Annotated in this window: 56 protein-coding genes (1 of these 56 cut by a window edge); 32 read left to right on the top strand and 24 right to left on the bottom strand. The window is 48.9% G+C overall.

All coding sequences use genetic code 11. The annotated features are described in order from the left end of the window. A protein-coding gene (locus JTN23_RS18390; protein ID WP_247236490.1) for an SDR family NAD(P)-dependent oxidoreductase crosses the window boundary here: on the bottom strand, positions 1 to 164 show its 5' end (the start). Its footprint begins 886 nt before the window's first position; the window shows 164 of its 1,050 coding nt (coding positions 1-164); its start codon is at positions 162 to 164; its stop codon lies beyond the left edge, outside the window. Positions 165 to 629: 465 nt separating this feature from the next. Between JTN23_RS18390 and JTN23_RS18385 the strand changes: the two genes are divergently transcribed. Continuing rightward, complete coding sequence (locus JTN23_RS18385; RefSeq protein ID WP_247236489.1) at positions 630 to 1,055, top strand: response regulator; 426 nt, start codon at positions 630 to 632, stop codon at positions 1,053 to 1,055. Between the two features lie 798 nt (positions 1,056 to 1,853). Further along, on the top strand, positions 1,854 to 2,273 hold the full coding sequence (locus JTN23_RS18380) for a response regulator (protein WP_247236488.1): 420 nt from the start codon (positions 1,854 to 1,856) through the stop codon (positions 2,271 to 2,273). Positions 2,274 to 2,362: 89 nt separating this feature from the next. Here JTN23_RS18380 and JTN23_RS18375 read toward each other — a convergent pair whose 3' ends face one another. Continuing rightward, a complete protein-coding gene (locus tag JTN23_RS18375) occupies positions 2,363 to 2,692 on the bottom strand; it encodes a hypothetical protein (RefSeq protein ID WP_247236487.1) in 330 nt (109 codons plus the stop codon). 1,062 nt (positions 2,693 to 3,754) lie between these two features. Here JTN23_RS18375 and JTN23_RS18370 point away from each other — a divergent pair. The 8 genes from JTN23_RS18370 to JTN23_RS18335 all read left to right on the top strand — a co-directional run bounded on the left by JTN23_RS18370 (position 3,755) and on the right by JTN23_RS18335 (position 15,436). Continuing rightward, on the top strand, positions 3,755 to 4,855 hold the full coding sequence (locus tag JTN23_RS18370) for an Ldh family oxidoreductase (RefSeq protein ID WP_247236486.1): 1,101 nt from the start codon (positions 3,755 to 3,757) through the stop codon (positions 4,853 to 4,855). 226 nt (positions 4,856 to 5,081) lie between these two features. Further along, positions 5,082 to 7,241, top strand: a complete 2,160-nt coding sequence (locus tag JTN23_RS18365) for a cation:proton antiporter (RefSeq protein ID WP_247236485.1) — start codon at positions 5,082 to 5,084, stop codon at positions 7,239 to 7,241. A 421-nt stretch (positions 7,242 to 7,662) separates the two neighbouring features. Beyond that, complete coding sequence (locus JTN23_RS18360; protein ID WP_247236484.1) at positions 7,663 to 8,016, top strand: hypothetical protein; 354 nt, start codon at positions 7,663 to 7,665, stop codon at positions 8,014 to 8,016. Between the two features lie 205 nt (positions 8,017 to 8,221). After that, entirely contained in the window at positions 8,222 to 9,382 is a 1,161-nt protein-coding gene (locus tag JTN23_RS18355; RefSeq protein ID WP_247236483.1) for a DUF4856 domain-containing protein, read from the top strand. 130 nt (positions 9,383 to 9,512) lie between these two features. After that, on the top strand, positions 9,513 to 10,613 hold the full coding sequence (locus JTN23_RS18350) for an imelysin family protein (protein WP_247236482.1): 1,101 nt from the start codon (positions 9,513 to 9,515) through the stop codon (positions 10,611 to 10,613). A gap of 24 nt (positions 10,614 to 10,637) precedes the next feature. Further along, complete coding sequence (locus JTN23_RS18345; protein ID WP_247236481.1) at positions 10,638 to 11,987, top strand: HTTM domain-containing protein; 1,350 nt, start codon at positions 10,638 to 10,640, stop codon at positions 11,985 to 11,987. Next, complete coding sequence (locus JTN23_RS18340) at positions 11,968 to 14,421, top strand: TonB-dependent receptor domain-containing protein (protein WP_247236480.1); 2,454 nt, start codon at positions 11,968 to 11,970, stop codon at positions 14,419 to 14,421. Before JTN23_RS18345 ends, JTN23_RS18340 begins: the two co-directional genes overlap by 20 nt. A 583-nt stretch (positions 14,422 to 15,004) precedes the next feature. Then, a complete protein-coding gene (locus tag JTN23_RS18335) occupies positions 15,005 to 15,436 on the top strand; it encodes a response regulator (protein ID WP_247236479.1) in 432 nt (143 codons plus the stop codon). Positions 15,437 to 15,663: 227 nt separating this feature from the next. On the opposite strand, the gene JTN23_RS18330 is transcribed toward JTN23_RS18335, so the two are convergent. Further along, a complete protein-coding gene (locus JTN23_RS18330) occupies positions 15,664 to 16,086 on the bottom strand; it encodes a response regulator (RefSeq protein ID WP_247236478.1) in 423 nt (140 codons plus the stop codon). A gap of 783 nt (positions 16,087 to 16,869) precedes the next feature. Between JTN23_RS18330 and JTN23_RS18325 the strand changes: the two genes are divergently transcribed. The 6 genes from JTN23_RS18325 (at position 16,870) to JTN23_RS18300 (ending at position 20,895) form a co-directional block, all read left to right on the top strand. Further along, on the top strand, positions 16,870 to 17,271 hold the full coding sequence (locus JTN23_RS18325; protein WP_247236477.1) for a nuclear transport factor 2 family protein: 402 nt from the start codon (positions 16,870 to 16,872) through the stop codon (positions 17,269 to 17,271). Then, complete coding sequence (locus tag JTN23_RS18320; protein WP_247236476.1) at positions 17,271 to 17,876, top strand: GNAT family N-acetyltransferase; 606 nt, start codon at positions 17,271 to 17,273, stop codon at positions 17,874 to 17,876. Before JTN23_RS18325 ends, JTN23_RS18320 begins: the two co-directional genes overlap by 1 nt. A gap of 38 nt (positions 17,877 to 17,914) precedes the next feature. Further along, a complete protein-coding gene (locus JTN23_RS18315; protein ID WP_247236475.1) occupies positions 17,915 to 18,814 on the top strand; it encodes a carbon-nitrogen hydrolase family protein in 900 nt (299 codons plus the stop codon). A 213-nt stretch (positions 18,815 to 19,027) separates the two neighbouring features. Beyond that, positions 19,028 to 19,270 (top strand): hypothetical protein, encoded by a 243-nt coding sequence (locus JTN23_RS18310; protein ID WP_247236474.1) that lies wholly within the window; start codon positions 19,028 to 19,030, stop codon positions 19,268 to 19,270. Positions 19,271 to 19,636: 366 nt separating this feature from the next. After that, on the top strand, positions 19,637 to 20,326 hold the full coding sequence (locus JTN23_RS18305) for a haloacid dehalogenase type II (RefSeq protein WP_247236473.1): 690 nt from the start codon (positions 19,637 to 19,639) through the stop codon (positions 20,324 to 20,326). Positions 20,327 to 20,409: 83 nt separating this feature from the next. Then, a complete protein-coding gene (locus JTN23_RS18300) occupies positions 20,410 to 20,895 on the top strand; it encodes a vitamin K epoxide reductase family protein (protein ID WP_247236472.1) in 486 nt (161 codons plus the stop codon). A gap of 4 nt (positions 20,896 to 20,899) precedes the next feature. On the opposite strand, the gene JTN23_RS18295 is transcribed toward JTN23_RS18300, so the two are convergent. Beyond that, positions 20,900 to 21,619, bottom strand: a complete 720-nt coding sequence (locus tag JTN23_RS18295) for a glycosyltransferase (RefSeq protein WP_247236471.1) — start codon at positions 21,617 to 21,619, stop codon at positions 20,900 to 20,902. Between the two features lie 112 nt (positions 21,620 to 21,731). Here JTN23_RS18295 and JTN23_RS18290 point away from each other — a divergent pair, with 112 nt between their 5' ends. Both JTN23_RS18290 and JTN23_RS18285 read left to right on the top strand, forming a co-directional pair. Beyond that, positions 21,732 to 23,294, top strand: a complete 1,563-nt coding sequence (locus tag JTN23_RS18290; protein WP_247236470.1) for a hydroxymethylglutaryl-CoA reductase — start codon at positions 21,732 to 21,734, stop codon at positions 23,292 to 23,294. 30 nt (positions 23,295 to 23,324) lie between these two features. Further along, entirely contained in the window at positions 23,325 to 23,684 is a 360-nt protein-coding gene (locus JTN23_RS18285) for a SpoIIAA family protein (RefSeq protein ID WP_247236469.1), read from the top strand. A 153-nt stretch (positions 23,685 to 23,837) separates the two neighbouring features. Here the strand turns inward: JTN23_RS18285 and JTN23_RS18280 are convergent, their stop codons facing one another. The 3 genes from JTN23_RS18280 to JTN23_RS18270 form a co-directional block, all read right to left on the bottom strand. Continuing rightward, positions 23,838 to 24,395 (bottom strand): hypothetical protein, encoded by a 558-nt coding sequence (locus JTN23_RS18280; RefSeq protein ID WP_247236468.1) that lies wholly within the window; start codon positions 24,393 to 24,395, stop codon positions 23,838 to 23,840. Positions 24,396 to 24,964: 569 nt separating this feature from the next. Then, on the bottom strand, positions 24,965 to 27,148 hold the full coding sequence (locus JTN23_RS18275; RefSeq protein ID WP_247236467.1) for a M3 family metallopeptidase: 2,184 nt from the start codon (positions 27,146 to 27,148) through the stop codon (positions 24,965 to 24,967). Between the two features lie 132 nt (positions 27,149 to 27,280). Next, positions 27,281 to 27,778 (bottom strand): cupin, encoded by a 498-nt coding sequence (locus JTN23_RS18270; protein ID WP_247236466.1) that lies wholly within the window; start codon positions 27,776 to 27,778, stop codon positions 27,281 to 27,283. 286 nt (positions 27,779 to 28,064) lie between these two features. Between JTN23_RS18270 and ppnP the strand changes: the two genes are divergently transcribed. The 3 genes from ppnP to JTN23_RS18255 all read left to right on the top strand — a co-directional run bounded on the left by ppnP (position 28,065) and on the right by JTN23_RS18255 (position 29,720). Beyond that, the gene (ppnP, locus tag JTN23_RS18265) at positions 28,065 to 28,346 is read left to right on the top strand and encodes a pyrimidine/purine nucleoside phosphorylase (RefSeq protein WP_247236465.1); all 282 of its coding nucleotides are present in this window, start codon (positions 28,065 to 28,067) and stop codon (positions 28,344 to 28,346) included. Positions 28,347 to 28,470: 124 nt separating this feature from the next. After that, complete coding sequence (locus JTN23_RS18260) at positions 28,471 to 28,866, top strand: nuclease A inhibitor family protein (protein WP_247236464.1); 396 nt, start codon at positions 28,471 to 28,473, stop codon at positions 28,864 to 28,866. Further along, entirely contained in the window at positions 28,863 to 29,720 is an 858-nt protein-coding gene (locus JTN23_RS18255) for a DNA/RNA non-specific endonuclease (RefSeq protein WP_247236463.1), read from the top strand. The genes JTN23_RS18260 and JTN23_RS18255 overlap by 4 nt, the downstream gene beginning before the upstream one ends. A gap of 72 nt (positions 29,721 to 29,792) precedes the next feature. Here the strand turns inward: JTN23_RS18255 and JTN23_RS18250 are convergent, their stop codons facing one another. From JTN23_RS18250 to JTN23_RS18205, 10 genes are all read right to left on the bottom strand, one after another. Next, positions 29,793 to 31,709 (bottom strand): AAA domain-containing protein, encoded by a 1,917-nt coding sequence (locus tag JTN23_RS18250; RefSeq protein WP_247236462.1) that lies wholly within the window; start codon positions 31,707 to 31,709, stop codon positions 29,793 to 29,795. A gap of 95 nt (positions 31,710 to 31,804) precedes the next feature. Beyond that, positions 31,805 to 32,089: a YidH family protein gene (locus JTN23_RS18245; protein WP_247236461.1), complete on the bottom strand. Its 285-nt coding sequence runs from the start codon at positions 32,087 to 32,089 to the stop codon at positions 31,805 to 31,807. A gap of 87 nt (positions 32,090 to 32,176) precedes the next feature. Further along, positions 32,177 to 33,460: a citrate synthase gene (locus tag JTN23_RS18240; RefSeq protein WP_247236460.1), complete on the bottom strand. Its 1,284-nt coding sequence runs from the start codon at positions 33,458 to 33,460 to the stop codon at positions 32,177 to 32,179. A 255-nt stretch (positions 33,461 to 33,715) separates the two neighbouring features. Then, positions 33,716 to 33,955 (bottom strand): amidohydrolase family protein, encoded by a 240-nt coding sequence (locus tag JTN23_RS18235; protein WP_247236459.1) that lies wholly within the window; start codon positions 33,953 to 33,955, stop codon positions 33,716 to 33,718. Beyond that, positions 33,946 to 34,230, bottom strand: coding sequence for a hypothetical protein (locus JTN23_RS18230; protein WP_247236458.1), 285 nt, complete (start codon positions 34,228 to 34,230; stop codon positions 33,946 to 33,948). Before JTN23_RS18230 ends, JTN23_RS18235 begins: the two co-directional genes overlap by 10 nt. After that, on the bottom strand, positions 34,227 to 34,649 hold the full coding sequence (locus JTN23_RS18225) for a hypothetical protein (RefSeq protein ID WP_247236457.1): 423 nt from the start codon (positions 34,647 to 34,649) through the stop codon (positions 34,227 to 34,229). Before JTN23_RS18225 ends, JTN23_RS18230 begins: the two co-directional genes overlap by 4 nt. Before the next feature lie 90 nt (positions 34,650 to 34,739). After that, on the bottom strand, positions 34,740 to 35,681 hold the full coding sequence (miaA, locus tag JTN23_RS18220) for a tRNA (adenosine(37)-N6)-dimethylallyltransferase MiaA (RefSeq protein WP_247236456.1): 942 nt from the start codon (positions 35,679 to 35,681) through the stop codon (positions 34,740 to 34,742). Between the two features lie 43 nt (positions 35,682 to 35,724). After that, the gene (locus JTN23_RS18215) at positions 35,725 to 36,624 is read right to left on the bottom strand and encodes a hypothetical protein (protein WP_247236455.1); all 900 of its coding nucleotides are present in this window, start codon (positions 36,622 to 36,624) and stop codon (positions 35,725 to 35,727) included. Positions 36,625 to 36,763: 139 nt separating this feature from the next. After that, on the bottom strand, positions 36,764 to 37,375 hold the full coding sequence (locus tag JTN23_RS18210) for a hypothetical protein (protein WP_247236454.1): 612 nt from the start codon (positions 37,373 to 37,375) through the stop codon (positions 36,764 to 36,766). A gap of 325 nt (positions 37,376 to 37,700) precedes the next feature. Then, positions 37,701 to 38,300: an outer membrane beta-barrel protein gene (locus tag JTN23_RS18205; protein ID WP_247236453.1), complete on the bottom strand. Its 600-nt coding sequence runs from the start codon at positions 38,298 to 38,300 to the stop codon at positions 37,701 to 37,703. 354 nt (positions 38,301 to 38,654) lie between these two features. Between JTN23_RS18205 and JTN23_RS18200 the strand changes: the two genes are divergently transcribed. Next, positions 38,655 to 39,482 carry an alpha/beta hydrolase gene (locus JTN23_RS18200; RefSeq protein WP_247236452.1) on the top strand — a complete coding sequence of 276 codons (828 nt, stop codon included), beginning with the start codon at positions 38,655 to 38,657 and terminating at the stop codon, positions 39,480 to 39,482. Positions 39,483 to 39,710: 228 nt separating this feature from the next. On the opposite strand, the gene JTN23_RS18195 is transcribed toward JTN23_RS18200, so the two are convergent. Beyond that, complete coding sequence (locus JTN23_RS18195) at positions 39,711 to 40,742, bottom strand: spore photoproduct lyase family protein (protein WP_247236451.1); 1,032 nt, start codon at positions 40,740 to 40,742, stop codon at positions 39,711 to 39,713. A gap of 95 nt (positions 40,743 to 40,837) precedes the next feature. Then, positions 40,838 to 41,581: a Mut7-C ubiquitin/RNAse domain-containing protein gene (locus tag JTN23_RS18190; protein ID WP_247236450.1), complete on the bottom strand. Its 744-nt coding sequence runs from the start codon at positions 41,579 to 41,581 to the stop codon at positions 40,838 to 40,840. 294 nt (positions 41,582 to 41,875) lie between these two features. Here JTN23_RS18190 and JTN23_RS18185 point away from each other — a divergent pair, with 294 nt between their 5' ends. After that, the gene (locus JTN23_RS18185) at positions 41,876 to 43,807 is read left to right on the top strand and encodes a M13 family metallopeptidase (protein ID WP_247236542.1); all 1,932 of its coding nucleotides are present in this window, start codon (positions 41,876 to 41,878) and stop codon (positions 43,805 to 43,807) included. 77 nt (positions 43,808 to 43,884) lie between these two features. Here JTN23_RS18185 and yjjX read toward each other — a convergent pair whose 3' ends face one another. Continuing rightward, the gene (gene yjjX / locus JTN23_RS18180; RefSeq protein ID WP_247236449.1) at positions 43,885 to 44,442 is read right to left on the bottom strand and encodes an inosine/xanthosine triphosphatase; all 558 of its coding nucleotides are present in this window, start codon (positions 44,440 to 44,442) and stop codon (positions 43,885 to 43,887) included. Positions 44,443 to 44,597: 155 nt separating this feature from the next. Here yjjX and JTN23_RS18175 point away from each other — a divergent pair, with 155 nt between their 5' ends. Then, positions 44,598 to 45,380: a sialate O-acetylesterase gene (locus JTN23_RS18175; protein ID WP_247236448.1), complete on the top strand. Its 783-nt coding sequence runs from the start codon at positions 44,598 to 44,600 to the stop codon at positions 45,378 to 45,380. 682 nt (positions 45,381 to 46,062) lie between these two features. Further along, positions 46,063 to 46,239 carry a hypothetical protein gene (locus JTN23_RS18170; RefSeq protein ID WP_247236447.1) on the top strand — a complete coding sequence of 59 codons (177 nt, stop codon included), beginning with the start codon at positions 46,063 to 46,065 and terminating at the stop codon, positions 46,237 to 46,239. Between the two features lie 122 nt (positions 46,240 to 46,361). On the opposite strand, the gene JTN23_RS18165 is transcribed toward JTN23_RS18170, so the two are convergent. Continuing rightward, positions 46,362 to 47,099 carry a hypothetical protein gene (locus tag JTN23_RS18165; protein WP_247236446.1) on the bottom strand — a complete coding sequence of 246 codons (738 nt, stop codon included), beginning with the start codon at positions 47,097 to 47,099 and terminating at the stop codon, positions 46,362 to 46,364. Between the two features lie 275 nt (positions 47,100 to 47,374). Here JTN23_RS18165 and JTN23_RS18160 point away from each other — a divergent pair, with 275 nt between their 5' ends. The 7 genes from JTN23_RS18160 to JTN23_RS18135 all read left to right on the top strand — a co-directional run bounded on the left by JTN23_RS18160 (position 47,375) and on the right by JTN23_RS18135 (position 52,422). Further along, entirely contained in the window at positions 47,375 to 48,334 is a 960-nt protein-coding gene (locus JTN23_RS18160) for a bestrophin family protein (RefSeq protein ID WP_247236445.1), read from the top strand. Positions 48,335 to 48,430: 96 nt separating this feature from the next. Continuing rightward, positions 48,431 to 49,453, top strand: coding sequence for an alcohol dehydrogenase catalytic domain-containing protein (locus JTN23_RS18155; RefSeq protein ID WP_247236444.1), 1,023 nt, complete (start codon positions 48,431 to 48,433; stop codon positions 49,451 to 49,453). Positions 49,454 to 49,726: 273 nt separating this feature from the next. Then, complete coding sequence (locus JTN23_RS18150) at positions 49,727 to 50,107, top strand: hypothetical protein (RefSeq protein ID WP_247236443.1); 381 nt, start codon at positions 49,727 to 49,729, stop codon at positions 50,105 to 50,107. Positions 50,108 to 50,598: 491 nt separating this feature from the next. After that, on the top strand, positions 50,599 to 50,829 hold the full coding sequence (locus JTN23_RS18145) for a hypothetical protein (protein WP_247236442.1): 231 nt from the start codon (positions 50,599 to 50,601) through the stop codon (positions 50,827 to 50,829). Between the two features lie 305 nt (positions 50,830 to 51,134). Continuing rightward, complete coding sequence (locus JTN23_RS25855) at positions 51,135 to 51,695, top strand: DNA/RNA non-specific endonuclease (RefSeq protein ID WP_262918566.1); 561 nt, start codon at positions 51,135 to 51,137, stop codon at positions 51,693 to 51,695. Continuing rightward, positions 51,644 to 52,024: a DNA/RNA non-specific endonuclease gene (locus JTN23_RS26055; RefSeq protein ID WP_409049459.1), complete on the top strand. Its 381-nt coding sequence runs from the start codon at positions 51,644 to 51,646 to the stop codon at positions 52,022 to 52,024. The genes JTN23_RS25855 and JTN23_RS26055 overlap by 52 nt, the downstream gene beginning before the upstream one ends. Positions 52,025 to 52,164: 140 nt before the next feature. Next, positions 52,165 to 52,422, top strand: coding sequence for a hypothetical protein (locus JTN23_RS18135; RefSeq protein ID WP_247236441.1), 258 nt, complete (start codon positions 52,165 to 52,167; stop codon positions 52,420 to 52,422). Between the two features lie 98 nt (positions 52,423 to 52,520). On the opposite strand, the gene JTN23_RS18130 is transcribed toward JTN23_RS18135, so the two are convergent. From JTN23_RS18130 to JTN23_RS25940, 3 genes are all read right to left on the bottom strand, one after another. Continuing rightward, positions 52,521 to 53,801: a tetratricopeptide repeat protein gene (locus JTN23_RS18130; RefSeq protein WP_247236440.1), complete on the bottom strand. Its 1,281-nt coding sequence runs from the start codon at positions 53,799 to 53,801 to the stop codon at positions 52,521 to 52,523. Positions 53,802 to 53,873: 72 nt separating this feature from the next. After that, complete coding sequence (locus tag JTN23_RS18125) at positions 53,874 to 55,196, bottom strand: McrC family protein (RefSeq protein WP_247236439.1); 1,323 nt, start codon at positions 55,194 to 55,196, stop codon at positions 53,874 to 53,876. 1 nt (position 55,197) lies between these two features. Further along, positions 55,198 to 57,492: an McrB family protein gene (locus tag JTN23_RS25940; RefSeq protein WP_310586727.1), complete on the bottom strand. Its 2,295-nt coding sequence runs from the start codon at positions 57,490 to 57,492 to the stop codon at positions 55,198 to 55,200. Positions 57,493 to 57,671 lie beyond the last annotated feature (179 nt).

Raw genomic sequence — 57,671 nt, 5'->3', positions numbered from 1 at the left:
GAATGTTTTTGCTTTAACTCATCGGCGAGCTGCTGAAGCGTGTCTTCACCACGTGATACCAACACCAGGTTGTACCCATCTTTGGCAAATAGTTTTGCCAGTTCCCGACCGATGCCGCTGGAGGCTCCGGTAATCAATGCTGTTTTCACTGTCTCTGTGTTCATAGTTATCGTGTGTTTACTTAATCTATGTTTCGTATTGATTAACAGCTTGCTAGTAAGATTGTTTGTGGCTGGATACATCCTGTTGTTGCTGAATCGAAACGTATAGGTGTAACCGTAATCCCGGATTCAGAACAACCCGCTACGGTCGAATAAGTAAGTGATTAGGAATGATATGCGACTTGAAAATAGTAGTCTAAGCAGACATTCAACTGGCTAAAATGAATGATGTATACTAATACCTATACATAATAGGAAGACTACTATTGCGTACTAGAGTACGTGTATCAAACTTATTAACCTACCGGAGGCTGGGGCAGAATGGCTGTAAGACAGCAGGTAGATGAGTAGTTTTGTAGGTATCCATACCTTACTTAGAGTAAGTCCAATAGATACTTTGTCAAAAAGATTTTAAACAAATCGTATATTTGTGGGCATTTGTGCTAACTAACCTAACTAACAACGCAATTGAACGCAACCTGCTTACTTATAGATGATGACGTGGAAGAGCATGATCTCTTCACTACTGCCCTGCATCAGGTAAACCCCAATCTGAATTGTGTGGTGTTGGATAGTGGTATTAAGGCCGTAGAGAAGTTGAAAAGTGAGCAAAGCCTGGTACCGGGCTTTATCTTCCTGGATCTGAATATGCCCGGTATGGACGGTAAGCAGTGTCTGGTAGAGCTGAAAACCATAGATCGCCTGAAGGAGGTACCCATTATTATCTATTCTACCTCTATCAACCCTCTGCATGTGTCTGAGACCAAAGAGCTGGGCTCGGCCGGCTATGTAGTCAAACCTGACGCTTTTTCGGATCTGGTAGATACTTTGAACAAAGTCATTACTACTACTTCGTGGGATAATAGCTACTTCTACTTTTCCAAGAGAGCTTAGAACTAGTTGCTCACCTATACACCACTATTCACTACATCACTACTGATACTCCACAGAGGGGCGTGTAGTACCAATCTTGTTACTTTCTTAGAGTAATTCTGTTCAGGCTTTACTACCTCTGGCGGATGCTCAACCCTCTGCGAGTAAGTGCAGAGAAATACCTGTACCTCCATACGGGTCAAAGGGTGGTCCGGTAGAATCACTTCCAGTCTCCCTGCCTGCGCCTTGTCATCCAGGTGTTTAATGAATGGAATAACCACTTTGGTACTTGTAATCCCACTGACGTTACCCTCATTTTACTGTCTTATTGCTGAAAATTAAGGGTCTACAAAGTTGATTTAGTATCAATCAGTAGGTGTCTGATTAAAGGAGCGCTTTACTATTATAGTAGTTATTATAGGAAAATTATATAAATACGTATAACTATTCTATTAATTTAGTTGCTGTGTAAATTTTATGGCACAGTATTTGCTGTGTAAAGGTGTATATTTTCGTATGAGATATTCATACTTAAAGTGTGTATAGATGATCAAGAGTCAGAGGTTATTGGCCTTTGACTCTTTTGTTTTAGAGCAATGATTATGAGTGGAGTAGACGTTTTGAGGAGCCTCAGTATGTCCCTACGAATCAAACGCTTCTACCTGTTGCTATCACCTTCTGACAGAAGTAGGCACGATGTTTTATAATTTACAGCTAATACATGCAACATAACCAGACACTTTGCTGTTCTAAACCAGGAAGCTAATGGTTACAGGTGGTGACTTATGTCTGGCTGCCGGTATTAATTAACTCTGAATTATGGGCGACACTTGGTTACTTATTGATGATGATACGGATGATCAGTTTCTTTTTTCGTCGGCATTGCACGACGTCAATCCTGCTTTGCGTTGCGTGACTGAAATAAGTGGTACCAATGCCCTGGAGTTGCTGCAGAAAGAAGAAGGTTTTACCCCGGAGGTTATTTTTTTGGATCTCAATATGCGGGGACTGGATGGGAAGCAGTGCCTCGTCAGATTGAAAACCATAGACCGGCTGAAAGAGGTGCCTATTGTTATCTATTCGACCTCTAACTACCCGCGCGATATATCCGAGACAAAAGAACTTGGAGCGGCCGGGTATATAGTGAAGCCTACCGGATTCAGAGAAATGGTAAAAACCATTCGTTCGCTTCTGGATTCTCCCATCCGGAACAATAGCTACTTTTTTTACGGCAGATAGATATAGTCCCGTGCTTTGTGAGCTATGGAGTCTAGTACCCTACCGTGAGCTTACTAAAGGATACGTTGCCGCCCTATAAGTACTTCGCTTTATTGGTTATTACTATCGTGTAGCCTCAATTCCTGTACAATCCGGATCATCTCCTCGGCTCGTTTTCCCTGCTCGCCAATAGAGGCCTGGTTATAAAGTAGCTTACGATCGGGCTCCCACTCAAAAAGCTCGGTTTTGGCGTCATAGATGCCTACGGGAGTCTGTCCGGTTTCAGCAGACATACCTTCGAGCAGAGCCTGCGCCTGCAGGTAGGTTATGCAGCCCGTGTGACAGTACTGTTCCTGCAAAAGGTACAGTACCGAATATCGCTTTATGTCAGTACCCTGGGGTAGGTTGGTGATCGGTTGCTCTGGGAGGGAATTTTTCATAGTAGGAATGTGGCTGATGTTGGTTGGGAGGTAGTACAGCTTAGATATAGCCAGTTGCTTCCGTAAGGTGATGCCCGGAAGGTATGTGCTTCAAAAGCCTCGATTTGCTTGCCTGAATGGGACAGGAGGTACTTCCATAGTATACTACGGCTGTGGATAGTAGTAGCACTACTTCTGTATCGGCGGGGTTCTACTGGTGTCATGTAGGCTCAGGTCGTTATGGAGTATGTTGCAAAGCCATACCGGCCGTGCTCCTGATCAGATACTTTGCCGCATACGTTTGATCGTGTATTGGAAAAATACAACCGTTTGTCTATCTGAGCAGTTTTCCGGCCCTTAACTATACATGACTCACTGTCTGATCTTACAATTCCTCCTACTTTCATGTACATGTGGATATATGGATTAACTAGTCAGCTTAAGGTTATTCTTTATCAGAATATACTCGGTCAAACATGTCGCTAATTATCAAACGGTTACGGAAGGTAATGGAAATAAACCATACTTTGTTTCTTTTCTTTATAACCTACCTGAATTCGTTAGAATAGTACTATTCTAAGTCGGGTCGAGTAGATCTGGCTAACACCTTCTTAGTGGAGAGAGAGGTGAATGCTGTTGAGTTGGCGTACATGGTGAAGTAGTTAAAACTAACTATTGTTATATTTATCTTTCTTATATCCTTATTATAAAAGTTTAGGGCGTTCTCGGGTCAGAGGTAGGTGGCCGATGCACAGGATGGGGAGCCACTATACTTATTGGTTAAGAAAAGGAGTAGTAGCAGGCGCCCTATATATACCTCTGGCACAGTTTTTTAACTACATAATATCAGGATTCGAAAATTTGCTACATAATTTTCTACTCTACAATTTGATACTCAACAATGGTGCACAGGAGTCATAAACGTGGTTTATGACTCCTTTTTTTATGCACAGCAGTTTCCGGTAGAATTATAAAAACTAGGGGAGCAATTTCAGTAAAAACGGGAGGACGGTACATTTTAGCTAGCAGATAATCATTAGCCACGCTTTTACGGCCACACCAACTCTTTTATAACTACTACCTATGATTTCACAAGACAACCGGAACGTTATTATTTCTGCGCCGCAGCTCCGTCATTTTACTACTCAGGTTTTTGAATATTTTGATGTACCCCACCAGGATGCCGTACGGGCCGCCGATGTACTGGCCTACAGTGATGAGCATGGCATCGACTCACACGGAGTAGCCCGCCTCAAAACCTACTACGACCTGCTGAAGGCGGGACGCATCAACCCACGGCCTGAGATCAGAATAGTACGGGAACGGGCTAGTGTGGCCACGGTGGATGGTGATAATGGGCTGGGACTGGTGGTAGGCCCTCAATGTATGGAGATAGCCATGCGTAAAGCCCAGGAGCACGGCTCCGGCTGGATCAGTGTCTGTAATACCAATCACTACGGTGCCGCGGGGTACTATCCGGTGATGGCTCTGCAGGAAGACCTGATCGGTATTTCCATGACCAACACCACCAAAGGAGTGGCCCCTTTCAATGGAGCCGAGAAGATGCTGGGTACTAACCCGGTCGCCATCGCTTTTCCGGGACTACACGAGCCACCCGTTGTGATTGACTTTGCCTCCAGTGCGGTGTCGTACGGTAAGGTAGAGATTGCCAAACGTAAAGGGCAAAGTATCCCTGATGGCTGGTGCATTGACAAAGAAGGCTACGCTACCACCCAGCCCGCCGATATGATAGAAGGTGGAGCCCTGCTACCCCTGGGCGGTAGCGAGATGGGGAGCGGGCATAAGGGGTACTGCCTGGCCAGTATGGTGGATATCCTCTCGGCGGTACTGAGCGGCGCCAACTGGGGACCTTTTGCGGTTCCGTTTGCTATTCACGTGGCGCCTTCGGAGCGGCAGGTAGGCAAGGGCATCGGCCATTTTTTCGGAGCCCTGGATATTGATGGTTTTCGCGATAAGCAGGAGTTCAAGCAGGACATCGACGAGTGGATACGCACCATGCGTGCTACCCGGCCTTTGCCGGGTACGGAGGGAGTACTTATTCCGGGTGATCCGGAAAGGCAGGCCTACCAGGTACGTATGCAGGCCGGCATCCCGGTCGATAAAGAAGTAGCAGCGTCGCTTAGGGTAATTGCGGAGGAGACAGGTATAGATATTCACCTATAAAGTACTGCTTTATTACTCCCAGTAGGTATATGTACAGGCTTATTCTGTGAATAAATTGGGTTTATTGAATCTGTTCTTCCATAGGAAGTTTGAAACAGATTACCCTGTGTTAAACATAAAGAAGTCTGTGTAGTTTTGGAGAGTTTACAATATCAGGTGTAACCGTCTGATATGTATAAAGGTACTGCCAAAGTACTTAAAGATGGGTGAACAAATACAGTACACTATGCCACATTTCTTTGATCATTTAGTAGACGAATTTAACCTGCCCCTGCAAAACCCGGTGCTGGTATTCTCCCTGATTCTGTTCATCATACTTATATCTCCTATACTGCTCAGGCGGTTCAATATCCCTGGTATCATAGTCCTTATTATTTCGGGAGTAGTAGTGGGGCCCAACGGGCTCAATCTGCTGGCCCGCAACTCGGCCGTGGACCTGTTCTCTACGATCGGGTTGCTCTACATCATGTTTATTGCGGGTCTTGAGCTGGATATGGCCGAGTTCAAGGCCAACCGGAACAAGAGTCTGGTGTTTGGCTTTTTAACCTTTATCCTCCCGTTGGGAGTAGGGTACCCGGTATGTTACTACCTGCTCGGCTACGATTTTAACGCCAGTTTTTTGACGGCCAGTATGTTTGCTACCCATACACTGGTGGCTTATCCCATTGTAAGCCGTCTGGGCATAGCCAATAACCAGGCGGTGGCTGTTACCGTAGGAGGTACCATTCTGACCGATACGGCCGTACTTATTCTGCTCGCCGTGATTACAGGGGCCAAAAACGGGGGACTGACCCAAAGCTTCTGGATTACCCTCGGTATTTCGCTGCTTATTTTTTCTGCCATCATGTTTTTTCTGATTCCCCGGATTGCCGAATGGTTTTTCAGAAAGCTGGAAGGTGAAAAGCACTCCCACTACATCTTTGTTCTGTCGGTAGTTTTCTTTGCGGCCTTTCTGGCTGAGGTAGCCGGTGTGGAGCCCATTATCGGAGCCTTCGTAGCCGGGCTGGCCCTCAATAGTCTGATTCCGCATTCATCAGCCCTGATGAACCGCATTGAGTTTATCGGCAACGCGCTTTTTATTCCCTTCTTTCTGATCAGCGTAGGTATGCTGGTGGATGTGTCGGTCATCTTCAAAGGGCCAATGGCTCTGATCATAGCCGGTGCCCTTACGGTGGTGGCGATTTTTGGCAAGTGGCTGGCCGCATTTACTACGCAGTTGATCTTTAAGTACAGTACTGCCCAGCGTCAGCTCATATTTGGGTTGAGTAGCGCACACGCGGCGGCTACGCTGGCCGTTATTCTGGTAGGGTACAATGCCGATATTCTGGACGAAAACATACTTAATGGTACCATCATCCTGATCCTGATCACTTGTGTTGTGTCTTCCTTTGCTACCGAAAAAGCTGCGAAGCAGATCGTGCTGCTCTCGGAGAATGAGCTATTAAGGGAAGCAACGCCGGGAGGCGACACGGAACATATTCTGCTACCCATTGCCAATATCAATAACTTCGAGAAGCTGCTGGACTTTTCCATCCTGATCAAGGACCGCAAATCCAGAAACCCTATATCTATCTTATCGGTAGTGCCCAACGATGAGGAAGCAGAGTTAAACATCATCAAGGCCAAGAATAGCATGGCTACCTTTGTGAATCATGCTTCGGCCGCCGAAACCAATGTCCAATTCATTGCCACCATTGATCATAATGTAGCCAGTGGTATTGCCCGAACCTCCATTGAGGTTATGTCGGATATTATAATACTGGGCTGGCCGCGCCGCGCAGGAGTGATAGACCGAATATTCGGTGAGAAGATATACAGTATCATCGAGAGTGCCGACAAGACGGCCTTTGTATGTGATTTTTTACAGCCGCTGGCTATCCACAAACGTATGCTTATCGCTGCTCCGCCCCTGTCCGAACGGGAGAATGGCTTTGAGCTGTGGTTTATCAAAATGGTGAAACTATCGCAGGAACTGTCTATACCTATTATCTACTTCTGCAATCCGACTACTGAGTGGGCTGTCCGTACCTTGCTGAAAAGATGGCAGATGAACATTCCCCTCGAATTTGTAACCTTTACCAACTGGGCTGATTTTTCGGCTCTGTCGGATACCGTTCGGGTAGATGACCTCTTTGTCTTTGCCTCGGCCCGTAAAGGATCGGTGTCACACCTGGCTATCCTGGACAATCTTCCCTTCAAGATGCAGCGGTACTTCGGAAACATCAGTAAGGTACTCATCTATCCCCACCAGAATGGCCTGCGATCCGGAAAGGGCTTTAAACCTATTAGCGCCGGTCCGATGAATGTAGGGAACTCTACCGTCAGTAAGCTCAGAGAAAGCTTTAACAAGCTCTTCAGTAGGAAATCTGGGGACAGAAATCCCTAACTATCCCTCTTTTGCTTGTGGTGCCGGCGTAACTGATTGACTTACAAATGTATCTGGGCGCTCATGACCACTCCGGCAGCCTTGTTTAACGTAATTATCTTTTGGTTAATCAAAAGGGGTGGGGAAGCTAATACCTATCGTTTTCTACACAAAAGTGTATGTTTCTTGTGGGTAGGTTACAAACATCAGGTATGCCGAAATCTTATCCAACGGTTAAGTGGCTGTCACATAGAGAATTAGCCTTATTGGTGGGTGCTGGGCGTATATAGAAAGACCTCATCCTGAGTGACTGGTTCAATTTTTTATTTTTCATCATTGACTCTCGCTGTTTAGAATAGTAAATTAATAACAGCAACGAACAGAGTCGGTTCCAAGCCCATTGAGGAGGTCTGGAGATGTGAAATTTAAATTTTGTGAGGCTATGAGTAATATACATATTCAATGCAGTAACGGAATTCCATTGAACAGTCTGGAGTACAGCCTACAGGAATTTGGAAAGAAGCTGGCAAATGAGGAGAATTCCATTTCAAAAATCGAACGCTGCCTGCGCGAACAACTGGAGGACTGGAAACAGGAAAGAACCAAGTACAGCAACGCCACTACCACCATACTTCAGGTACCTGACGTAGAGATGCTGGTTGTACTTGACAGACCCAATGGACATATACTTTTTACATTCTCCGCCAGAAAGTGGTGGTGGCTATGGGACAATCGTATGGTAAAAGGATACCTGCTGATGCATAAGTACCGGAATAAAAATCAGATTCCGGTGTAAGAATTAAGCTTTTAGTAAGCTGCATACACTTTCAGGCAAAAAGAGCTGGATAGGGAGCCGATGAGGCTCCTATATTTTTATAAACATTTATTTGTACTAAGTCTAAATAGTGTCTATGTTTGTGGCACCGTTTGTAATTAGTCTAAATAAGCAAATGGATGGTTTACCTGTTCATGTCTGGTGTTTATAACTTATCCTGTTCTAAATGAAAAAGCAATCTTTACCCCAGTATTCAGCCTTTCTACTTGCTCTGTCGGTATTTGGCGTTACGGGCTGTAACAATGATGTAGAGCCCAAAGAAAATCTTCGCCCCAGTATCGACTACACCAAAATTACTGCTACTACCCCTTATTCTTCCTTATTTGTAGATCAGAACGGAGCCAGTACGGTTGATCTTACCTCTGGGAATGCCCGTATCAATATGTTCAGGGCCTGGGATGCTTACGCTAAAAAAGTGACCGTTGCCGGAGCTACTGCTCCTCTGGATGCCAGCGTACTTAAGAACATGTATGCCAACACAGGTAATCCTTTTACCGGCGACTACGCCAGCCTAAACTCAAGCGGTCTACAGCTTCGCAGCGTTACCGCTGTTTCGGCGACCGATCCGGAGAAGGAGCGCAAACTCATGGATGACGCCATGGTCATGCTGGCTACCACCAGCCAATCAGTTGCTGCCACTGCCGAGGAAGGAAAAGCCGGTAAACTGGGTAGCTACCTCGTAGACGCACAGGGAATCGAATGGGGACAGGTAATAGCCAAGTCATTGATAGGTGCTTATCAGCTTGATTACATCGGTAATGTACTTCTGAACGAAGGATTGAAAGCTGATAACTACAGCCTGGTAGCAGGCAAGCCCTATACCCAACTGGAGCACAACTGGGATGAGGCATACGCTAACTTCACTCTGAAGCCAATCTACGCCGGTGATGCTACTGCTACCTCCAACGGAGGAGAGACTTTCCTGGGAGCTTACGTGTGGGAGTATAACAAAGAAGGATACCCCAAGATGCACCAGGCCTTCCTGAAGGGACGTGCGGCTATCGTAAATAACGACGTGACTACCTACCAGGAGCAGGCTCGTATTATCCGGACCGAAATGGAAAAAGCGGTAGCTAACTCGTCCATCGGGTACCTCAAGAAGACCCGCGAAAACGCTACTGATCCGGCTCGCCGTGCCCATGCCTACAGCGAAGGACTTGGCTTTATCTACTCACTTCGCTATGCCAAGCTGGCCGGTGCGGATGCTGCTTTCTCGGATGCTATCCTGAACAGCCTGGGCTATACTAAAGATGGTATGTGGAAAGTAAAGAATGACCAGATTGAGCAGGCTATCAAAACGATCAGCACCAAATTTGGCATCAACTAATCATTATATAAGTACATAAGCTACTGCTAGTGGAGCAGAGTACCTCCCAGAGGTACTCTGCTCCTGTTTGTTGAAAGATCCGTTCGTCATGCTAAGAAAATTACTTATAACTACCACCTGCCTCTGTGTCATGCTGGCCACTGTGTGGTCATGTGGTAATGGTGGAGGAGAGCCTACCCCCGGTACCGACACCGACAATATGGACCGGAAGGCGATGCTTACCAACCTGGCCGATAACATCATCATTCCTTCCTACGATAATTTCAAAACTAGGTTTGATGTCATGAAGGCTGCCTCGGAGGCATTTGTGGCTACGCCCAATCAGACTAATCTAGTTGCCTTCCGCAAGGCCTGGGAAGAGGCGTATATTGAGTGGCAGAAGGTAGAGCTGTTTGATATTGGCCCGGGTGAAGTACATACGATCCGCTACTACTTCAACATCTATCCCGCCGATGTACAGGGTATCGCTACCAACGTAGCCAATCCCGCTTCGGATCTGGAACTACCTACTTCCTTTGCCCGTCAGGGCTTCCCGGCGCTGGACTACCTGCTCCACGGAGTAGCGGCTACCGATGCCGAAGTAGTGGCCTACTATACCACCGCACCAGAGGCGGCAGCCCGTCGGGCTTACATCAAGCGCATCACCGACCGGATGAACAGCCTCCTGACCATGGTGATCAACGAATGGAAAGGTGGCTACCGCGATACATTTGTCAGCAAGACTGGCCTGGACATTAGCTCTTCTACCTCTAACCTGGTCAACAGCTACATCATGCACTACGAGCGGTACATCCGTTCGGGTAAGTTTGGTATCCCATCGGGCGCCATGATGAATGGAGTCGTAGCTCCCGAGAAGGTAGAAGCGTACTACCGAAAAGACCTGTCACTCATACTAGCCAGAACGGCTCACCAGGCGGCGGCTGACTTCTTCAACGGGAAGAATGTAAAAACCGGAGAAGCCGGTCCCTCCTTCAATACCTATCTGACTGCCCTTGGTGCTAAGGATAGCAGTACCGGCAAGACGCTCGCCGAACTTATTAATACCCAGTTTGCTACCAGTAAGGCTAAGATGGAGGCGCTGCAGCCCAACCTGTACAATGAGATCCGGACCAACAACCAGGCGGTGAAGGATGTGTACAACGAGATGCAGAAGGCCGTTCGGATGCTGAAGGTAGACATGGCGTCGGCCATGAGCATTACCATTACATACGTGGATAACGACGGTGACTAATCAGTAGGGGAGAGTTAGGCAGTTATGCAGGGATACTTACATAAGACTGGGTCGGCGGCTCCGCTGGCTGTGTTCCGAATCCTGTTCGGACTCCTGTTGCTGGCGAGCATTGTACGTTTCTGGAGTTACGGATGGATCAGTGAACTGTACATCAAGCCCAGGTACTTCTTTCCGTTCTATGGCTTTGAGTTTGTAAGGCCACTGGGAGAGTATACTTATTTGTTATTTGCGGTCTGTGGGCTGTCAGCTTTGCTGGTGGCCCTCGGGCTTTTTTATAGAGTAGCTACGGTTACGCTGTTTCTGAGCTTTACGTACATCGAGCTCATCGACAAAACCACCTACCTCAATCATTACTACTTCATCAGCCTGATGTGCTTCATGCTGATGTTCCTGCCGGCCCACGTGTACTTCTCGGCAGATGCCTTTCGCAACCCGAAACTACGGGCTGATCAGGTACCGGCCTGGTGCCTGGATGCGGTGAAGCTGTTTGTGGGCTTTCTGTACTTCTTTGCCGGCCTGGCCAAGGTGAATAGCGACTGGCTGCTACTGGCTCAGCCGCTCCGGATCTGGCTACCGGCCCATAATGACCTGCCGCTGGTAGGTTATCTGCTCAACTACACCTGGGTGGCCTACCTGTTTAGCTGGTTTGGCTGCCTGTACGATCTGTGTATCCCGTTTCTGCTCTGGAACCGCAGCACCCGTCCCTGGGCCTTTGCGGCAGTAGTTGTTTTCCATGGATTAACGGCTTTGCTGTTCCCGATCGGGATGTTTCCCTACATCATGATCATGACCGCCCTGATTTTCTTCTCGGCTGACTTTCACCAACGCATCATCAACTCTCTGGGGCGGATGCTGCGCCTGCGGGGGGATCAGCTGGTGCCGCGCCGGATCTACCGTATGCACCCGGCTCTGAACTATGGTCTGGTGGGTATGTTTCTGGTCTTCTTTGCTGTACAGCTGGTGCTGCCATTCAGGCACCTGTTCTATCCTGGTGAGTTATTCTGGACCGAGCAGGGGTACCGGTTTTCGTGGCGGGTCATGCTGATGGAGAAGGCCGGTCATACGGAGTTTACGGTCCGGGACCGGTCCGGCAAGAAAGTCATTGTAAATAACAGCGAGTTTCTGACCCCCCTGCAGGAGAAAATGATGGCTACTCAGCCGGACATGATCCTGCAGTATGCCCACATACTTCGTGATTATTACGCTCAGCAGGGCTTTGACCAACCGCAGGTCTTTGCTGACTCTTACGTGTCGCTCAACGGCCGCTTGGGCCGCCCCCTGATTGACCCTGAGGTCGATCTGGCCAACGAACAAGAAACATTCAGCCCCAAATCCTGGATCACCCCCTTCGACGATGAAATTAAAGGTTTTTAACTGCCTCCTCCTCTGCCTGATCGCTACCTGCACGCTGGCGCAGCAACATGCCACTTCCGGAGTGACGCTCACCGGTGTGACGCTCACCGGAGTAGTGACTTCTAAAAAAGACGGTTCCCCACTGCTACGCTGCATGGTGTACCTTGGCAACGGACAGCGTACCGCTACTACCAACGAGGAGGGGCTGTTCCGCTTTTCAGATGTACCCAACGGCGTCTACGATCTGAACGTAACGCATCCTGACTTTAAGGCCCATAAACAAACAATACGGGTACAGGGGCAGGCGCTACATCTGAGCATTGGACTCTCTACCCGCGACGAAGACCTCGATGAAGTGGTAGTGAAGGAAAAGCAGGGAGACTTCGGCTTCACCCGTATGCGCGGCGTGGAGAGTATGGGGATTTATGAAGGAAAAAAGACGGAGGTGATTCTGCCGGAAAAGCTCATCGCCAACCTGGCAACCAATAACGCCCGGCAGGTATTTGCGCGGGTGGCGGGTCTGAATATATGGGAGAACGACGGGGCCGGACTGCAGCTGAGCATCGGCGGGCGTGGCCTGGATCCCAACCGCACGTCCAACTTCAACGTGCGGCAGAACGGTTACGATATCAGCGCCGATGCACTGGGGTACCCTGAGAGCTACTACACACCACCCATTGAGGCCGTAGGCCGCATTCAGATCGTACGGGGAGCGGCCTCACTTCAGTACGGTACGCAGTTTGGTGGATTGCTCAACTTCGTGATGAGAAAGCCGGTACAGGACCGCAAGCTCGAGCTAACAGTGCGTCAGACGGGCGGTTCGTTTGGCTTTTACAACGGCTTCGTAAGCGCCAGTGGTACCGTAGGCAAGGTAAGCTATTACAGCTTCGCGCAGTACAAGCGCGGGGACGGCTGGCGGCCCAACTCCGGCTTCAACAATGTGACCCTCTTCTCGGACGTAGACTATAAGATTTCGGAGAATACCACCATAGGTATCGATGTGACGCATATGCAGTACCTGGCCCAGCAGCCGGGTGGATTGTCCGACGCCATGTTCCGGCAGGACCCTCGCCAGAGCAACCGGGAACGCAACTGGTTTGATGTAAACTGGAACATGATGGCTCTGCACTTTGACCACAAGTTCAATGCCTTTAACGAATTCAATCTGCGCTTCTTCGGTCTGGCGGCGCACCGTTACTCCCTGGGCTTCCGCCCTAACCGCGTCGCCACAGTTGATGACAACAGCGAGCGCGACCTGATCAAGGGGGAGTTTATGAACTGGGGCGCCGAGGCGCGGTACCTGAAGCGCTACTTCATCGGACCTACCCAGTCGGTGCTGCTGACGGGTGCCCGCTACTACTCGGGCTTCAACCACAGCATGCAGGGACTGGGAAGTACCGGTAAGGATGCGGACTTTACCTTCGTGGAGCCGGAGCGCTTTATAACCTACGATTACAGCTTTCCGAACAAAAACGTGGCGCTGTTCCTGGAGAATATCTTCTACCTCAATGACCGGCTCAGCCTGACGCCGGGGCTGCGCTACGAGTACATCCATACTACCGCCGATGGGTACTATGGCAGTATAGCCCGTGACCTGGCCGGTAACATCATCAACATCCAGCGTACCGAGGAGAGCCGTGCCAACGGACGCCAGCTTGTGCTGGGTGGGCTGGGCCTGAGCTATAAGCCCGTATCGTACCTGGATGTATACGCCAATGCTTCACAGAACTACCGATCCATTACGTTCAGTGATATGCGCATTGCCAATCCCTCGCAGGTGATTGATCCCAATATGAAGGACGAGCGGGGACACTCGGTAGACGTAGGCATCCGGAGCCACCAGACCCAGTTCCTGAATTTCGACCTGAGCGCTTTCTACCTCAACTACAACAACCGCATCGGTGAGGTGCAGTTCTACGACGAGAGCAACCGCGTCATGCGGAAGCGGGGCAACATAGGTCAGGCTGTGATCATGGGGGTAGAGTCGTACGTGGAGGGTGACGTGCTGCACTACCTCATGCCCCAAAAGCCGGAGCTGAGCGGGGTGCTATTCACCAACCTGGCTCTGATCCAGTCGGAATACCGCAGCAGCGAAATGGTGGGCGTAGCGGGCAAGCAGGTGGAATTTGTACCTAAGGTCAACCTGAAGTCGGGACTGCGGCTGGGGTACCGCAACTGGAAGGCTTCCTTCCAATACACGCACCTGTCCGACCAGTTTACGGAGGCTACCAACGCGGTCGATGGCGGGGTAGCCGGGGTAGTGGGTATTATACCTGCTTATACCATTATGGATGCCAGCGCGTCCTGGGAGTACAAGCGGTTCAGACTGGAAGGTAGCGTCAACAACCTGGCTAACCGGATGTACTTTACCCGCCGCGCCACCGGATACCCGGGGCCGGGTATACTCCCTTCGGATGGTCGGGGGTACTACCTCACGCTGCAGGTAAAATTGTAAACTCTAAAGAGCCATAACGGCAGCAGCCTCGGGACCTCCCGAGGCTGCTGCCGTTATGAGTATACACTAAAGAGGTGAATTAATAGTCCGCAGGTACAAAAATTCCCTAGTGGCAAGGCCATTAGGGAATTCTTTTAGTTTACCCACCTTTCAATAACTTAATAATTGTTATTAAAAAGTGTTGTAAATATAATCAATAGTGGTGTATAAGTTACAGTTATATATTAAAATTATTTAATATTTACAAATTATTCCTGCGCACGTCTAGTAGTAGGTGGATGTATACAGACACTCCGAAAGAGCAGGGAACTGTAAGAGTTATATGCGTAGACACTTTCGGAAAAAAGGCCAAACCAGCTTACAGAGGCGGTTTTTGTAGATAATAACGGAAATCCAGGCGAGGTCAGTATAGACACCAGGGCAAAACTTGGCTCCCGGGTACAGCGGGCTACCCGCGTACTTTGTACAGGTATGCTAACCGGCTCAAATTATTTTGTGGGAAGTCGCTGATACACATTGTTATAATGTATTTTTTTTATACATTTATAACAACAGCCTTCCCCACTTCTCAACAACTATACACATGACTACTACCTGCCTGCTTATTGATGATGATGCCGATGAACATTACCTGTTCGAGAAGGCGCTGCACGACGTAAATCCTGAACTGGGGTGTGTACTGGAAGATAATGGGAAAAAGGCACTCGAAAAGCTGCATGTAGATCAGAGTATCAGACCGGGAGTTATCTTTCTGGACCTGAATATGCCGGGAATGGATGGGAAGCAGTGCCTGGCTGAGCTAAAAAAAATTGACCGGCTAAAAGAGGTACCTATTGTGATCTACTCCACCTCTTCCAATACACGTGACGTCAGCGAAACCAAACTCATGGGATCTGCCGGCTACATGGTCAAGCCCGACCACTATAATGAACTGGTACAAACCTTGAATCGGGTGCTGGATGAGGTCACCCGTAGTCGTAGTCATTTCTTCTTTAATAAGGAGTCGCTGAATTAAAAGCGCTAATCTTCCGCTCCTGCCGCCGGACCTGATACCCGTCCGCAATTACTGCTTACGTTCAACTGCTTTTAGTTGGGCAATATCCTCCTGGCTTTCCTGCTACGCGGGCAGGTGTGCTCATACCAGGTGGGTGGAACAAGAGCAGGCTCCTGCCTGAATCTTTAATCAATAACAAGAGCAGCCTGAGGTACAAAGTACCCCAGGCCCAACCTACGCTTTTCGGGTTACGCTAACACAAAGTGATGCTTCAGCCTTTCGTGGTTTTTGATATTTTCGAGATCCTCAACGAAAAGAGGCTTGTTCCAGGCGTAAATAATATTGGAGTATTCGTTGGCTTTTTCCTGATCTTCGGGCTCTAACGAATAGGTGAGTATGCAGATCGGCGTATTGGGATAAAGTGACTGGTACTTCTGCGAGAATTCATCCAGAAAATCCCACCCATCCATAACCGGCATAAAAATATCGAGGAAAATCAGATCCGGTACTACACCCTGCTGGCTGGTGCCCAGTTGCTGAAAGTAATCAACTCCTTCTTTGCCGTTTTTCAGAGTAATAACATTCTCGGCGAATCGATTTCGTATAACTGTAAGCTTAATAAGTTCAAGGGTAGTTTCATCATCATCAATCAGCAATAAGTTCTTTATCATAGCTTTTCTTTTAAAGGAGGATATACGTGTAAAGGTGCATGACAGATTTTGATAGCCAGCCCAAACACGTCGTAAAGATAAAGGGATAGCTGTTAAAAAAGAAAATATTTATATATACCGATTTGTGGCATAATGGGCACATAATTAACAAATTAACGGGTTTGGTAAGGCTAAGGGAATGACTGGAAGGCATCAGGGGGCGCTAATGCCCTTTTTTTAGTGTTTAAAGCTGATTAGTACTTTTGGCGTACTTATCCAATGGTACCAGGTCACCTGATGGCTTTATCTTAAAATTTTTATAAACAGAAGCGGATTGATTCTCAAAGGGTAGTCCTGTCGGGCTCCTCCCGGGCTACCCGATCGCTACTTTCTGGCTTGGTGTCCTCTGCTGATTTGTCTAATTTCGGTCCGATGAAGCGTCAACAACGAAGCCGTCGTCGCCGGCCGGTAGCCAGGCGTAGCACCCGACGGAAAACCAGGCGGCGATTTAGGATTTGGGGGCCACTACGGCTGCTCGAATTTTTGGGAAGGGTACTATTCGCCTTTTTTGACAATCACTTCTACTGATCAGTATAGCCTTGGTACCTGGCTGATCAGGAGCCCTCAGATACTGGCTTCTGAGGGTACTCTTTCCCGCAGTTCCACCCTTTACAGGCTCTGTTGACTACCCGGCTACATACTAGTAGCGCTGATTGACTTCCCGGTTTAGGGGAAAAATACATGAACCGAATTGGACAGGGGGGTGTTCTACTCTAAGTTTTCAGTTAATAAACTCTATCATAAATGACCGCTTTAGCTATTGTAAAAAACTACTACGACGCTTTTAATCGTCAGGATTGGGACGGAATGCTGGCACTGGTGCACCCGGATATTCGCCATGAGCCTAACCAGGGTGAGCCTCGCATTGGCATCGAAAAATTCACGGAGTTTATGCGCCACATGGACGAAAGCTACGCCGAAACCCTGACGGACATGGTGTTTATGACGGAGCCTGACGGGAACCGCGTGGCCGCTGAGTTCGTGGTAAATGGTACCTACAAGAAGGCTGAGGAAGGGCTACCCGCTGCACATGGCCAGAAGTATGTACTACCCGCGGCGGCATTTCTGGAAGTAACAGACGGAAAGATCAGTCGCGTAACTACCTACTACAACCTGACGCACTGGATTCAACTGGTTTCGGAATAATGTCGGTTTCCAGAGAATCACTCCATTACATTACTAAAGAGGGACCGGCCATAGCGGAGGTATTCGACCCGCTGGCCGAGTTGCGCATCGCGGTATTTCACGATTTTCCGTACCTCTACGAAGGCTCGGTCGAATACGAAAAGAAGTACCTGCAGACCTACGTAAAGTCGGAGCAGTCGATGCTGTTTGCCGTATATGATGGAGTGAAGATGGTCGGAGCAACTACCTGTCTGCCCCTGCGTGACGAAATGCCGGAGCTGCAGGCCCCTTTTACAGAGTCTGGTTATGACCTGAACTCTATTTTTTATTTTGGAGAAAGTCTGTTGTTGCCTGCGTATAGAGGACTGGGGCTGGGACACCGCTTCTTTGATGAGCGCGAAGCCTATGCCCGAAGGCTGGGAACCTACCGTACTACGTGTTTCTGTGCGGTAGAGCGGGACGAAAATCACCCCAACCGGCCGGCCCATTACCGGACCAACGACGCCTTTTGGCAGAAGCGGGGCTACCGCAAGGAGCCATCGCTACAAGCTACCCTCGACTGGCCCGATATAGGCGAGTCGGAATCGACGCCCAAGACGATGACGTTCTGGCTGCGTGATCTTTAAAATGATTGGTGTAGTACTGTAAAAGATAAATATACGAGATGAAAGTAACCATTGCGGCAGCGCAATATCCAATAACCGAACATAAAACATTTGCCGACTGGCGTAACCACATAGAGGAGTGGGTAGTGGATGCGGTCCGGCAGCAGGCCCAGCTGGTGCTGTTTCCGGAGTATGGCTCTATGGAGCTGGTCAGCCTTTTTGAGCTGGAAGTGCGGGAAGACCTGCGCCGTCAGGTACGTGAGCTCAATGCGCTGAAAGATGATTTCTGTGCGGTGTTTGCTGACCTGGCCCGGCAATACAATCTCGTTATTGTGGCTCCTACGCTGCCCGTACTGGAAGAAGGTAATATACTTAACCGCGCTTATGTATTCTCACCCAAGGGTATGGTAGGCTACCAGGACAAGTTCTTTATGACCCGCTTCGAAAACGAGCAGTGGGGCGTACAGAGCGGTCCCAAGAAGCTGACACTTTTTGATGCGCCCTGGGGTAGCTTTGGTATCCAGATCTGCTACGACGTGGAGTTTTCGCTGGGCTCACAGTGGCTGAGTGCGGCGGGAGCGTCGCTGATACTGGCCCCCAGCTGTACCGAAACCCTGCGCGGCTCCACCCGGGTACATGTAGGTGCCAGAGCCCGCGCTTTGGAACACCAGGCTTATACGGTAGTATCGCAGACAATTGGTGATGCCCCCTGGTCGCCCGCCGTGGATATCAACTACGGATTTGCGGCCTTCTACTGTACACCCGATAAGGATATGCCCGAAGAAGGCATCATCAGTACGCATACACCTCAGAAAGCCGGCTGGCTGGTACAGACTCTTGATTTCAAACAGATTGAGTCGGTGCGGCAGGACGGGCAGGTCTTTAACTACAAAGACCACCAACGATTGGCTACCGGATTTGTGGATGAGTCGGTTGAGGTCGTGAGGCGGGAGGTATAGAAACAAACATCTAATTTACAGGGGCGGGACAAAAGGGTTGTCCCGCTTTTTTTTTATAATAGTAGAATACCAGATTAAACCTTACATCGTTTTGTAGGTCCAACTGCATATTAGCGAAACTGCAAAATAAAATAGTGGACTTGTTGGGTTTGGCAGTAAAGTTGTAAGGTAGTTTGTTTATATTTGATTGTAAACCTCCTAAAAGAAAGAAGAATGCATAAAGATCCCTCCAATCCGTTGGATAAGCTGTTTGGGGCTATCCAGGGTGTAAATGAAGCCTCCGAAAGAGTTGACCAGTACGTTAGAAAATCTTTACCCGTTTCGGCGATGGACAGCTTTCGTGAAAAATGTAAAACCCTGGACAGAGAGACCCTGCCCTGGTACCTTGAGTACTTCGAAGAACTCGAAATGTACGAACACTGCGCCGTAGTTAAAGAAACAATGGAATTGGCTTAGTAGCCATTATGTTACGTAATAATGTAAGCCTATCCGCTCCGGCGGGTAGGCTTTTGTTTTGAGGAGTAGCTTTATAACGGCCGCTACACCGCAGGTTCAGTACCGCCTGAATCACCAGCGGAATACTTACACTACCAAATAGGATCAGCTCTACGGCAAAGGCTTCCAACTGATCCGGGTACCTACCACTGCCTGACTTCGCAGTCTAATAGTACTACCAATCTGTAAAAGTACTTCCAGGTAAGTACTCTCTTTTTTGTGTCCGGACCTAAAACTTATCGAATGGCAGGAGGTTTATCATCTGGCGGATTTACCCTAAAGGTAGTTCCGCTTACAATTGGTTGTTCACTCTTTACCTATTGACCCATGCCTGCTGACCAGCTCCGTACCAAGCCCAAACTACTGCTGTTCGATGTTAACGAAACACTCCTGGACCTCAGTGAGATGAAGAGCAGGATGAATGCGGCCATCGGTAATGAGTTTGCGTTCACGCATTGGTTTACCCTGATGCTGCAGTACTCCCTGGTCGAAAACGTCACCAACCAGTACCACAGTTTTGGTGAAATCGGTCAGGCTACTTTTGAGATGGTGGAAGATATCTACGGAATCAGAGTACCGGATCAGGAAGCGCAGGAGCTACTGGGGATGATCCGGCAATTACCTCCGCATCCGGATGTAGAGCCCGGCCTTACCATGCTCCGGGAAGCCGGCTTCCTGCTGGTTGCCCTGACCAACGGGGCTGACGAAGCCCTGGAGCAGCAAATGGGGGCCGCCGGACTAGCCGGCTATTTTGATTTTCTTTTCTCGGTTGATTCCGTCAAGAAGTTTAAGCCCGCCCCGGACCCGTACTGGTACGCTGCCAATGCCCTGGGGGTAAAGCCTTCGGAAGCTATGCTTATCGCGGCCCACGGCTGGGATATTACGGGAGCACTGCGGGCGGGACTGCAGGCGGCTTTCATAGCCCGGCCGGGCAAAACTCTGTACCCGCTGGCGCCTGAGCCGCAGCTGGTTGGGGTAAGTCTGGTAGATCTGGCGGAGAAGCTCACCAGGATGTAAGGAGCAGAGCGCCCACTAAACAAAGTCATACTGGGCTGGTTAAGACAATAGTACTACACCTATATCCACTAACCATTAGACAGATGATAACTACTGAGGACAGGTCTGTTATAGACGAGATACGTGACGACCGGAGCGAGGCCGTTGAAAGCCGACGTAAAATAGCGGCGCTGGCCGCTACCGGTCTGGTAGATTTCAGCTTCATTTCGCTCTACCAGTTGGGCTATATCAAGCACATGCCCGACCTTCCCGGGGAGGTATTCGATTCCGAAAAGGTAAACTCTTCAAAAGATGCTGTACTGCTGGGCATACCCGATGCCCCCATTAGCCTGTTGATGTATGCGGCTACGGTACTACTGGCTACGGCGGCTACGCGTCAGACCCGATACTCCAGGTACTTTGATCTGCTTATGGGGAGTATAATACTGGGTCAGGCTGCCGGTGGTGCTCATTACCTCTACAATATGGCTAAAGTGCAGAAAAAAGTATGTCTGTACTGTGTTGCGGGTGCTCTGATCAACTTTGTATCGGTCAAGCCGCTGCTTGATCTCTACCGGGCCAGCAGGTAGCCGCTTACCGGATGTCAGCGTACAGTCTTTTCAGCTTTTCCGGCGAGTACCCCACTCCCCACAGGAACCCTATGTACAGGTATATAGCATTGGCCCGCCAGAAGCCCCACTTAGCTACCCGCCGGTCCGACGACTCCACCACCCGGTTGACCTGCCGGATACGGCCGTACTGTACCAGCTTGAGCATCAGGTCGGCTTCTTCCATGATGGGGAGGCCATCGGTATAACCACCGCAGGCCAGGAACTGGTCGCGACGACAAAAGATGACCTGGTCGCCAAACAGCAGCCGGGCGCCCTTGAAGAAGAACAGGTGGGGCCGGAACAGCAGAGGGGCGTAGTAGCTTTTGATATAGTTGTGGAAGGAAGTAAGCCAGCAGGTTCGGAGCGGCCCACGCATCAGCGATATAAAACCTCCGGCCGCCGTTCGTGGATTGGCCAGGGTCTGCCGGATGACCAGCAGGGCATCGTCGGGTAGGGAGGTGTCGGCGTGGAGGAAGCAGAGCAGGTCGCCGGTAGCGGCACGGGCACCCCGGTTCATCTGGGTAGCGCGGCAGGCTACCTCCGACTGTACCAGCTTCAAGTAGGGCATTGTGCGCTGTTCCGCCATCACTCGCTCCATAGTACGGTCGGTACTGCCTCCATCAGCCACGATTACCTCATAGGGAGCCGGAGATAGCTGCCGGATCAGGCGTAGCGTACGGGGCAGCGTGTCCTCCTCATTCAAAGTAGGTATTATGATAGAAACAAGGGTCACAATGTGTCGGGCCGATTGATAGTACCTGATAAACTAAGTTCAGGCAGAAGGGTTATACCTATCTAACCTTACCCCTCAGTTCATGTTCAAATTTCTTCCGAATGTACTGGTAAAGCAACTCTATACCCGCAATAGTCTTCGTAATACGCCAGATGGTTTTTCGTTCTCTCTGAAAAACCGGCTGGCAGATGCCCGCTTCACCGGATTGCAACGTGCCTCCATTGATGGACAGGAGCACCCGGCTGAGGTATTTACGCTGGAAACAGACGAGGGAGTAATGATACCGGTTAGTGCTATTACAAAGGACCAACCGCTTGCCTTCCCACTACGGCAGTCGGTGCTGGTGCGGGCTACAGGAGCGCAGTTGCCGGAAGGAGTGCATACCCTGGAAATTGCGCTCTACACGGAGCCCTTTGGTGCCCTAACGCTGAAAGTAGAGGACGAGCTGCAAACTATGCAGTCGGAGCAGGAGCCGGTGGTAGGGATTCCCCGCGATTCGGTCAATGACTATTCAACGGAGGCCATCAGCCAGCGGCAGCAGTACATGCGGGACTTCACCAAGACCCAGCCTGAGCACCTTACCCACTACTCCTTTGGGGCAGGCCTGGTTAAAGGCCATTGCGAAAACTTCGTAGGAGTGGCCCAGGTACCCATAGGACTGGCGGGGCCCCTGCTGGTGAACGGGGAGTATGCGCAGGGGGAGTATCTTATACCGATGGCGACGACTGAAGGTACCCTGGTAGCCTCTTACAACCGGGGCATGAAACTGATCAATAAATGTGGAGGAGTGACCTGTACAGTACAGGATGAGGGGATGCAGCGGGCCCCGGTGTTTCAGTTGGCCGACGCCCGGGCTGCGCGTGACTTTGTACAATGGGTTGAGGAGCACCAGGATGAGCTGCGATTTGAAGCGGAAGTAACCTCCAACTACGCCAGACTCCGCTACGTCGATAGCTACCTTAATGGCAGGCTGGCTTTTCTGCGGTTTGGGTTTTCGACCGGTGATGCCGCCGGGCAGAACATGGTTAGTAAGGCGACACTAGCCGCCTGCAACTGGATCCTGCACCACTACGAGGGCATCGAGCACTTCTACCTCGAATCCAACATGGCTACCGATAAGAAGCCCTCGCAGATCAATGTTCTCAAAACAAGGGGCCGTCGCGTAACGGCCGAAATACGGATCCCGCGTGACTTGCTGGTACGGGAGATGCAGGTGGAACCCCAAACACTGGATCGACACGCGCGTATCGGCAACGTAGGGGCGTGGCTGTCGGGCACCAACAACAACGGCCTGCATTCGGTCAATGGCCTGGCGGCGATGTTTATAGCCACCGGGCAGGATGTGGCTTGTCTGGCCGAATCGTCGGCGGCCATTACCTACTCCGAGCTAATGCAGGATGGTACTTTATATGCCTCTGTTACGCTGCCCTCGCTGGTCGTGGGGACGTACGGTGGAGGTACCGGTCTGCCTACCCAGCGCGAATGCCTCGAGCTGATGGGTTGCTACGGAGCCGGCCAGGCTAATAAACTGGCTGAGATCATGGCCGGAGTGGTGGCGGCGGGCGAATTGTCCCTGGCTGCCGCCATCTCTTCGCTCGATTGGGTATCCAGTCACGAGGCCAGCCGCAATCAACATAAGAACTAAGTGTTACTATCTACAAAAACACATGGAGCAATGGTAAAGTACCTGGATACAGAAAAGGATGACCTGGTGGCCGTAGTCGTATCGGGCACCCTTGAAAAAGAAGACTACACCCAGCTGATTCCCCGTGTGGAAGCCAAGATCCGCCAGTACGGAAAGATAAATCTGTACTGGGAGATGGATCGGTTTGAAGGGTGGAATATGGCCAGTGCCGTGCAGGACCTGAAACTGGACATCAAACACGCCAACGATTTCAGACGCGTAGCGATGGTCGGGGCAAAGAAGTGGGAAGACTGGCTCACCCAGCTCATGAAGCCATTCAGCGATGCCGAGGTAAAGTACTTCGACCTCACTGAGCGTGAACTGGCAATGGCTTGGGTGAAGGAACAATAGTGCCAGGGGATAAGCTAAGGCAGGTTGGTTTGAGGCCTCTTTTAGTTGATAGAAAAAGCGGGTCTGGATCAGTCTATTGATCCAGACCCGCCCGTATTGCAGTTAGATAAATAGGTTAGTGTGGTATCGGCAACGTGTGGAAGTACCCTTCCATCAGGCAAAAAAGCTTGGCTTCATGAATTCACCCGTTTGCCAGGACACATCACGTCGACGGAGCGACTGAGCGATCCGGATGATCTCCTCGGCCCGCTTTCCCTGCTCACCGATGCTGGCCTGGTTGTAGACCTGCTGGCCGTTGGGCTCCCACTCAAACAGCTCGGTTTTATCATCATAGATCCCGACAGGAGCACGTTCCTCCTCTTCGGCCAGGCTTTCGAGCATGGTCTGCGCCTGCTGGTAGGTACTACAGCCCACATGGTGGTACTGATCATGGCGCAGGTACAGTACCGAAAACCGGTTCCGGTCCGGGGTGGATTCCGACCGCTGGATTTGGATTGGAGATTCCACCTCTGTTTCCAGCGAAGTTCCGGCACTGTCATTTACTTCTGTTGACAGCAGGGGCAGGCAGTTATCGCCGTACGGTGTGAGCTGACGATTGATAGACTCGAACACCTCGGCGTGTTTATTGATATAGCCAAAAAAATACTTCTTCATAGTCCGGCTAAGTACCTTGGGGGTAACCTTGCCTGCATACACCTGAATCAGTTCCATAAGCATTTCATTTTAGAGTGATTACTTTCCATTCCAACTACATATTTGAGAGTTGGATGGGGCTGCTATGGGATAAATTGACATTTAGAAAGTACAATATTTGTACGTCTGATGATAGCCCATATAGCAGCCTGTTTTACTTGGTTTACAAATTGTTCCTGTTTTAGTACGTGTGTAAATAGTACAATATATAGGGCGAATAGTCCGATGCTTTACCTTACTAATTCTATTTATCTACAAAGTAAAACGGCAGAGGTAATGCTATGGTTTACAAATAGTTGTGTAATATGCTGTTGCCCTGAATATTCTTTATAGGATCCAGTGGTTATCTTAGTATAGTACCAGAAGTGGGGGCGGTGGAGCAGAAGAATTACAGCTTGAAGAGTACTTGTAGAGTGTAGATGAGATAGACTTAGGTTTGGATACTGCAACAAAAAAATTATATAGTTATATTAATTGGTTGTTTAAAAGTAAGGTATTTGTTTGTCAGTAATGGGTACAAAAAAAGCAACCTACTCCTGCCCAGGAGTAGGTTGCTTAACAGGTAATCTAGACTAGCGCAGGTACCTCTACTTCTTAAATCCACGCTTCCGCATGAGCGCCTCTACCTGAGCGTCGCGTCCGCGGAAAGTGCGGTAGCCTTCGGCCGGATCAATGGTGTTCCCGATGGAGAAAACATGATTCCGCAGCCGCTCGGCCACCTTCTTGTCGTAGGGGCCACCGGCTTCGGTGAAGGCACCGAAAGCATCGGCTGTCAGTACATCCGACCACAGGTAGCTGTAGTAGCCCGCTGAGTAGCTGTCACTGCTGAATATATGCAGGAACTGCGGAGTACGGTGGCGCATTACCAGCTCATTAGGCATTCCCATAGCCGTCAGCGTTTCGCGCTCAAAGGCATCCGGATCTATCTTCTGGTCACCTGCCAGGTGTAGCTTCATATCTATCAATGCACTGGACAGGTACTCGGTTGTCGCGAAGCCCTGGTTGAAGGTAGCAGCCCGTTCGATCCGCTCGACCAGTTCCTGCGGTATAGGCTTTCCGGTCTGGTAGTGCACCGCGTAGCGCTGCAGCACTTCGGGAGTAGAGAGCCAGTGCTCGAGCAGCTGCGAGGGGAACTCTACGTAGTCGCGGACCACGGCCGTACCGGCCAGCGACGGGTAGGTGACATTGGACGAAAGTCCGTGCAGCGCATGCCCAAACTCGTGGAACAGCGTAGTGGCATCGTCCCAAGATATCAGTACCGGCTCGCCCTCTTTACCCTTCACAAAGTTGGAGTTGTTGGATACAATGGTAGTGACGTTGCCGTCCAGGCGCTGTTGCCGGCGGTAGGCGTTCATCCAGGCCCCCGAGCGCTTACCCGTCCGGGCGTACGGGTCAAAGTACCATAGCCCTACGTGCTTGCCCGATTGCTTATCCGTTACTTCCCACACCTTTATGTCCGGGTGGTACACGGGTACATTGGTTACAGGTTTGAAGTTAAAGCCAAACAGCTCACCCGCCACCCAGAACATCCCCTCGCGGAGCTTGTCCAGCTGCAGGTACTGCTTTACCTCGTTCTGATCCAGATCGTACTTTTGTTTGCGTACCTTTTCGGAGTAGTATCGGTAGTCCCAGGGCTCAATTTTGATGTTGGCACCTTCCTTATTGGCCAGCGCCTGCATATCGGCTACCTCCTCACGTACCCGCGCTACTGCTGGTTTCCACACCGCTTCCATCAGTTCCAGCGTCCGCTCGGGTGTTTTGGCCATGGTGTTGTCGAGCCGCCAGTGGGCGTGGGTAGGGTACCCCAGCAGTTTGGCCCGTTCGGCGCGCAGCTGCAGTATCTCGGTAATAATAGCGTTATTGTCGTGCTCGCCGCCGTTATCGCCGCGATTCACAAACATCCGCCACGCCTTCTCCCGGAGTTGCCGGTTGTCGGCGTAAGTCAGGAATGGATCTACCGACGAGCGCGTGTTGGTGATTACCCAGGCATTAGGCAGCTTGCGCGCCTCAGCCGCCGCATCCGCGGCCTCCCGGAGCGACGGCGGGAGCCCGGCCAGGTCGGCTTCTTTCTCTATCACCAGTACCTGATCCGTTTCGTCGGCAAGCACATTCTGGCTGAATCGGGTAAAGAGCCCCGCCAACTGCTGATTGATTTCGGACAAACGCGCCTTGGCTTTATCATCCAGTCTGGCACCGGACCTTACAAAATTATTATAGTAGAGCCAGGTCAGGCGTTGCTGCTCCGGCTTCAGGTTCTTCTTCTGGGGCGAATTATATACCGCTTCTATCCGGTTAAACAGGGCCTTGTTCTGCGTAATCTTATCCGAAAAGGCCGCCATGCGCGGAGCCATTTCCCGCTGCACCGTCTGGAACTCCGGACTATTCATTGTCGAACTCCATACCCCGTACACCGTCTGTACCCGGTCGAGGGTCTGGCCGGCCCGCTCCAGGGCAGCAATGGTGTTTTCAAATGTAGGCGCCTGTTTATTAGTGGCTATACGCTCGATGTCGGCCAGGTTTTCTTCCATGCCCGCTTCCAGGGACGGCCTGAAATCAGAAACTTTTACCTGATCAAAAGGAGGGACGCCACCATACGGACCTTTCCATTCGGCCAGCAGTGGGTTCTGAGTAGTAGCTGATTGTGTCGTAGAGGTGGTGCTGGTACTTGAGGTACTCATGGTATTGCTGGTTTTGGCACAATGCGTTAGGGTTAATACAGTAATGACGGGTACGGCCATTCTCTTGCCATAGTAGGTGAATCTATTGTTCATAAAACCTCTTTTTTGTAATACATTTCTGTCTGGTACAATCCTGTCGGGGTGACTAATTTCAACGTGCAAGGTACCAAAATAGGTATAGGTAAGTTGCATGAATCAGCGTGATGTCAGGCGGAGAGGCGATAGCTACTTCCATATTTTTATCAGTCCTCTTTCTTTCCCGAACAGCGGATCGGTGGCAGGTACCGGCAGGGCTGCGATAGTCTGATCGACCCGGGGGCGCTCACCCGATTCGCCTTTATTAAGGTCCCAGTCACGTCCCTCCGGATAAGCACCTACAATGCTCAGACCCTCACTCCTTAGGTTTTTGTGTCCTACGCCAGCCGGGATCACGATCACATCTCCGGCTTGTACTTCCACCTTTTCGCCCCCTTCACCACCCAGGTGCAGCAGCGCCGAGGCTTGGTATACGCCCAGTACCTCGTAGGTGGTACTGTGGTAGTGGTGGAAGTCATACACGCCATTGCGCCACGAGTTGGTCCAGCCATTAGCTGCAAAGGTTTTTTCCAGCCAGGCCACACCTTCCTCGTTGCGCTCCGCAAAGGCATTGCGGTACAGCAGCAGGGGAAGCTTGCTATTGGGGATGCTGCCGTCGTCATTGAAGTAGAGAGTTTCGGGAGTCATAGGGTTGTTGGTCTAAGTTTCAATATAGAAACCCAAAACAGGGGCTGGGGTTAGGTAGGGCCTGTGTGAATTTAGAGAACGGTGTTAGGACAACGTGTCTTATTAATATGGGGTAGCCGGTGAAGAGGGAGTTATACTAGATAATGCTTTCTTTTAAGAAACATCATGGGGAAGAAACTATCTGGTATGAAGTACCACAACCTTGAAGTATTGTTTGAGGAATGAATGGGTTTTATAGCCGGAAAATTGTTATTTCGGGCACTTAAACTTAATCCAGTTACTATCTATGATCAGCGTAAACGAATACTTTGGCGGTTCAGTAAAATCACTTGGCTACCAGACCGGAGCCGGCAAATCTACAGTAGGTGTCATCAACGAGGGAGAGTACGAGTTTGGTACCTCTCAGCATGAGATCATGACCATCATAGAGGGCCAACTGCTTGTGCAGTTGCCAGGCTCGGAAGATTATCAGCCCTACGGACAGGGACAAACCTTTGAAGTACCCGCTAACGCCTCTTTTAAAGTACAGGCCAGCGGGCCGGTGTCGTACCTGTGTCAGTACCGGTAAGCAGTGACCATTGAACAGGTGCTGGGGACTGGTCAGGAGATAGCTGGCGATAATTAGGAGCATTGATAACTTGTTTCTCTGATTTGAGTTATTAGTTTTAAAATGATCGACACTATTTGCCTGTATGGTACTCAAAGAAGAACTTTTGCCGCTGCTGGACGAACTGTGGTACCCGAGCGAATCGGACGAACCCATTGAGTTTATCCACGTCAATGCGGCGGATGTGACCCTGCCGCTGACGCCAGATTCACTGGCAAAACTACTATCACTGGATTCCGGTCGTATCGTGGAGAAGGAGCCGACGAAGTTCTGGGATGGAGTAACTACCCTGCAGGACTGGTACGACGAAACGGAAACCGAACGTACCAAACGCTTTATTCGTCTGAAAGAGATACTGGATAACCGACTCACGGGACAGCAGTACTTTGAGGTGGGGGAAATAGAGGTGGACGCGTACCTGATCGGGTCGCGATCGGAAGGAGAACTGGCGGGAATTAAAACCATGATTGTACGGACATGAAGAAGCTCATAGCCCTGGCCCTGCTTTCGTGGGCTGCTGTCGGATGTAGAACCGTAGCGGTACTTCCGGAATCCAAAAGTGTCCACCTGAGTATGGGCAACCCAACGGATGCCCGGGCGGATACCAATCAGGCCAACAACTACCTGATGCTCAAAAACCAGTACGCGCTGTCGTACAACCGGGCTAAGGGCCATGCCAACTGGGTGGCCTGGGAGTTGTCGCCCCAGTGGCTGGGGAGCAGCGACCGTCAGGACAACTTCCGGCCCGATCCCGATCTGCCGGCGGGCTGGTACCGTTCGGTCCCTTCCGACTATACTAACTCAGGCTTTGATCGGGGACACCTCTGTCCTTCGGCCGACCGCACCGGCTCCGACGCCGATAACGTGGCTACCTTTCTGATGACCAATATTATCCCACAGGCACCTGAGCTCAACCGGGAGGCCTGGGCCCGACTGGAGGACTACTGCCGTACCCTGGTTCAGAATGGAAACCGACTCTTTATCGTGGCAGGTACCTACGGTACGGGTGGGGAGGGCAGCCGGGGCAATCAGACCAGCCTGAAAGACCGGATACAGGTACCCGCCCGTAACTGGAAGGTGATCGTGGTACTACCTCAAGGGGGCACCCGCGAGCAGATCACAGCCACAACGCCGGTTATAGCCGTAGATTTTCCCAACCGTACCTCCCAAGTAGATAATCAGAGCTGGCAAAGCTTTATAACTACCCCCGGCGCTATTGAACAAGCCGCCGGTGTACGGTTCTTTTCATACCTGCCCGCCCGGGTAAGAGATGCCCTGCGTCAGTCACGCTTCAACCCCGACACTTCTCCTTTAGGGGCAGTGGAAAGTAGGTAGTTGTGAATGAGTGATTGAGAGAATGATAGAATTAGTGAATTTAATTATTCTCCAACTCTCTCATTCTCTCATTCAACCATTATAAATAAACTCCCAGGCGCTGTGGTAGGCGTTGTGCTGCTCAGCGTAGGTGATGAAGTCGGTGTAGAAGGGCAGTGATGATAACGTGGCGCTGTCGCCGATTACCACCAGTTTTTTCTTCGCCCGGGTCATCGCTACATTCATCCGGCGGATGTCCGACAAGAAGCCAATCTCACCCTCGGAGTTGCTGCGGGTCATGCTGATGTACACCACATCCCGCTCCTGCCCCTGGAAGCTATCAATGGTATTGACCGAAATTCGGTCGCCGTACTGATGCAGGTCCGGGGCGTGTTTCAGTTGCTCTTTCAGGATCGCAACCTGCTTTGAGTAAGGAGAAATAATGGCAAATGTGGGGAAGTTATCAGCCCCATACATTTTACCACTGTTCAATTCTCCCACCAGACCGTGCAAATGACGAAATAGAAAAGCCGCTTCTTCGGGATTGGTGCTACTGGTACCATCCAATTGCTCATCAAATCCACAGCCGGCCGTGTCTATAAAAGCCAGCGGAGCATCGTTAGGAAAGAGTGTATGATGGGCCACCGATGGATGCGCCTGTAGTTTATCCTGGTAAAATACCCTGGATGAATATCCCATGATAGCTTCATTCATCCGGTACTGCTCTTCAAGTAGTATTACAGCTTCGGGATGCTCTTCGACGCACTTCTCGAGCAGGGTAGTACTCAATCCACCCTTAGCGGCTTCCACGGATTTAATGGTCGGGGAGAGCTGGAAGTGGTCACCTGCCATTACCAGCTTTTGGGCTTTCAGGATAGGGATCCAGCAGGCAGGTTCCAGCGCTTGTCCGGCTTCGTCTATGACTACGGTGTGGTAGGTTAGATGCCGTACGGTATAGTGGTTGGAGCCCACCAGCGTAGCCGTAATCACCTGCGCCTTGGCGATCAAATCATCCATGATGTACCGCTCCAGCTGGTCTACCTCCTTCATGATCTTGTGGGCTTCATCAAACAGGGCCTTACGCTGGTCCCGCTCGGCTTTACCGAAGCTACGCTTGTACTTGTGGGCCATGTTCTTAAATTCGTTGGCCTGCTTTTTCAGGGTTTTGATCTCCTTCATGCGCGGATGCTCGGCCATCCGGTTGTCCAGTGTCAGCGCCATCAGCCGCTCCGATACGCGCGCCGGGTTGCCCACCCGCAGTACATTCAGTCCTTCGTCCGATAGCTTCTCACTTAGCAGGTCCACGGCTGTATTACTGGGCGCAATCACCAGTATCTGCTTGTGTTCCTGCTTATGCAGGGCCTTAATGGCCTGTACCAGCGTGGTGGTCTTGCCCGTACCCGGAGGGCCGTGTACTATGGCCAGCTCATTGGCCGCCAGTATCTTCTCTACGGCCGACTGCTGCGATGGGTTTAGTTTAGGATGAGCATAAGCTGGAATATCCGACTTGAATGTAGGTCCTTTCTCGCCCGTCAGGATCTGGGCCAGACGCCCTTCTTCCGGCTTGGTGGCAAGGGCAGTAGCCTGCTTCAGGGCATTCTGCATCTCGTCGTAGCTGGTGTCGTCAAATAGCAGGTCGATGCCTAGTTTTCCGTCGCGGGTCCAGTCGGGTAGTTCGTCGGTACGTAGGGTGAGGCGGAGCTTGTTGCCACTCTGGTGCGAGATCGTACCTTCGACACGGTCTTTCCTGGGATCATAGTTGGAGAATAGCGCGGCCGGGGCTCCAAAGCGTAGCTGGTGGGCTATGTCCTGATGCGTGGTACGCTCCACCTCTACGGTAAGGTAGTCGCCACGGCTCATCTCGGTATTACGGATGGCAATAGGGTACCAGGCCAGTCCGCTGGCCCGGCGGTCGGTGATGGTAGTAGCCTCAATGAGCTGGATGTATTGCCGGCGGTCTTCTTCCCGCTCGGTTTTCAGTAGGTCAAGTAGTTTTTTAAAGTAGTCCATGTATATAAGGTAGAAGGGAGGAGAGTAGGAATGGAAGAACGTGTCAAAGTATTCTATACTCACACACAAACTCACTCAAACATTCATTCGCTCTTTCACTCCGTAAGTGTATGTTCTCTGATCCGTTTTTTTACCGCAAAGAAACGCCAGAGCCCTATACTCAGTACTATTGGAGCTATAACCAGGAAAACGTACCCCCATGGCTCAATCCTGCTAAGCACATCAAGCCGCAGAATAGTAACACCACCCGCCAATAAGGCCAGGCTGGTGCGGAAGTAGGAAAGAAAGGTACGCTCATTGGCCAGGTGGGTACGTTCGACGGCCAACTGGTCGGTTATACTTAGTTTGATTTTAGTGGGGGCAGCAGCAGGTTTTTCCATAGGATATAGAACAATTCGTACTCTACTAACAAAAAAAGCACCGCCATGACTGTAGTCGGCGGTGCTTTTTTAAAGTATGTACAGATCTTATCTGCTCTCCAACGCTACAAAGTCGCGTTGTGCGGGACCTACATATACCTGACGGGGACGGCCGATAGGCTCTTTGTTGGTACGCATTTCTTTCCACTGTGCGATCCAGCCCGGCAGACGGCCAATGGCGAACATCACGGTAAACATATTGGTAGGAATACCCAGTGCGCGGTAGATGATACCCGAGTAGAAGTCTACGTTGGGGTACAGCTTGCGGCTTACGAAGTACTCGTCTTCCAGGGCAGCGGCTTCCAGTTGTTTGGCAATCTCGAGTACCGGATCATTTACACCCAGTTTGGTAAGTACCTCGTTGGCTGCCTTTTTGATAATGCGGGCGCGGGGATCGAAGTTCTTGTACACACGGTGGCCAAAACCGAACAGACGGAAACCGCTTGACTTGTCCTTGGCCATGTTGATGTACTTCTGGGTATCTCCACCATCCGCTTTAATTGCTTCCAGCATCTCGATTACCTCCTGATTGGCACCTCCGTGCAGCGGTCCCCACAGGGCGCTGATACCGGCCGAAATCGACGAGTAGATGTTAGCCTGCGATGATCCTACCAGACGTACCGTTGAGGTAGAGCAGTTCTGCTCGTGATCGGCGTGCAGGATCAGGAGCTTGTTCAGAGCGGCCGAAACTACCGGATCTACCTCGTATTTCTCAACGGGCAGGGCAAACATCATCGACAGGAAATTAGAGCAGTAGTCGAGGTTGTTGTTGGGGTAGTTGACAGGGTGGCCCTTTGACTTCTTGTACGACCAGGTAGCTATGGTAGGCAACTTGGCCATCAGACGGATGATGTGCAGATCGGTCACATCCTCGGCCGTAGAGTCATACGTATCGGGGTAGAAGGCGCTCATGGCACTTACCAGCGACGACAGTACGCCCATGGGGTGCGCATTGACCGGAAATCCTTCGAAGATCTTACGCATATCTTCGTTAACGAGCGTATGCGTACGTACTTCGTGTTCAAACTGCTGGTATTGCTCCTGCGTAGGCAACTCACCGTAGATCAGCAGGTAGGCTACCTCCAGGAATGATGCTTTTTCGGCCAGGTCTTCGATGGAGTATCCGCGGTAGCGGAGTATACCTTCTTCTCCATCCAGGAAGGTGATGGCACTTTTGGTGGCACCGGTATTTTTGAAACCACTATCAAGAGTTATATAACCGGTTTGATCGCGCAGCTTGGCAATATCTATGGCTTTTTCGCGCTCGCTGCCTTCGATGACCGGGAATTGGTAATTCTGACCGTCAATCGTTACTTCGGCTATCTGTGACATATAGTTAATGAGGATATTTAGGATTAAAGTGTAACTGTATTTTTAGGGTTATGTTGAAGAAAATGTATATATCTAAGATGAAATAGGGCTGAAATAACAAAGAAAGTTATCTCGCACAGACCACTATTCATAATCATAACCTACTACCGGGCGTGTTTGGTCTGCTGTGCAATATTCGAAAAAATATTTGTACTTTCTATGATTTTTGTACTTTATTAGTACCTATTCGCTAGTCAAAAGAAAATAAGTTTAGTATCAGGGAGTTCTGTATAGGTAGCCTCCTTTCATTACTAGTCGGACATTTCGAATGGCTCTGATAGATTGCGTAGGGTCGCCGGCTACGGCCACCAGATCCGCCAGCAACCCCGGCGCTACACGCCTCAGCTCATCCAGATGAAAGATGCGGGCATTGACCGATGTCCCTGACTTCAGAGCCGCTACGGGTGTCATTCCATACTCGACCAGCAGCTCCAGTTCGCAGGTGCCTATAAGCATATGAGGTCCGGGAGGAACGCCTTCATCAGTAGCACGCCTAAGGAATGCATCACCGTGGCTGGTGCCTTCGGTTCCAGGTCCCTTATGGTCGTAAAACAGTTTAACAGCGTTAATTTGCTCTGTTTTGTGGCCTTTACTACCCCATAGGCTCGGGGCTCACGCTGTACCTGAGCATCCCGGCAGGTTTCGTTGCCGGATGGTAGCAGCTGACCGGCCGCTGCGATGCGCTCTCCCTGTACCCATACCAGCCAGAGCAGGACGAGCATGCGCCTCATACGCCCGGTGTTTTGCGGGCTTCAAACAGAGCCGTTATGAAGTACTTGGTGAACAGGCCGATCAGAATAATCGGGAGCAGGTGCGCTCCGTAGATGAATGACTTGCCCGTGAGGCGGTAAGTAAATGAAGAGAAGGTTACGTATACGTGGGCAAACAAAGCCATACCCAGTACCATAAGCATCAGGTACCACCAGGGCGCTATACGGGGGGGAGTCTTGATGCGTATGATTTCACAGATTAATAAGGAGATACCTACTACCAGGCCTACGGTAGCCAGCGCGCGCGGGAAGGTCTTCAGGTAATCATGTTTGTAAAATAAGATGCCCAGACGGCCGATGAGGTTGGGGTGTGCCAGCATGTAAGCATCTGTAACACTCAGTACTACCAGCAGCAGGGTAGATGTCAGGTTTCTTTTCAAGCTTAGTCAGGTTTAGTCAGTTCATATAGTGATACGCTAAAATAAGCACGGGTACGGGTAGCAGTCAACCTTTTTTGGCATTAGTAGAGGTTAAAGGCTCTGCGCCTCCTGCCAGCGGGCTACTATTTCTTCCACCTGAGCAGAGGTATCCTTTTCCCAGTGGAGCCACTGGATGGCTATGCCGTCACGCTCCATTTTCCGGAAAAACGTCATCTGTCGCTTGGCAAACCGGTGGATCTCTGTCTCCAGGCGCTGGATCATATGCTCGTAGGTGAGCTGACCGGTCAGGTACTCGGTGAGGTACTTGTACTCCAGGCCGTAGTAGATAAGCTGCTCCGGACTGAGCCCCTGCTGTAGCAGGCCTTCTACTTCTTCTATCAGCCCGTGCTGCAAGCGCTGCCGTAGTCGAGTGCTGATTCGTTCCCGGCGTATTTCTACGGGTGGATTGAGACCAAAGGCCAGGTACTTCATCTGCGTAGATGCGGTAGGGGGAGTGAGCTCCGGATGTTTACGCAGGTAGGTACTTATCTCAATGGCCCGGACTAATCGCTTGCGGGTAGAGGTGTCGGCTACCTCGGAGTAGGACGAAGAGGTACTTTCAAAACGCATATACAACTCCTCGTCCGTGAGCTGTTCCAGCTCCGAACGAAGTACTTCATCAACGGGTATGCTCGTGTACTGGTGGTCGCGCAGGACGGCGTCGAGGTACAGGCCCGTTCCACCGCACACCACAGCTGGCTTACCCTGTTGCTGTATTTTATTAAGTACGCTCCTGAAGTCTTCCTGAAACCGGTGTACATTGTACTTTTCACCCGCCTCCACAATATCGATCAGGTGGTAAGGTACAGTGCCCTGCGAAGTGGTGTACTCGGAAAGATCTTTACCGGTACCAATGTCCATGCCACGGTACACCTGCCGCGAATCAACACTGATAATCTCACCCCCCAGTCGCTGGGCTACCTGTACAGCCAGATGGGTTTTGCCGGAAGCCGTGGGACCAAGTATAACGATAATGGGCAGCAATAGCAGCAAAAAGATGATTACGGCTGCAAGATATGGAAAATGTGGTAGCGGGCTATTTACTCAACAGTTTTATGTACTTCCGACTGCCCGAGTTGTATACTTTCACAAGACTTTGATCTAGAGTATTCCCTTCGGGCAAACGGTGCGGATAGTGGCGAATCAGCGAGCGGGTATCCAGCCAGAACTCCTGCGGAGGCGTATCATCCGCGGCCTCGAATCCCAGGCGCTGGTAACTACCTCCTTCCGACCAGTCCAGGTCGGCGTAGGTCATGATGTCGTCAGGCTGTTGATCCTGTTCAAAGGCCTTGAGTAATTTGTCCAATCCACCTACTACGGTAGTATGCAGCCGGTTGGCAAACCGGACCAGCTCGCAGGAACGGTACGGCTGCCCCGACCTCACAATGGTACGGGGGTGGCTGAATGTAGCCACCGCCACGAGGAGCTCGTCAGGGGGCAGAGCTTCCTGTTGGAGGTACCCGGATGAGAGGATGCGGTAGTAACGCGGGGGCAGGAACAAGCCGTACTTGTACTTGGAAAGCGTGACCACCTGCGTGTGATTGTGGGCCAGGAAAGCTTCGGTAGTAGGTCGGTCAATCCGTCGTACCTGAGTAACCCGGGCGGGTATTCGCTCGGATATTCCCAGCAGGGCCAGCAGGCGTGACTCCACCACCGGCCGCTTTGTGAACCATACATCCTCCCACAGATGAATAAGTACAAGCCCCTGACTGCGAAAGTATTGACTGATGTTAGAAAAGTTAGTGGCCGGAAAATCAGCAGCCACTCGTTGCCAGGTAGGCAGGTCCACCAGGTGAAGTACCACATCCGCTCGGCCTGCCTTTGCTACCCGTACCAGGGCGAACGGACTCTGCGGGTGGCTCATTAGCACCACCGTCACGGGCCATGATGCCAGCCATTGGGTGATCTGCTCAGTAAATGGAATGGCGTGCTGCAAGCGGTAGATTGTTGAGGTACTTGGTTAAGGCATTGCCCCAGGCAAAGCAGGTGGTAAATATAGTACCAAAAGATAAAGCACAGCGAGGGGCTGTGCTTTATACTTAATTACCTGCTACAAAATAGCGCACCGTTACATGTTACTTCTTTTTGCCAAGCCCGAACACCAGACCCAGGTTTACTCCGTAGAACTTTGAGGTAGATTCGAAATCTACGTTGTCGGCAGTCCCTACCTGCGCACTGTTGTTCTTGTTTCCGAAGATGACGTGATAAATACCTTCAAGCTGGATACCTACATTGCCCGTTGAGAAGATGACTCCGGCACGGGGAGCTGCTCCCAGGTGGCTCCGGCGGGCTGTCTCAGTGATGCGGTTGCCGTTGAACCGGGTATCGTACTTGCTGAAATACATACCTGCATCACCGCCCAGGTAAGGACGCACTACGCCATCGTACAGAAACAGGTCAATCGTGGCCGTTACGGGTGTAAGAGTACCGCTATGGCTAAGAGTTTGTCCACCTACTGAATATTCCTTGCCGTCTGTAAACGTTTTGGCTGCCAGACCCACCGCAAACTGCTCTGACGGGAACACCCGTAGATTGACGCCTCCTCCATAAATGTTGTTAGCACCTTCGAGATTAGATTTGGCAATACCGCCCTGCAGACCTAACGAGAACTGAGCAGAGGCGCTTCCCGCTGATAAGAGCAGGCACGTTAGGGCAGCTCCGGCCCAGCGCTTCATGTTTTTTTTCATAGTAAAAAATAATTTATGGGTTGGGTAATACACTCAGGAAAGCAAAAAGATAGTGCCAGTTAAAGTGCTGTATTAAAGCACTTTAATGTAGTGGGTTTAACGAAAGAGTACAAAAAGGTGATTCTTAAGATTTTACCTTTAGGTAGTTGAAGCGGGTGGATCAGTGACTTCTACGAGGCTTCGGGGAATGGGGAATGTGGTCTGGAGAAAAAAATTCCCCGACTACCTGTAGAGTCGGGGAATCAATGGGCTGGACGTCTTCTCAAAATCCAACTTTATAAGTCTGTTCTCAGTAATATTGACTATTGTTCATCAAATAAGTCTATTACTGACCCAGCTTGAATACAAGGCCTACGTTAGCTCCCCAGAAGTTATTGACATGGTCAATGTTTACTCCGGCATCTGACACACGCAGGTTGTTGTTCTGATTACCAAAAATGGCATGGTAGGCAAATTCCGCATTCAGACCTACACGTCCAAAGTCAAACAGGATACCACCACGTGGGGCCAGACCAAAATTAGAAGCGCTCGTTCTGATCAGCTGGGTATCGTTCTGATTCACCCGGAAGTTCTGGAAGTATACACCCGCGTCGGCTCCCAGATAGGGACGTACAAATCCATCGGTCAGCAGAAAATCGGCAGTGAGTGTTACCGGTGTGATGTTGTTGACAAATCGGGTAGGTCCACCGGAGAAATCATAGTTAAGTCTTTCGGAATAAATACGACCCGCTACACCAAGGGCCACGTTGTCATTCACAAAGTACTTGAGATTGATACCACCGCCAGGATAGCCTTTGGCGTTATCAGCAGTTGATTTGAAAACACCTCCCTGTACACCTACTGCGAATTGAGCATTTGCGTTTCCGAGTGACAGGAACAGCCCCACCAGAGCCACTCCAGTCCATTTCATAAACTTATTTTTCATGGTTTAACTAAAATAGTTGGTTAATGCTATTTTGTATATAAAAAACAGTGCCTAAGTGGGTGAAGTCACAACGAGTGGTAGGTAAGTTGCTGTAAGATAGAGAGATGAGTAGTGATGGTTTTGCTTTAACGAACACGTGGAATCTATAATTATACTAAGGCAGTGGAGGAAAAAGCTCCTCACGTACGTAAGATTACCTGTGTTTTTTGTGGTAAATACCCGGGGTGATTTTGAAAATTTGTGCCAGAGTAATAGGTGGCTCATATTTACTTTGTAAGGGAGAAATGCTCACCATAACCCCTATATGCACAAGCCTAAGCAGCTTTACATTTAACTACTCATACCTGATCTACAATGTCCCGTTTACAAACCCTCATTACTTCCCTTTTTCTTCTACTGCTTATTCAGGCTGTACAGGCGGCTAAGATTGATACCGTCGAGACCTACAGCGCTTCCATGAACAAGACCATCAAGGCTGTGGTGATGACTCCCTCTAACTACACATCGTCGGCTAAGGAGTTTCCGGTGCTGTACCTGCTGCACGGGTACAGTGGCAACTACGCCGACTGGGTCAAAAAGGCTCCGGCCATACTGGATGCCGCCGATCAGTACCAGATGATTATTGTGTGTCCCGATGGGAACTACAACAGCTGGTACTGGGATAGCCCCGCTGACCCGAAGTCGAAGTACGAAACCTACGTAGCCAATGAGCTGGTAAAGTGGGTGGATAGCAAGTACAAGACCGTCAAAGACAGATCAGGACGTGGTATCACTGGACTGAGTATGGGAGGACACGGTGCCCTGTACCTGGCCATGCGCCACCAGGATGTATTCGGGGCAGCTGGTAGTATGAGCGGTGGAGTGGATATCCGGCCCTTCCCCAAGAACTGGGATATGGCCGCCAAACTGGGTACCTACGCGGAGCAATCCGAGCGCTGGGAGCAGAATACAGTCATTAACCTGCTGCACCTGCTTACGCCTAATGCGCTGGCACTGATTATTGACTGCGGTACCGAGGATTTCTTTTTCCGGGTCAATGAAAACCTGCACCAGAAAATGCTGGAGCGGAATCTGCCCCACGACTACATCACCCGCCCCGGCGCACATAACTGGGCCTACTGGAACAACGCCGTCATCTACCAATTGACATTCATGCAGCGGTACTTCAATAAGGTGAAGTAGGGGTTTTTGTAAGGAGGAAAGGAGGAAAGAATGAAAGGTAAGAAAGGGGGCTGCCCGAGGAAGTAAGGGCAGATTCAGAGTAATATTTCAAGTTAGAAGTTCATACTTGAAACCTATCTGCTTCTGATGAAAAAAAGGCTTACGCGAAGAACCCTTTCTGCGCGTAAGCCTACTGATAGACAATCGAAAATACTTTCCTGCTTTCCTCCTTTATACCTTTTCTCTTCCCTAAAATATATACCTGATCTCGCACCAGGGAATTACTTCCTGCTGGAGTGCCCGAAATTCTGCAATCCACTGGGCTTTGAGCTGGTGTTTGTATCTGACATTGACCCCACCAAACTGACTCACCTTGGTCTCCTGTACTTGCGGTGCCCAGATCAGGCTCTCAGCCTTCGGGTTAATAGATAAGTTTGTTTCGTGCTGGGCCTGGTTGTGCGTCACAAATATCACCTCACAACTCATCTGCTCCTTCACCTTTGGATGCACCGTCTGGTTCAACTGCTCAAACAGCTCCCGATAATCCTGTAACCAGCCCTGGTATACGATGACCGGCGAGAAGTTGACATGTACCTCATACCCTGCCTCATAAAAGTCATTGATGGCCGCCAGCCGTTTCTCCATAGGGTCCGTACGTACATCTACCAGTTTGCTCACCTTGTGGGGCAACAGGCTAAACCGAATGCGGGTCTTGAACTGCGGATCGTAGTTGAGCAGCTCCGGGTTTACAAACTTCGTAGCGAAGGTGGCAAAGGCCTTCGGGTGTTGCCGGTAAAAGCGGATAGCCGTTTCTACCGAGTCGCCTAGCGTGGCGTCTACTGATATGTCGGAGTTACAGCCGATGTCGTAGGTATAGTACCGGGAGTGGGTCTGGTTGGGTACCTTGGGCCAGGACTGCTGCTGTACGTGACGGTCCACCGCCGTCAGGATCTCCTCCGTATTGGTAAACAGCGTAATAGGATTGACATTCTTGTTGCGATCTACGTAGCAGTAGGCACAGGCACCCATACAGCCGTTGGCGAGGCTAGGCGCAATAAAGTCGGAGCTGCGACCACTCTCGCGGATGGTCATCGTTTTCAGACGTCCCAGTACCAGTACATTGGATTTGACCTGGTAATGATTCCCCTCAAGCTGAGGGAGTCGGTTGTGCTGTCGGATCTCCTGCTGTATCACATCCTCATGGCTGAGGAGTATATCATTGCCGCGCTCGTTGAGGGCGTCAGGAGTATAAAAGATGGTTAATGGATTGAAAGTGTGCATATACTATTAACACCTTATGCAGGGGTATAGTTCTTTGTTGGTGGCTAGGTAAATAGTTGATATATAGCGAATTGTGTAGTTAAATTATCTTGATTTTAACCTGCGATTTTATTCAAAAAAGCCTGCATGCGCTCGTAGTGAGAGCCTTTCCAGTAGACCCTCTGGCAGGTCTTACACTGGAAGAATTCATTAAAATAGAGCCGGGTTTTGGGAGGTAAGTTTTCTAACACTGTTTCCTTGGGTACTTTCAGCAGGTTTCCGTTACAGGTCAGGCAGCGGGTAAAGGGGTGAAAGTCATGTTTTAACTGAAACTGCTGTATAACTTCCGCCAGTTGCTCATCCGCGTGCTGTGACCGCAGCCAGTAGCCCCGGCTAACAGCCCGGTGCTTAAGCAGACCAATATCCCGCGTCAGCACGATACGATTTTCCTCCTGCGCGATCCGGGCTATGGTAGCATCGTTGTAGTCGTTCTCGTAGCGGGAGTCAAAGCCCAGCATACGCAGGAGCTTGGCCAGGCGGCCCAGGTGTACATCCAGCACAAAGGTAGTAGGCCCGGGTGTAGGCGTATGCAGCGAGTACCCTTCGGGCCACTGAGGGCTATGGTGCAGGGGGTATACCTCCACCAGGGCTTCGGGCTGTAAGGGCGAGAGTAATGCCACGGGGGACCCATTCACCAGTAGTACATCAATCTCCGGATGAGGTACTCCGATGGCTTCAATGGCATCTTTGACCGCGGGTTGGTCACGATAGGTGTAAGAGACCCAACTGTTTCTAAGGGAGGGGCTTAGGAAGTCATTCAGACTACCATGAAAATAAAACTGGGCTTTCTGGTCGTTCATGCAGCGGATAATGGGTCTACCTATTCGATGATAATACTGACTAATAATAAGTAGAACAACAATTTGGCTAAAACTTCCTATCTTCGGAACTTGAAATAATTTAATTCGGGTTATTTCTACTGAATCAAAACATTTAGTTAACGATTTATGCCTACACAAAATCCTACAAAAAGCAGGTCTGAGTGGAGCTCTCCATTCAGGCTTATGCTATTGGGTGCGGCTACTGTTGTCTCCCTTGAGGCGGCAGCTCAGCAGGAAGCCAGCCCTAAGGCTCCCTTCATCGACAAAGCCAACATGGACCTGAGCGTAAAGCCGGGTGATGATTTCTACCAGTACGCCAATGGTACCTGGCTTAAAAACAATGCCATTCCCGCTAAAGAAACCCGTTGGGGGAGCTTTAACGTACTGCGCGATTTCAATATCAATGCCGTCAAAACCATTCTGAATGAAGCGGCTGAAGACAAGAACGCGGCTTCGGGCTCAATAGAGAAGCGCGTGGGTGATTTCTATGCAGCCGGTATGGATAGCGTAGCCATCGAAAAGCTAGGCTATACACCCATTAAAGCCGATCTGAAAAGAGCCGGTGCCGTAAAAGATGTTAAAGGGGTACTTAATGAAGTAGCTCTCCAGAAGACTTCCGGTATTGCTTCGCCTATGTTTGGCTTCTACGTAGGTCAGGACCGGAAGAATGTCGAGATCATGATTCCCCAGCTAAGCCAGGGCGGAACCACCCTTCCCGACCGTGACTACTACCTGAAAGACGACGCCCGCAGCAAGAAGATCCAGGAAGCCTATATTACCTATATCACCAAGCTCTTTACTCTGACTGGCGTACCTCAGGCTACGGCTGCCAAAAATGCCGAGACTATCTTCAATCTGGAGAAAAAGCTGGCCGAAGCGCAGATGAGCCGGGTAGAGATGCGTGATCCTCACAAAACCTACAACAAATTTGCCGTAGCGGACTTCGCCAAAACTACTTCCAGCATCGAATGGAAGCCGTTGATGGCTAAAATGAAGGTAACTGGTCAGGATACTATTCTGGTCAATAACCCCAGGTTCTTCACTGAGCTCAATGGGCTGCTGACCAGTACGCCTATTGCTGACTGGCAGACCTACCTGCAGTGGAATGTACTGAAGTCGGCCGCTCCTTACCTGAGCTCACCGTTTGTGGATGCCAACTTCGCCTTTACGCAAGCCCTCACCGGACAGAAGGTACAGACTCCCCGCTGGCAGCGCATGTCCTCACTCACTGACAATGCTATCGGTGAGCTACTCGGACAACTGTACGTGCAGAAGTACTTTAAGCCCGAGGCCAAAGCCCGTATGAACGAGATGATCGGCAACCTGGTGAAGGCCTACGAGATCCGGATCAAGGGTCTGGAATGGATGAGCGATGTTACCAAGGAAAAGGCCCTGGCTAAGTTGCACGCCTTTAAGCCTAAGGTAGGCTACCCTGATAAGTGGAAAGACTACAAAGGCCTCGCCATTAACCGTAACACATTCTTTGAGAACGTTCGTAACTCGAGCCAGTGGTCGTACAATGATATGGTAAGCCAGTTGGGCAAGCCCGTAGACCGTACCAAGTGGGGCATGACACCTCCGACGGTGAACGCCTACTACAGCCCCGTAATGAACGAGATCGTGTTCCCGGCGGGTATCCTGCAGTTCCCCTTCTTTGACCCTAATGCCGACGACGCTGTGAACTACGGTGGTATCGGAGCGGTGATTGGTCACGAGATTTCACACGGATTTGACGACTCAGGCAGCCAGTACGACAAAGACGGTACCCTGCGCAACTGGTGGACTCCCGAAGACCTGACCCGCTTCAAGGAAAGAGCCAACGCCTTGGCCAAGCAGTTTGATGCTTATACCGTACTGGATACTATTCATGTAAACGGTAAGCTGACCCTGGGTGAGAACATTGGTGACCTGGGTGGTCTGAATGCGGCGTACGAAGCGTTCAAAATGACCAAGCAGGGACAGTCCAATGAACTGATCGACGGCTTTACACCTGACCAGCGTTTCTTCTTGTCCTGGGCTCAGGTATGGCGTATGAATATCCGTCCTGAGACAGCCGCACAGCTGATCATTACCGATCCTCATTCACCCAGCGAATACCGTACCATCGGAGCACCGGTAAATATGGACGCCTGGTACAAGGCCTTTAATGTGAAGCCTGGCGACAAGCTGTATATCAAGCCCGAAGATCGTATCCGTATCTGGTAAGAGCAGAATACAATATATAGTTATAGCAAAGGGCGCCTGTCGACAGGCGCCCTTTGTTCTTTAGTACTTAGGAAAGCTTACTGTACCTCCGCTTTAGGATAAAGCGCTCTATTCTTAAACGACACCAGTGCCAGCAGTACCGCCTGCTCATAAAGTTGCCTGCGATCCACAACATTATCCGTCAGCAGGCCAATAGCACCTCCTTTTTGCTTGGAGTTGGTATGCCCGAACACCTGGTCATCAGCTTCGCCTAGTTCAACCCCCTGCTTCACCAGGGCCGCTACGGCCGGCGGAAGGAAGAAGGCGCCGGAACGGGCTTTACCTGCCATCGTATGCGATTTTACTACTATCCAAGCAAAAGCGGCCAAGTCATCACCCATTGTTTCTACTCCTCCTTCTATACCAATCCAATAGTCGGCCTCCGGGAAGGCTGTATAAGCATTTTGCACCCGATTTTGGGCACCGAGTAGGGTTTCCTGATCGGTCATAGGCTGATCGGCTACTCCGGAGGGGACCGATACAGGTACTACCTCAAAATCCATCTCCGGAAACATCAGTTGGAATCCGGAGAGTGCCGCCTCAATCTTTACCGGATTTTTAGAGGCAACTACAACGGTGCGTATTTCTTTATTCATCTGAAAAGAGTAAATCACTTAGTAGAGATATGAAAATGTAAATCTAAAAAAGAATCCTGCTACTAGTAGGCTTTAGCTGGTACCCATAGTTTTGGAGGTTGTCTGTCTTTATGGTGTGAGTACCTTTATTGTTCCGATCTTAATCATCATTGTTCATGAGAAAGTACCTGCAGTTTCTGATTATTTCATTTCTGATAAGTCAATACATAGGCGTGGCGCTTGCGCAAAAGCCCCGGAAGCTGGACCTGTACCTCCTGGTCGGGCAGTCTAATATGGCGGGTAGGGGAGCCGTGGAGACCGAGGATCGGACGCCGCACCCCCGCATATGGATGCTGAACAAACAGGAGGAGTGGGTACCGGCCACCGAACCCATGCACTTTGATAAGCCTACTGTGGTAGGTGTAGGGCCGGGTTTTGCCTTTGGCAGGAAGATCGCCGAAGCCTTTCCCCGGCGCAACATCGGACTCATTCCCTGTGCGGCGGGTGGGTCAGCCATCGATTCCTGGGTACAGGGAGGCTATCACGATCAGACTAAAACGTACCCCTACGATGAGACACTCGTCCGGGCGAGGGCCGCTCTGAAAAACGGGCGTCTGAAAGGCATTATCTGGCACCAGGGCGAATCGGATAGTAGTCCCGAAAAAGCCGAAGAGTATGCCGCCAAACTGGCCGACCTGATCCAGCTGTTACGCCAGGAGCTGAATGCACCCGACGTGCCGGTAGTAGTAGGTACACTCGGTGACTTCTATGTCGCAAAATCACCCGCCGCAGCCGTGGTCAATCGGGCTCTTGAGGCGCTCCCTCAGCAGGTAGATAATACCGCCTGTGTTAGTTCAGGAGGTCTGATCCATAAAGGGGATAACACCCACTTTGACTCTCCCTCCGCCCGGGAGCTGGGGCGTCGCTATGCCGAGGCTATGTTAAAGTTAGTGAAGTAGATGTTGAAGTAAGTAAAGTAGTAGGAGATAAATGTTTTTTGTCAATATCTTTATAACGTTCTTATCGCGTTATAGGTAGATTAGTTTCTTTTATGGACTGCTACTAATATACTTTGCTGTGAGGTGGATAGGTATTGTGAGGGCGATATGGCAGGGAAGTAGTTCAAGTACCCTAAAAGTATTTTATTAATTTTTTGTGGAGGTTACAACCAAAGGAGGAACAGTGGGGTCAGTAGTTGGTAGGGGCGTATTAGACGCTTAGTCATAGGGTGTCAAGGCTAAAAAAGATAGGATAGAGATTACTATAGCTCGTAGTATAGTCAAATGGAGCCAATTATGGGTTCAGGAGCAGGTATGATTTACCTGATAAAATTCATAATTTGTTAACATTAAATTAACAAACTTTAACTTGGAATATTACCATAGCCAATCCATTCCTGTGCTTCGAAAAGTAAGCTGGAGTAGATCAGCCATAACTGCTATGGAGCAGAAAATCAGTAATTAAACCTACGTCATTCAGGAAGTAAGGAGGTAAATGGCAGGATAGGTACCTTCCTAAAGAACAATTTATTGAATTTTATGATGTAGTTTAGTAAATAGAAATTTAATAGGAAAGGTAAGAGGAGGTATTGTAAGTATTAACTGTCTTTCATATACTTACAGAAAATAACCCTCCCTAACCATGACACTTTTCTACAGAATGTTTACAAGCGGAAGACGTCTTCCATTGGTTCAGTGCTTCCTTCTGGCTCTGGTCGTTTTCATGGGTCTGCAGATACTCCGGATGTTTGGAGGTATGCAGGACACCGGGCACCGCAAGCTCATCTCTGAGATGCACGCCACCTACGCCCAAAATTGATCACTACATTATAACCTTATCCTAGTTGTCTGCATTGCCACTTTGGTCAATGCTGCTACGTTATTGCCTTTGGCGATTGTGCCAGGTAGCCACCCCTGCCTGTGTGGCCGGATGTGGCTGTACTAAAGGGGACTAAACTCGATGGTGTCCCCATTTTGAGTGTAGGCATGGATCAATCCCACACCCTCCTTAACGTAGATGCCTTTGATGAAGCTGAGCGGGTACTGAGCGTTGAGGTACTCTTCTTCCTCCGAAAGTCTGGTGGAGGTAAGGTACACATGGTACAGCTTGTCGTGCCGTTTTCCATTCAGGGTCACGTTGTGTAGGAGCTCCTGCTTTATATCCACAGGTTTATTGATCAGGCGCTCGGGATGCAATGAAAAGGCAAATGTTCTCTGGGCCTTATACGCATCGTAGTGTAACATACCCCGCGTTACTGTTTTCGGAAACTCCGTGATATAGGCTATTGAGTAGTGTACTACATCATCCAGGTCACCGTTTTTGTAGTCTTTCAGATAGCGTTCGGGGTTGAAGTTCTTCGTCAGGGTTATACTAATGGTGAAGGGAAGCGCATTAGCGCCGGAATAAGCGCCTATTATCCGCTTTTCGGCCCGATAATACTCAACACAGGAACTAACGGCTCCTTTACCGTGTATTTTGACCTTGCCCGTTCCACCTATCGGTACTGTCTCAAAATGGGTGTCATGGGTGACGCTGTAGCCCAGACTTCCTACCTTCCCGTTCCAATGTACCTTAGTATTCTCACCCGAAACGGCAGGCACAAATTGATCAAGCTGACCATTGAGCTTGATTTCCCCCAAGTACACATCTTCGCAGGTACAGGACGAAAAGCACAACATGAGGAACAATAGAATAACGGGCAAGTGCAAACTCCGAATGTTCATTTTACTTTAACGAGGATTGGCTACAACTTCAACTCTGTCTTTGCAAAGTTGTAGCCAAAATTAGCTTTCGCCCTTCAAAAAGAGTTAAGAATAATGGCAAAAGGATAGTTATCTGGTATGGACGGATGAAAAGCCTAGATTAATTCAGGAATCTGCTGCTGGTGTTGAAGCCGCCATGAACAATACAAAGGGGAGTTGGTTAAAAAGGCTGTATTGTTCTATAAGTAAGTATGATTGTAAGTAGAAATCTGAAATGGGGCGTGATTCTCCATTATACCTGGAAAAGCCTGACCTATTATATTACCCTGGCTGTTCTGGTTTATTTACTGCACGATTATTTCGAAGTATGGCGATTACATCTTTCATTTACAGCCATCACTGCGTTAAGTACAGCACTGGCCATCTTCCTTGGCTTTAAGACCAGCAATGCCTACGACAGGTGGTGGGAAGCGCGGCAAATATGGGGACTGCTGGTAAACTACAGCCGGGCCTGGGCACGTGAAGTGATCATTATGATCATTCCGGAGAATCTTCAGCAGGCTAGCGAAGTCAAAGAGCTACAGTACCGCATGGTGTATCGTCATATAGCCTTTGTACACGCTCTGCGGGTGTTCCTCCGCAAAAAACACGTTTATAACAAACAGTGGCAGGAAGAGATATACGAGGAGCCCAATGAGTATTCGGATACTAAGGCTTTTCTTACACCCGAAGAATATGAAGTATTCACGCATATGAATAACCCCCCTAACTACCTGCTCGAACAGCAAGGAAAAGACATGAAAATAGCTTTCGAACAGGGCTGGTTGTCAGACTTTAGGTTCATGAGGTTAGAGCAGACGCTCATTGAATTCAACAACATACAGGGGCGCTGCGAACGGATCAAAAACACTCCGTTTCTTCGTCAGTATAGCTTTTTCTCCCGGGTCTTTGTATTTATTCATGCCTCACTCTTACCCTTTGTGTTTGTTGAGGAGCTTCGCTGGGCGAGTATACCCCTGTCGGTTCTGATCTCATTCGTCTTTCTGTGCCTGGACCTGATCGGAGAGCGCTCCGAAGACCCCTTCGAAAACCGTATTGAAGATGTACCATTGACAGCCCTTAGTCTTACCATCGAGACCAACTTAAAAGAGCAGTGGGGGGATATTAATTTCCCAAAGAAAATAAACGCTCCGAATGGTATAGTATTTTAATTATCTCCCTGAACAACCCCTTCACCGGCTGGGAAGCCATCCAGCCTAAGATATTTTGTCATGGTTAGGTATGGTAAAAGGTAATCAAGTAAAGCAATGTTAGAACGACAGGTTTACAGAATGCCTAAGGCCGGATCGATCCGGGATCTGAAGCGGGTCAGCGAAGAGCTGGGACCACCCGGTGCCGATGAAGTATGTGTGAAGGTAGAGGCTATCGGGCTCAACTTTGCTGATATATTCGCCATGCAGGGGCTGTACAGCGCCACTCCCCAGGGATCGTTTATACCGGGTCTGGAGTATGCCGGAGTGGTCATAGCCGTAGGGGCTGATGTACAGGAGTGGAAGGTAGGTGATAGAGTCATGGGCGCTACCAAATTTGGGGGGTACGTGTCACACATCAATAGCCATCACCGCTACGTCATAGCACTCCCGCAGGAGTGGAGCTTCGAGGAAGGAGCCGGGTTTCTGGTGCAGGGCCTTACAGCCTACTATGCCCTTACCGAATTGGGAAACTTGAAAAGTGGGATGACGGTGCTAATCCATAGTGCCGCCGGTGGAGTAGGCATACTCGCCAACCGCATCTGTAAAAAATATGGTGCTTACACCATCGGTACGGTAGGTCAGGCCGGTAAGGTCGATTTTCTGCGGCGGGAAGAGGCCTATGACGATGTCATTCTCAGGGATGGTGATTTTTATACCAAACTGACCGGCGCGCTGGCGGGGCGCCCGTTGCACCTGATCATGGAGTGCATAGGTGGCAAAGTACTTATGCAGGGTTGGAAAGCCATGGCACCCATGGGCCGAATGGTTGTATATGGCAATGCCAGTTTTACCACGCATGGTTCAAAGCCCAATTACCCTAAACTCTACTGGAGGTATCTCCGACGCCCCCAGATAGATCCCCTGCGCCTGCCCACCCAGAACAAATCCCTCATGGGCTTCAACCTCATCTACCTCTACGAGCAGACCGACCTGATGCACCAGTTACTCCATGGCCTGCAGGCCTTGCAGCTCAAGCCCCAGCATGTCGGGCATGTATTCAGCTTTGACCAGATGCACGAAGCCATTCACCTCTTTCAGCAGGGCAAAACGGTAGGCAAGGTAGTAGTACGGGTCTGACCAATGGCGTAGGAGCTGCTATGCCATCAGAAACAACTTCCAGAGGGTAAATCGTAGAGTGTGTATTAAGAGTGGATTAATTATTCTGCTAGGGATTCTAATAATTGAATTTTTGGCACGATTCGTGATAGGTTTGTGGTGAAGGCATACACCAGAGCCCACTTTTGCTGGATTGGCTCGGTAGTGCCCTTGGTGGAGGTAATGAATATCATGTTGATCCTCCATTAGTTATAGATGCTCAGGTAATGTGTAAATAAACCCCTCTATTCTACCATGACTATAAGCTTAACCAACGATCAGAAAGATCAGGTACTTGACTTTTGTATGGACATTGCTGACGAAAATCGTCAGGTTAAGCTTTTCCTGGATGACCTACAGGATCTGGTTCCGGTGGATGAGTACTATTTGTTCAGAGCCCTGGACGAGTTCAGTGCCCTGGGCCTGATTGACGGTAAGATCCAGATCAGGGGGCTTAGTGCCAGAACCTCTCCCATCAGCTTTACCCTCAGTGCCAAGGCCTGGCGGTTTATGAGGGAAGGAGGATTTGCTACCCCGGCTACCAGTGAAAGCCTACCTATGTATCAGGAGGCGACTCCATCCGAAAGGGTAAGCATGGGGGCCTTTGTAGCTGGAGTATTGGCTATGCTTGGCTAAGTACTTTGCTCCTGAATAATCTTCTAATACTTTATAGCAAAGCCGGAAAGTCTCCTATGTAGGCTTTCCGGCTTTGCGTATAGTGGATATTGCTACTACCACACAGGGTTAACATGTATACTCTGATTAGGTACATACAGAAAAAACATACAGCAGGTGCAACTACAGCCCGCCTTTTCACTGCTGCAATACGGTAAAAATACTCATGGACTTCCACTTTCAGTGACCGACATTCCATATAAGGATGCTTAATATGCGTACACAGACCGTTAAATAAAATTTTTTTCAGAGTAGTAGGTCATGGTGTACATTCGGAGCTTATAAATCAATTTTGATTACTGTATGAGGCCGCTTTGGTTACAGATTTCATATTGTTCGTTAGCATTGATCTGCTAACGAACCCAATCTGATAAGTGACTACTTGCTGAAATACAGGAGCTGTACCAGCAACATGATCAGGAGAACGTAGCCTCATGAATAAACCGGTAGCTATGAAAAACGAAATAATGGAGTGCCTGGCTTACTTTAAGGGCAGGTACTCGATCAATTACAACGAAGTGCCGCTTTACGAGATGCCCGTCTTTCAAAAAGCGATGGAGCTACTGGTTAATTTTGGTTACGTGAAAGTACACCGGGCTAAGAACGGCCTCATCTCCCTGGCTATCCTGACTGATGCAGGAATCCAAAAGTATAACGAGCTACTGCTGAATATGCCTGCGTAGGAATGATCGGAGTATATAGAATTACATAATTTGTTAGCCTTGAATAAAACAACGCCCTTACTACCAATGTAAGGGCGTTGTTCTTTTATGGCTACTTTGCCGTTGTTGGGTTACTTTCCAATACAGAAAGTAAGTCTGTGATATAATTTACTAAAAGACAAATGATTATGAACAAATGTGCATCAATGGGTACAAATAGGGAGCAAAGATGCCTTTCGTCGCGAATTTTTTATAGTGGACTTGAGCTTTAACTAAGCGGTTTAAAGTTATGTTCAAAGACAATAGGCAATGAAAGTACTTAGATTATGAGAAGGCACTTAAGCATTATACTACTGCTTTGGATAACAGTTGGCTGTAAGAACGAAGTAGATGTTATACATACCCCTGACATTGAAAGTGTTCACCTAAGTCTGGGGAATCCAACCAACGCTAAAGCTGACTCTACCTCAGCTGATAACTACTTGATGCTAAAAGACGAATATGCCCTTTCTTACAACCGTAACAAGCGGCATACAAATTGTGTGGCCTGGGAGCTGTCGAAAGAATGGATTGGAGGCAGCGATAGGCAGGACAACTTCCGGCCGGACCCGGCGCTTTCTACGGGCTGGTACCGAGTTGTCACAAGCGACTACACCAACAGCGGATTTGATAGGGGCCACTTATGCCCCTCGGCAGACCGCACTAAAACGGATGAGGCATACGCAGCTACCTTCCTGATGACAAATATTATCCAACAGGCTCCCCAGCTCAACCGGGAATCATGGGCGCAGCTGGAAGAATTCTCTCGTAACCTGGCACAAAAGGGGTTTAGGTTATTCATCATTGCTGGGACCTACGGACCACAGGCGAGGGGAGCGCCGGAGTAGCAACTACGATCCGCAACGGCGTCAACGTACCCATTCATAACTACAAAGTAATAGTGGTGGCTATACCTAATGGTGGAAGCATAGAGCAGGTAGACGCCAATACGCCTGTAATCGCTGTAGACATGCCTAATCGACAAAGCTTATTGAATAATAAAAAGTGGACTGAATTTATCACCACGCCAGCCGATATTGAGAAAGTGACAGGAGCCACATTCTTTACTAATCTACCTGAACCGGTAAGGTTAAGTCTAAGGACGGTTAAGTTTAATCCTGCCTCTTCACCTCTTCGAAGGAGTCTAAATGAAGCAGAGGTAGACCTATACCTTTGAAAAGAAAAAGCCCTACAATACTGTAGGGCTATGAGATTAACTTCCTAAGACTTCAACTGACCTCCCCGGCAAACGAGACAGCGGGAGGACCTCAAACAAAGCCCTTGCAGGCTATACAGGATTTAAAATAATATTTAAGGATGTTTTGCTTAGCAAGAGAATATAGTTTTATTGCCGCCATAACCTTAAATGTTACAATGATGCTAAATGCCGAACAAAAACGTAATTTGGAAATAGAGATCAAGGTATTAATAGATGGGGCGTCCAATGATGGATTCTTTACGCTTCATAAGCAAGAGCTTATACGAATTATCGCCATAAAATCAACATTAAACGCTAATGATGCAGGAGCAACTGATCAAGTTCTTTATGATTTGTTGAATTTGAACATCCTATAACGTTAGGAGCAAATAACATAGTAAGTATATTTAATTTATTATTAAAATGTGAAAGAGAACTTTTTAAGCGTATGATATAAGGTGATAAGGTTGTTTTATTAAGATGGATCCCATGGGCATCCATCGGTGCCACACCATTCTGACCCTCCACATATATAACATCTTCTTGTCGGAAATGTTGATAAATAGTCACCATGTCTAGACTTTATAAGTTTTTTAGAAAACGAATTAGGATAGGAAGCTTCTTTTATATAGGAAATAATAGGTGCTCCGTATTCATTTATTTCCATAGTTATTTCTACAAAAGCATAACCTTTGTCAAAGGATAGATTCAGACGCTCATCTAACTGGCCACTAATTGAATTGTATGGGAGTATAGCAGAAAAAGGAAAAAATACTTCTACAAATTTGTGATCTTTGACTGTATTTATAGCATTTCCTCTACTGTGTACAATTGCATGATATATCTTTTGACTCTTAAATCTAGAGTTATGAAGTACATTATGTGGCTCTATTTCATAGGCACTAGCAGTTAACTTTCCCTTAAATGGCTTGTATTTTATCAAACATTTTACTCGGTCTCCCTTGTTCGGAAGAGTCTTACAATCTGACACCCTAAAATAGATGTTGTCATGATCGCAAAACCAAGTCTTGCCAAATAAGAAGCCAAACCCCTTCTCTCTATCGACAAACTGTACAATTGCAATTGTATATATAGACTCTATATATGGCTCTTCCCATCCGTTTCTTTCTTTGTGACTAATAAGCATCTGCTGAGATTTCTCAACAAGCCCGTATAAGAAATAAAGCCTTCCTAAATTGTATAATGTTTGATGTTTTCGTCCAGAAACTTTATTAGCCATCTCAAAATCTTTAATGGCTTTATCTGGAAAATTCAACAATTGAAACAGCGAACCTCTCTCTGTCCATACATATGGTTTCCTAGATCCACCTTTTATCGCTTTATCCATAGCCTCTAATCCGGAATCAAACTCACACTTACTAATATGCCATTTTGAAAGCTCAATCCATGTATTAGAATAGTTATTACCATAATGCAAAGCCTTTTTTATATTCTCTTGCATATTCTCTTCATCACCTAACAAACGCATTACTTTTGCTCTATTAAGATAAATATAATGCTTCTTTTCTACACTAGTATGGCCCAAGCCTTCAAGATACTTTACACTTTCATTGAATTTAAACAAAGCTTCGCGATGAAGACCTAGTTCAAAAAGTGCAAGACCAATATTATTTAAAGATGGAGCTCCTTTAGTTTCCCTTGTGAAAGAATACTGACTAGCTATAATTGAATTGTAATAATTACTCTCCTCCAAATATAGTTTCCCTAAATTTAGATACAGGTATTTTAGTGCCATAGGTTAATGTAAAATTAAAGTATTCATTAATCACATTGAGGGGCTCTAGCAACCTCTTATCATTTTATTGCTCTATATAGCTAGACCCATAGATATTAGCCATTCTCTAAGCTGCTTAACCACTTGCTGGACCATCTCTTCACGACTAGGCCCCGTAACTTCTATGTTTACCGCATCGAAATATAGGGGTAGTGTGTTGAGTAGACCAGAACTTACAGTGAAGTTAGCTGGGACGACAGGGGCTTCGCCGTATCGACAGGGATATAGCAGTAGTACCTGGTCCGTTTCCCTGCGCAAAGCATAGCTAACCATCTGGTAGAGGTCTGTCTGGCTTACCCCATGTTTCGCGTCTATACTACCCTCTGTCCGAATCTTGTACTTTGTATCCACTATTAGCTTTTTTTTCGTCTCTTTGTGGGTCAGCAGAAGATCATTACGGATCTGAAATACTCTCTGATCAGTCAGCCACCCTTTAGCCTGTGACTGAACCTTAAAGTCCCTACTAAAAAACTGCTGTGTTACCCCTGTTACGAAATCCTCAAATACATAATCCATCGGCAAAAGGAAGCAGAAGTGCCGCTGGTTGGCCTGCTGCCGGTTGAGGTAGTGGTCTGACAGAAAAAAGCGACACAGGTCCAGGCACACTTCGTATTCGTGGTAGAAGCGGTTCAACTGAATACTATCGCAGTCCCGTACGGTAACTGGAACATCGCTTACCTCATCCAGCGTAAACAGTACCTTTTCCAGCCATTTGTAGGTTTCGGGCAAACGGCAAAGGTGAGTCAGTTTTTGGGTTACGTACTTGATGATCTGGTTGAGCCGGTTGTTGTACATAAAAGGCTCATGATCGCATACCAGTTCGTGCCAATTCCCTCTACTCAGGCTCTTGTTAATGTATTGCTGTGTATTTAATCGTCCGCGCAGGTAATAATGTGTCTCTGTCGTTTCCGTGTAGTGCTGGTAAGGTTGACTGTTTACTAAGGCAAAGGTATATCGGGCGAAATATCCGATAAGTGCCTCTGGAAAGTCATCAATACGTTCAGAATCGCTGATAAGACTGGAAAAGGGGAAGCGGATACTCTTACAGTAAGATAGCCACCAAAGCAGGTGACGAAAAGCCACCTCACCCTGGTGCTCCGTGAACAGTTTTGGGAGGATTTCAATGGTAACACCCTCATATTGGATAAAGCCAATGTACTTACCCGCTCTTAGGCGAGGTCCCTGTCCTTTGCCTGCGTACTCAAAGCTTAGGAAGGGTTGGCGCTGAGAGCGGCCTTCTTCTGGCTCTTCGTCAAATATCAACCTACTTTGCCACACCTCATCCAGGTACCTTTTAAGCCCATCTACATCAAAATCGTGGGGCAAAGTCTGCTGGGCCGACTTGTGTTCAATCAACCTATAACTCGTCATCTTCAATTTCCAACTGGTAGGTTGCATTATTTCGTTTGGTCCTGATATTAGCCTGTTCTAACAGATTAGCTACCAGGTCGGTGCGACCATTAAAGTATTCCATCAGTAATGGAATGACTCGGTTTTGAAAAACCTCTTTCAGCTGCCCATTTCTTTTGCCAATAAAGTAAGCATGCCCAATAAGAAAATCAGCGGACTGTTTCTGTTTGTGGATGGCTTCGTTCAGCTTAATAAGTATAGAAGCTACATCCTGGTCAAGCCCCGCTACCTCATACTGTGGGTATTTACCTATGAATTCGAAGCGGCGACGAAGAGCGACATCCAGCAGAGCAAGAGATTTATCGGCGGTATTCATAGTACCTAATATGTACAGGTTAGGGGGAAGCGCAAAACGCTCACCCGAAGGAAGGAGCAACCGGATCTCGTTCTCACCGCCCATGCGCTTGTCTTCTTCCAATAGCGTAATTAGCTCTCCGAACACGCGTGACATGTTGGCCCGGTTGATCTCGTCTATGATAAGTACATAATTTTTTTTAGGGGTTGCGCTTACCTTAATTTTTCCGTTTTGCTGTAACAGTTCGATAATAGGTTTATAGTAAGTCTTCATGCCCCCAGTTGGCATTGGAATTATCTCTTCGTATAGAAGCTTCATAGTTTCAAAACTGAGCCAGTGATCCGTGCTACCCCTCGCTTTAGCAATATGTACTCTGGCTGCCGAAAAACGATCCAACTTGAATTCTATGCCAGACGGCATAGGTATCGCTACTGCTTTCCCCTTCTCGACCAAGGGTTGAATTAGCTCATTTAAAACCTCATCAAAAGGACGAAGACCTGTTGTGGCACCACTTACCTTACTAACCTCATAGTTCTGCTGAGCTCGTTTAGCTATTTTATAAAAGATGCCTTCGTGCCTACGGAATTGCAAACCTGTACCTTCATCGTCCAAATCAGGCTTTATACCTATGACGAAATCCTCGTAGGTGTAGTTCTGATGGAAGGTGATGAATTCTATCTGATCATCCAGAAGCTCGTCGAATCGCTGTTTATTCTGCCGGTGATTAGAGTTGCTTACACCATCCACTATTTCAACGGCCAGGTCAATGGTCGCATAGGTTTTACCGGTACCCGGAGGGCCGTATAATATGATATTTTTAGAGTATTTTACTGTCTGCTTCATTAGTGCGGAAGAACTTTCTTTCTCAGCAATTAATTGCTCAAATAGTTCATATTGCTCCTGAGTAGCTTTGAAGTTTGTCCCCTGTTTACCACCCATGAATTTATCAAACGCTGGATTGTTTTTGACTTGATCTCTTACAATTGGGCTTTCTATAAGGTTTTTTGTAACTGTTATAGCTACTCTTTTGCCAAACACACTACTATTTATGTCTGAGTAATAAGACTTTTCTATTTCTTCTTCCGCTCCCTCATAAACATCTGACGCTACCTCAGCCAAAGCATAGCACCCTCCTTGATTACCCGTGACCCACAGAATTACTTTATCATTAAGCTTTATCTTATGTGCGTATGCTGTAATCCGCCAAGTTTTCAGATGTTCATCTCTCAGTGCGTCCTTTATATTGTAAATGTCAGGATTCCCTTGAAAGATCCAGTAGGCTATTTTTTTATTTTCCTTGTAGGCCTCGTGAGAAATCTCGTAGAAGGGTTTCTGGATCTTGTCACGTACCTGTTGAAGTATTAGACGGTAGTCCTCAAGCGTTTTAAAGCTATTACGAATGCCCCTTTTTTTAAGGTAAGGTTCTGTCTGTCCATTTATTGGTAAATACTTTTCTGGATCAACATAAAACAACCCTTCAGTGAGTTTAGCATAACCAACGCCGCGGATGTTAAGTACCTTCTGAAAGGCCTCTTCTGTTATTTTCCCATTCAGAGTCTGGATAAATAGAGTCCGCAGATCCTTTATATCATTTGGCTTTCTACGGTACTGGTAGCCAAACCACCACGCATTTTGAGCATTGGCCGTTGGTAGGCCATGGACATCAGTAGGGATAGATACCTGCAGATTCCAGAGGTTGTGGAGCTTCTGCAAAAGCTCCACACGTTTTCTATCACCATACTTGTTGACTAAGGATAAAAAAGTAAAGGGATCTATCTCAGCCACTTCAAAAGAATTAAAATCTTTCTCCGCATCACGATCGGTTAGCCCATTCTCTATTTCCAGTTGCCTTACAATAGGAACCAGCTCCGCGAGTGGATAAGTATGAAGTTTCTTATTTATCTCTCGGTAGGTTGGGAGCCAGGAGTAGAAGGATTCTTCAGCCATTATTGTTTTTTATATTTAAAATAAGGTAACTCTCCTCTTGGCCATGAAGGTTTCTGCGGCAAATCGGCAAAAGTAGCTTGACTGCCCTTTGATCTAGTACGGCTCAGCCAAAGTTGGACCAATACTACTGTTAGTGATATCTACTTTCATCTCTTGTATGACTAAGAACCAGCTCGACA

Origin of the sequence: Telluribacter roseus (assembly GCF_017355915.2) — a bacterium.
Lineage (GTDB): Bacteria > Bacteroidota > Bacteroidia > Cytophagales > Spirosomataceae > Telluribacter.
Note: the sequence above shows the minus strand (reverse complement) of the source record. Positions and strands in the feature narration are given on the sequence as shown.

Excerpts from the sequence above, each read along its gene's own strand:
- JTN23_RS18380 (WP_247236488.1), top strand. The coding sequence starts at position 1,854 with ATGGGCGACACTTGGTTACTTATTGATGATGATACGGATGATCAGTTT.
- JTN23_RS18375 (WP_247236487.1), bottom strand. The coding sequence starts at position 2,692 with ATGAAAAATTCCCTCCCAGAGCAACCGATCACCAACCTACCCCAGGGT.
- JTN23_RS18370 (WP_247236486.1), top strand. The coding sequence starts at position 3,755 with ATGATTTCACAAGACAACCGGAACGTTATTATTTCTGCGCCGCAGCTC.
- JTN23_RS18365 (WP_247236485.1), top strand. The coding sequence starts at position 5,082 with ATGCCACATTTCTTTGATCATTTAGTAGACGAATTTAACCTGCCCCTG.
- JTN23_RS18360 (WP_247236484.1), top strand. The coding sequence starts at position 7,663 with ATGAGTAATATACATATTCAATGCAGTAACGGAATTCCATTGAACAGT.
- JTN23_RS18355 (WP_247236483.1), top strand. The coding sequence starts at position 8,222 with ATGAAAAAGCAATCTTTACCCCAGTATTCAGCCTTTCTACTTGCTCTG.
- JTN23_RS18350 (WP_247236482.1), top strand. The coding sequence starts at position 9,513 with ATGCTGGCCACTGTGTGGTCATGTGGTAATGGTGGAGGAGAGCCTACC.
- JTN23_RS18345 (WP_247236481.1), top strand. The coding sequence starts at position 10,638 with ATGCAGGGATACTTACATAAGACTGGGTCGGCGGCTCCGCTGGCTGTG.
- JTN23_RS18340 (WP_247236480.1), top strand. The coding sequence starts at position 11,968 with ATGAAATTAAAGGTTTTTAACTGCCTCCTCCTCTGCCTGATCGCTACC.
- JTN23_RS18335 (WP_247236479.1), top strand. The coding sequence starts at position 15,005 with ATGACTACTACCTGCCTGCTTATTGATGATGATGCCGATGAACATTAC.
- JTN23_RS18330 (WP_247236478.1), bottom strand. The coding sequence starts at position 16,086 with ATGATAAAGAACTTATTGCTGATTGATGATGATGAAACTACCCTTGAA.
- JTN23_RS18325 (WP_247236477.1), top strand. The coding sequence starts at position 16,870 with ATGACCGCTTTAGCTATTGTAAAAAACTACTACGACGCTTTTAATCGT.
- JTN23_RS18320 (WP_247236476.1), top strand. The coding sequence starts at position 17,271 with ATGTCGGTTTCCAGAGAATCACTCCATTACATTACTAAAGAGGGACCG.
- JTN23_RS18315 (WP_247236475.1), top strand. The coding sequence starts at position 17,915 with ATGAAAGTAACCATTGCGGCAGCGCAATATCCAATAACCGAACATAAA.
- JTN23_RS18310 (WP_247236474.1), top strand. The coding sequence starts at position 19,028 with ATGCATAAAGATCCCTCCAATCCGTTGGATAAGCTGTTTGGGGCTATC.
- JTN23_RS18305 (WP_247236473.1), top strand. The coding sequence starts at position 19,637 with ATGCCTGCTGACCAGCTCCGTACCAAGCCCAAACTACTGCTGTTCGAT.
- JTN23_RS18300 (WP_247236472.1), top strand. The coding sequence starts at position 20,410 with ATGATAACTACTGAGGACAGGTCTGTTATAGACGAGATACGTGACGAC.
- JTN23_RS18290 (WP_247236470.1), top strand. The coding sequence starts at position 21,732 with ATGTTCAAATTTCTTCCGAATGTACTGGTAAAGCAACTCTATACCCGC.
- JTN23_RS18285 (WP_247236469.1), top strand. The coding sequence starts at position 23,325 with ATGGTAAAGTACCTGGATACAGAAAAGGATGACCTGGTGGCCGTAGTC.
- JTN23_RS18280 (WP_247236468.1), bottom strand. The coding sequence starts at position 24,395 with ATGGAACTGATTCAGGTGTATGCAGGCAAGGTTACCCCCAAGGTACTT.
- JTN23_RS18275 (WP_247236467.1), bottom strand. The coding sequence starts at position 27,148 with ATGAACAATAGATTCACCTACTATGGCAAGAGAATGGCCGTACCCGTC.
- JTN23_RS18270 (WP_247236466.1), bottom strand. The coding sequence starts at position 27,778 with ATGACTCCCGAAACTCTCTACTTCAATGACGACGGCAGCATCCCCAAT.
- ppnP (WP_247236465.1), top strand. The coding sequence starts at position 28,065 with ATGATCAGCGTAAACGAATACTTTGGCGGTTCAGTAAAATCACTTGGC.
- JTN23_RS18260 (WP_247236464.1), top strand. The coding sequence starts at position 28,471 with ATGGTACTCAAAGAAGAACTTTTGCCGCTGCTGGACGAACTGTGGTAC.
- JTN23_RS18255 (WP_247236463.1), top strand. The coding sequence starts at position 28,863 with ATGAAGAAGCTCATAGCCCTGGCCCTGCTTTCGTGGGCTGCTGTCGGA.
- JTN23_RS18250 (WP_247236462.1), bottom strand. The coding sequence starts at position 31,709 with ATGGACTACTTTAAAAAACTACTTGACCTACTGAAAACCGAGCGGGAA.
- JTN23_RS18245 (WP_247236461.1), bottom strand. The coding sequence starts at position 32,089 with ATGGAAAAACCTGCTGCTGCCCCCACTAAAATCAAACTAAGTATAACC.
- JTN23_RS18240 (WP_247236460.1), bottom strand. The coding sequence starts at position 33,460 with ATGTCACAGATAGCCGAAGTAACGATTGACGGTCAGAATTACCAATTC.
- JTN23_RS18235 (WP_247236459.1), bottom strand. The coding sequence starts at position 33,955 with ATGCTTATAGGCACCTGCGAACTGGAGCTGCTGGTCGAGTATGGAATG.
- JTN23_RS18230 (WP_247236458.1), bottom strand. The coding sequence starts at position 34,230 with ATGAGGCGCATGCTCGTCCTGCTCTGGCTGGTATGGGTACAGGGAGAG.
- JTN23_RS18210 (WP_247236454.1), bottom strand. The coding sequence starts at position 37,375 with ATGAAAAAAAACATGAAGCGCTGGGCCGGAGCTGCCCTAACGTGCCTG.
- JTN23_RS18205 (WP_247236453.1), bottom strand. The coding sequence starts at position 38,300 with ATGAAAAATAAGTTTATGAAATGGACTGGAGTGGCTCTGGTGGGGCTG.
- JTN23_RS18200 (WP_247236452.1), top strand. The coding sequence starts at position 38,655 with ATGTCCCGTTTACAAACCCTCATTACTTCCCTTTTTCTTCTACTGCTT.
- JTN23_RS18195 (WP_247236451.1), bottom strand. The coding sequence starts at position 40,742 with ATGCACACTTTCAATCCATTAACCATCTTTTATACTCCTGACGCCCTC.
- JTN23_RS18190 (WP_247236450.1), bottom strand. The coding sequence starts at position 41,581 with ATGAACGACCAGAAAGCCCAGTTTTATTTTCATGGTAGTCTGAATGAC.
- JTN23_RS18185 (WP_247236542.1), top strand. The coding sequence starts at position 41,876 with ATGGACCTGAGCGTAAAGCCGGGTGATGATTTCTACCAGTACGCCAAT.
- yjjX (WP_247236449.1), bottom strand. The coding sequence starts at position 44,442 with ATGAATAAAGAAATACGCACCGTTGTAGTTGCCTCTAAAAATCCGGTA.
- JTN23_RS18175 (WP_247236448.1), top strand. The coding sequence starts at position 44,598 with ATGAGAAAGTACCTGCAGTTTCTGATTATTTCATTTCTGATAAGTCAA.
- JTN23_RS18170 (WP_247236447.1), top strand. The coding sequence starts at position 46,063 with ATGACACTTTTCTACAGAATGTTTACAAGCGGAAGACGTCTTCCATTG.
- JTN23_RS18165 (WP_247236446.1), bottom strand. The coding sequence starts at position 47,099 with ATGTTGTGCTTTTCGTCCTGTACCTGCGAAGATGTGTACTTGGGGGAA.
- JTN23_RS18160 (WP_247236445.1), top strand. The coding sequence starts at position 47,375 with ATGATTGTAAGTAGAAATCTGAAATGGGGCGTGATTCTCCATTATACC.
- JTN23_RS18155 (WP_247236444.1), top strand. The coding sequence starts at position 48,431 with ATGTTAGAACGACAGGTTTACAGAATGCCTAAGGCCGGATCGATCCGG.
- JTN23_RS18150 (WP_247236443.1), top strand. The coding sequence starts at position 49,727 with ATGACTATAAGCTTAACCAACGATCAGAAAGATCAGGTACTTGACTTT.
- JTN23_RS18145 (WP_247236442.1), top strand. The coding sequence starts at position 50,599 with ATGAAAAACGAAATAATGGAGTGCCTGGCTTACTTTAAGGGCAGGTAC.
- JTN23_RS25855 (WP_262918566.1), top strand. The coding sequence starts at position 51,135 with ATGAGAAGGCACTTAAGCATTATACTACTGCTTTGGATAACAGTTGGC.
- JTN23_RS18135 (WP_247236441.1), top strand. The coding sequence starts at position 52,165 with ATGTTTTGCTTAGCAAGAGAATATAGTTTTATTGCCGCCATAACCTTA.
- JTN23_RS18130 (WP_247236440.1), bottom strand. The coding sequence starts at position 53,801 with ATGGCACTAAAATACCTGTATCTAAATTTAGGGAAACTATATTTGGAG.
- JTN23_RS25940 (WP_310586727.1), bottom strand. The coding sequence starts at position 57,492 with ATGGCTGAAGAATCCTTCTACTCCTGGCTCCCAACCTACCGAGAGATA.